Source organism: Bacillus sp. GW823-FHT06A10 (genome assembly GCF_058795375.1).
In genome coordinates, this window is record NZ_JBXAHT010000003.1 from 229,565 (window position 1) to 287,235 (window position 57,671).

Below are 57,671 nucleotides of genomic sequence, written 5' to 3' on the forward strand. Positions count from 1 at the left end.
AAATCTTAATTGACGTTGTTAATCCTATAATTACTCCCACACAAAGTGGTGTTGTTTCTGGTTGTACATCTGATGCCCCTTGAATTTCCGCTAGTTCTTCTTCACTTAATTCATTTAACGCTTTTCCTGATGGATGTTTCGGTAAGTCTTTTAACTTTTCTCTTACTTGTGGATCTTTCCACGCCTCTACTAATTCCTCTTTTGTAAATTTAAATTTCTTTACCATTTCATTCCTCCTTTTGTTTTTCTATTTATTTGTTTGTTTGTTTGTTTGTTTGTTTGTTTGTTTGTTGTTCTCTACAGTTATAAATTTACAAGATTCAAAGTTTTTAGGTAACTTCGCAAAATTGCATATTTTTAACATTTTTAAAATAAAAAATTCCTAACCTACAAAATGTAAGTTAGGAATTTCAGCTCGGGATTCAACAGTAAATAAACAATAATAGGCTAACAATAACATCAAAAAAGCCCTTTGCACGTGGTATTTTTACTTACCACACAAAGGGCTTCTGCACAAAATAATATTAAAGCTTATATAACGCGCCCAGAGGGATTCGAACCCCCGGCAGACGTGGTACCGGAAACCACCGCTCTATCCGACTGAGCTATGGGCGCATGATTATAGAAAACACTTCATTTTCTTCTCATAATAATAGCAATAAAATCCATCTAAATCAATAAAAATATCCCCGTAATACCTTATGCATCTTAGCTAAAAGCATATAAAATCTATTCCACCCCTAAATTTTCCAATCATAAATTCACCCCAACTCACAAATTATAATCTTTGAATTGATATTCCAAAGGGGGCTTCATTCAATGACTGTTATTACAAAATTAAAGCAAACTGTTTCTGGATTAAAAAGTGCACAAGCTAGCTTAGAGGGATTCGCTCTTGATACGGATAACCAACAAGCTAAGCAACTTTTCCAAACAGCTGCGCAGCAAACACAAACGATTATCGATTCTTTAAACCCACGCGTTGAAGAAGTCCAACAAGAAGAACCACAATACTCACAGCAATAACGAATCAGTCTTGCTGTGAAATAGAAAAAGGATGATATGCAGTCATCCTTTTTCTATCACATTACATATTGCAATAGAAATGGAATGATAATTATGCGAAAACTCGGCCTCATAACCGCATTATTTGCACTTCTATTTAGCTCTTTTACCGGATGTGATAATAGTCCTTTAGATAAAAAAGTGAAAGAAGAAGCAAAACGAACGGAGAAAGAAAAAGGTCCAAAGTTAACAAAGACGAGTACGGAATCCTTTAATCAATCTATATCACAAGGAGCGAAGAAAAGAGCTCTCGCTATGGATGAAATTATAAAAAGCACAGCAGTGAATTCAAATTTAGATCTCTATATAGCAGTTACACCTGAGCATCACGAAAGGTTTGGATTAAAGCCGCTGCGCAGCAAACTTCAAAAGCAACTAAGTGATGAGCACCCTACTTTCGATGTTCGTGTCAGTACAGATAAAAAAATCTTTATGTTACTCGAAAAACTCGAAAGAAAAATTAAGGAGAAAGAAGTATCTAAAGATGAAATTAATAAACAATTAAAATTCATTGGTAAAAAAATGGAGTCTAACACTTAACGCTTTTTAAAAGAAAAGGAAGGATTGCAATGTCTAGTAAAGATAAAAACTTAACCCCTGTACAACAGGAGTATAAAAAATTCGAACAAGAACGCGAACCGAAACGACCTGTCTTAAAAAATTGTATAAAAGCCTTTTTCGTCGGTGGTTTTATTTGCTTCATCGGACAACTCATTTCTACTTTTTACATCACATATTTTGATTTCACTGAACGCTCAGCAGGCAATCCAACAGTCGCAACTCTCATTTTCATCTCCATGTTACTAACTGGATTTGGTATATACGATCGTTTTGGACAGTTTGCCGGTGCTGGTACAGCTGTACCTGTTACTGGATTTGGTAACTCTGTTATTGCCGCATGTATTGAGCATCGAACGGAAGGATTTGTCCTTGGCGTTGGCGGCAATATGTTTAAACTAGCTGGTTCTGTTATTTTATTTGGTGTATTTTCCGCTTTCGTCATCGCACTTATTAAAACGATTCTCGTTCAATGGGGAGGGCTATAAATGTTACAAGGACACCGAACGTGGGTATTTGAAAACAAACCAGTCATTATCTCAACAGGGGTTGTCGGTGGACCATTTGAAGCAAAGGGGAACATCCCAGAAGACTTCGATATCCTTCATGAAGATTTATGGCTCGGACAAGATTCCTATGAAAAAGCACATAAGATTTTATTCGAAGAAGCTTGTAGTCGCGCTACTGAAAAAGCAGAGCTTCGTAAAGATGATATTCAATTCGTACTCGCAGGAGATTTAATTAATCAAATTACTCCAACAAGCTTTGCTTGCCGCACACTTGGGACTCCTTATCTCGGATTATTCGGGGCTTGCTCTACTTCTATGGAAGGTTTAGCACTTGGGGCAAGTATCGTAAATGCAAAAGGTGCAAAATATTTATTAACTGGAGCTTCAAGCCATAATACAGCTGTAGAAAAACAGTTCCGCTACCCTACCGAATACGGTGGACAAAAGCCACCTACTGCACAGTGGACAGTAACCGGAGCAGGAGCTGCTATTTTAAGCGATACTGGACACGGTCCAAGAGTAACCTCTGCAACAATCGGCCGAGTGGTTGATATGGGGTTAACGGATCCGTTTAATATGGGAGGCGCAATGGCTCCAGCTGCAGTTGATACAATTGAAGCCCATTTACGTGAACGTCAAATTGATGCCTCTTACTACGATTTAATCGTAACAGGCGACCTTGGACATGTAGGACGCGAAATTGCTTATGACTTACTACATAAACACGGAACGAAAGTAACGAGCCAACAATTTCAAGATTGCGGAATTATCATTTATAGAGAAGGACAACCTGTCATAGCTGGTGCTAGCGGACCTGGATGTTCCGCAACAGTCGTGTACGGTCATTTATTAAACCGAATGAAAAGAGGAGAGTTCAAAAAAATACTTGTCGTTGCGACAGGCGCTTTACTATCTCCACTTACATTCCAACAAGAAGAAACGATTCCGTGTATCGCTCACGCCGTTTCGATTGAATTTGGAGGTGCAACGCAATGATTTTCTTCTGGGCTTTCGTCATTGGCGGACTCATATGCGTAATCGGACAACTTATGTTTGATGTCGGCAAGTTAACACCAGCTCATACAATGGCAACACTCGTTGTTGCTGGAGCTATATTAGATGGATTTAATTTGTATGAGCCATTAATTGATTTCGCTGGAGCCGGGGCAACTGTACCTATTACAAGCTTTGGTAATGCCCTCGTTCATGGTGCAATGGAAGAAGCTGCAAAACATGGCATCGTTGGCGTTATTACCGGCATGTTTAAAGTAACGAGCGCCGGTGTATCAGCGGCTATTATTTTCGGCTTCATTGGAGCATTGTTATTCAAACCGAAAGGATAAGAGGTGTTTATATGACTGTTATCGCTAGCGTAAAAACTTGCCTTGCTAGTGTAAGGGGCGCTCAAGCAAGTTTAAGCTCCCTTTCATTAAATTCACAAGACGAAGAATCAAAACGCGTATTTCATGAATGTATGTTAGAAATGGACAGCGTCATCACTGATTTAAAGGATAGAATTTCAGTATTAGAACGTGAAGAACCTCAATATAAAGGGTTTTAAGTAGACTGGAGGAAACGACTATGTCTCACCTGCCGGAATGGACACTTGTCATTCTTCGCTCTGTATTCATATTAATTATTTTATTCGCTATTACGAAATGGTTAGGCAAAAGACAAATCTCTCAGCTTTCCTTTTTTGAATACATAGCCGGAATGACGATTGGTGACATCGCTGCCCAAGTATCTACAGGGCTCGATTCAAAATTTTTTCACGGCGTCTTTGCGATACTCATTTTCGCTGTGGTACCTTTTTTAACAGGAATCCTCTCTTTAAAGAACAAAACAGCTCGGGACTTCTTTGAAGGGAAATCTACCGTATTAATAAAAGATGGAAAGATACTCGAAGATAACTTAAAGAAAGAAAAATATACGAGTGACGAATTACTGGAACTTCTCCGTGGAAAAAGTGCGTTCAGCGTAGCTGAAGTCGAATTTGCTGTCTTAGAACCGAGCGGAGAATTAAATGTATTATTAAAGAAAGATTCCCAGCCACTTACAGCAAAAGATATCGGTTTAAAAGTACCAAACGAGAAAGAACCACAAACTGTTATTATGGATGGAAATGTACTAGATGAACCTCTTTCAGCAAGCGGACATAACCGCGCTTGGCTACATTCAGAATTAGAAAAACTCGGTGTTGTTATTGAAAATGTCTTTCTCGGTCAAGTGGATTCATATGGACAACTTACTATCGACATTTACAATGACAAACTCCAAATGCCTTCTCCTCAAAACAAACCTTTATTATTAGCATCTTTAAAAAAATGTCATGCTGATCTTGAACTATTTTCCCTAGAAACAAAGTCGAAATCAGCAAGCGAAATGTATAGTAAAAACGCGAAACAAATCGAAAAGATTTTAAATAAAGTAACCTATCTTTTAAAAGACTAATTATCGAAAGAACGCTTCAGTTAAAAGGCGTTCTTTTCTTTTTTCTCCAGTTTTCATAACGTTTAAATTTATGTAATTCGGTTATGATGTTGAAGATACATAAGCAGGGAATTTCGAAAACATAGCGAATATTTCATGATACAACTACATATTTTTTTGATTTAAAGTGGTTTCGTTTGACCTTTATTGACCATAATTGTATTATAAGACTAAGAAAGCTTTATAAGGAGGAAATAACAGATGAATTTAATTCCTACAGTAATTGAACAAACAAATCGTGGAGAACGCGCTTACGATATTTACTCTCGACTATTAAAAGACCGCATCATTATGCTTGGTAGTGCAATTGATGACAACGTAGCTAACTCAATCGTTTCCCAGCTTTTATTCTTGGAATCTCAAGATCCAGAAAAAGATATTCACATCTACATCAACAGCCCTGGTGGTTCTATCACAGCGGGTATGGCAATCTATGATACAATGCAGTTTATTAAACCACAAGTATCAACAATCTGTATCGGTATGGCTGCATCTATGGGTGCATTCTTACTTGCAGCAGGTGAAAAAGGAAAACGTTATGCACTTCCAAACAGTGAAGTAATGATTCACCAACCACTTGGTGGAGCACAAGGTCAAGCGACTGAAATCGAAATCGCTGCAAAACGTATCCTATTCTTACGTGAAAAACTAAACCAAATTCTTGCTGACCGCACTGGTCAACCACTTGAAGTACTACAACGCGACACAGACCGCGACAACTTCATGACAGCAGAAAAAGCTTTAGAATACGGTTTAATCGATAAGATTTTTACAAATCGTTAATACTTAAAAGCGAAAGTGGCTCGTTTAGAATCGCAGGGCGATGGAGCCCCTGATTCCGAGGCGCTTTTTGCCTCGAATGAAGGGGCGAAACAACCGGAGATTCTAGCCGCTGGAGCTAGATATAACTAAAAGTGGAAGCGCCCTATAATTGGGCGCTTCTTTTATATATTGTTCCCCGCTCACATACCCCATCCAGTATCCCTCTAAATATATCAACGATTTTTCAATTATATCGAACAAAACTCAAATTATATCAACGATTTTTTTAATATATCAACGGTTCGACACAACATATCGATTTACCGACAATCTCCGACAAGGACAAACCAGCTAAATACCCCTCCCCGCTAATCCGCACAAACAACAAAACAAAAAAACTATCGCATATACGCGATAGCTCTTTATTGTACATATGCGGCTAATGCTTCTAAAGCCTCTTCTGCATCTGAACCTTCTGTTGTAATTGTTATCATGCTTCCAGTTCCAATTGCTAAGCTCATAATCCCCATTATGCTCTTTGCATTTACTGTCTTTCCATCTTTCTCAATAAAGATATCTGCATGAAAGCGATTTGCCTCTTGTACAAACAACGCAGCCGGACGTGCTTGTAAACCGTTTTTTAATGAAACCTGAACTCGTTTTTGAACCACAGCTCCATTTCCCCTTTAACCTCTTATTTTTTTGCTACCGTTTCCCCCGCGCGTAATTTCTCTGCAATTTCATCGATTTTACGCAAACGATGATTAATACCCGATTTACTAATTTTCCCCCCGGATACCATCTCACCTAACTCTTTCAATGTTACATCTTGATAATCTCTTCGTAGTTGCGCAATCTCTTGTAGTTTATCTGGCAATATATCAAGACCAACCGTCTCATCAATATAGCGGATATTTTCAATCTGCCTTAGCGCTGCACCAATTGTTTTATTTAAATTAGCTGTTTCGCAGTTCACTAAACGATTTACGGAATTACGCATATCACGTACGATTCGAATATCTTCAAACCTTAAAAGTGCATTATGAGCACCAATAATATTTAAAAATTCCGTAATTTTCTCCGCTTCTTTCAAATACGTAATGTACCCTTTTCTTCTTTCCAACGTCTTACTATTTAAATCAAATCCGTTCATCAGTTCACATATAGCATCATTATGTTCCTTATATAACGAAAAGATCTCTAAATGATAAGATGATGTTTCTGGGTTATTTACTGAACCACCTGCTAAAAATGCACCGCGTAAATACGATCGTTTACAACACTTCTTCTCAATCAATTCTTGTGATATATTTCGAATAAATGAAAAGTCATCTCGAACGATATGAAGATCGGCTAATATTTCGCGAGACTTTTCAACAAGCCTTACGATATATACATTATTTTTCTTCAATCGCATTTTTTTACGAACAAGTAATTCTACCGTCACATCATATCCTTTTTTCAAAAGCGTATAAATCCTTCTTGCAATTGCCGCATTTTCTGTTTGAATATCGATAGATAGACGACGGTTTGAAAAAGAAAGCGATCCGTTCATTCGAAGTAACGCCGATAATTCTGCTTTCTCACAGCATTCTTTCACTTCAAGATTCGTCAGCTCTTTCTTTGTTTCTGATGCAAATGACACAGTCAACACCTCCTTATACGATTATTATGGAACAAAATTCTTGTCCTATATGAATGAGGAGCGCCACCTCAAACGAGGCAACGCACATTTATAACAATGAATATAAAATCGAAGCTAACTTTAACGTATCATGCCTTACAACACGATCATCATACTTCGCTAATCCCTCTTGAATAACATCAATATTATTTTCAGCAAAACGTTCTTCATCCACTACAACTGGTGTAGACATTTCTTCCTCATATAACTTACGTAATTCACAAGGAATCTCACGGTTATTTACAATTGCAGTATTAATAAATGGTTGCCCTAAATGATCGTGTAACGCCTGCACATGATCAAAAGCAGTATATCCCATCGTTTCACCCGCTTGTGTCATAACGTTACATACATATACCTTCTTCGCCTTTGCAGCAAGAACAGCGTCCCCAATTTTGTTAACAACTAAGTTGGGTAATATACTCGTATACAAACTTCCTGGGCCGAAAACAAGTAAATCAGCTCGTTTAATCTCAGCCAACGTTTCATGCAATGGCTCTACATCTTCTGGAGTTAAAAAGACACGATTAATCTTCTTTCCGTAATAAGGAATCTTTGATTCACCTGTTACAATTTCCCCATCTTCAAGTTCCGCATGAAGTACCGCACTTTGATTCGCTGCTGGTAATACACGTCCTCTGACATTTAATACTTTACTTGTTTCCGTAATTGCATGGAAAAAGTCTCCTGTAATCGAGGTCATACCTGCCAACAATAGATTTCCTAACGCATGACCTTTCAGTCCGTCTCCTGTTGTGAAACGGTGCTGAAATAAAGCTTCCACCAGTGGCTCTACATCCGATAACGCAACAAGTACGTTACGGATGTCACCTGGAGGTGGAATTTCTAGCTCATCACGTAATCGACCCGAACTGCCACCATCATCAGCGATTGTAACAACTGCTGTAATATCAACAGGATATTGCTTTAATCCTCTTAATAAAACAGAGAGTCCAGTTCCGCCTCCCATGATGACAATTTTAGGCTTTCTCTCTTTTTTCATCCCTTAATGGCCCTTTCTCTTCTCCACATCACGATGAGATACATGAACACTATACTCTGGTTTCAAATGTTTCCCAAGGTATTCTGTAAGCGTAACAGAACGATGCTGTCCACCTGTACATCCAATTGCAATTACAAGTTGACTTTTGCCTTCTCTTTTATAATGAGGCAGCATGAAAGTAATCAGATCCGTCAACTTCTCTAAAAACTTATGTGTCTCATTAAATTTCAGTACATACGAAGAAACTTCTTCATCTAGTCCTGTTAATGGCTTCATATGTGGAATGTAATATGGATTTGGTAAAAAACGAACATCAAATACTAAATCTGCATCAATTGGAATACCGTACTTAAATCCAAATGACATAACATTTACACGAAATGCTTGCTCAGTTTCTGTTGAGAACAAGTGAACAATTTTTTCACGTAATTCTTTCGGTTTTAAATCCGATGTATCAAGCACAATATTTGCTCGTGCCTTCATATCTGTTAATAAATTGCGCTCTGCTTCGATTCCCTTTAACGGCAAACCAGTTGGTGCAAGTGGATGCGAACGTCTCGTTTCTTTATAACGAGTTACAAGCGTACTATCTTTCGCATCTAAAAATAAAATATGAGGAATAATCCATGTACGTTCTGATAAATCATCAAGTGCTCCCCATAAATGCTCGAAAAACTCGCGGCCACGTAAATCAATACCAAGTGCCACTTTATTCATTTTCCCTTTTGAATCCGCCATAAGCTCAATAAACTTTGGCAATAACATCGGTGGTAAATTATCTACACAAAAATATCCTAAATCTTCAAAACTTTGTAAAGCTACTGTTTTTCCAGCTCCAGACATCCCTGTAATAATTACCATTTTTATATCATTATTCTCTGTCATCGTATCCTCTCCTTGACGGTTTAACTCGGATCTAATCGATATGAAAGCAACTCAAAATCTGGGGTATATACAAATGTACCGTAGATTATGCCATTTCCTTTAATTAAATAATCAATAATGTGATAATCTCCTGGCGCCATTGCTAAATCATCAATTTTATCAAATGTATGCCAACCAATGATGCCTTCTTCGCTCTCTAGTTTGTTTTCTCCTGCAAAATCTGTCGCTAAAAAGGAGAACATCATCCATTCAGAAACAACTTTATCACCTTCTTGGATGACAAAGGTGAAGACCCCCTTTAACGCTGGGTTTTTCAAATAAATACCTGTTTCTTCGCGATATTCGCGAACAACGGAATCTCTTACAGTCTCACCACGCTCCATTTTCCCGCCTGGTGCAACCCACCAATTTCGGCGAGGTTTTTGGAGTAAGAGTACTTCATTATCTCTAATTAACACACAGTTTGTCACTCTTTGCATGTTTCTTCACCTCAGCTACTTGCAGTAAAATTTCTCACTGCATACTTCTTTCATTATACTATCAAAAACAGTTTGCTACAACGAAGGAGCCAGTCCTCTTTCGCTAAGCATACGCTACTCAACAATTTTAAAAAAGCTTTCCATAACAAGCAATGTAAATGCTTAGACTTTTAATGAATAGCATGAAAAATCCCCTTAACGATTTTTATCGCCAAGGGGATTAAAGCCCTTATTTCTTACCGAAATAAGTAACAATCGCAAATCCTAAAATAAAGGTAATAATTGAACTTATAATTGAAAATCCACCAGTTGGAATACCAGGGAACACAATTACAATCGAACCGATAACTAGTCCAATAATTGCCGCAAATGTCATACTTTTATAACGATCTAATAAAAAACTAATGCCTTTACTACTTACAACAAATCCAACCATAACACCAGCACCGATAACCACGATTAAAGGTAAGTTAAGTGTAGTTAAAGCGTTAATTGCTGTTGGATACACACCAATAATTAATAAAATAAACGATCCACTAATCCCAGGAAGTAGCATAGCCATACTAGCCATCCATCCTGCGAAAAATAAACCAATTGCATTTAAAATTGTTAACGTCGTAATTGGATCTGCTGCCTTATCTGGTTTAAAGAAAGCTGTGATCGCAACAAGAATTGCTGCAACTATTAATAAAACAATGTGCTTACCTTTAAACGACGACTTTGCATCAGCTTCTCTCATTAACATCGGTAATATACTAATAATTAAACCGAGGAAGAAAAATTGAGTCGGTTCATAATGATTTGCAAGTAAATATTTAATAACATGACTTAACGTTAAAAACGCTGCTGCCACACCAGCTGCAAGTGGAATTAAAAACCCTAAATGTTTTTTCCATTCACGACTAAAGAATCCACTAATTGCCGCAAGCAATTGTTCATAAATCCCTAACACAACAGCGATTGTACCGCCGCTCACACCAGGAATTAAATCACTAACGCCCATACAAAATCCACGATATATATTACGCCATTCCATACTGAATAAATTCCTCATTTCTTATAGTGATTTTTTCCGTAAAGTCCAGTATATCAATAAGAAAGCTTATAATCCTTATATTTTTTGACAATACTTTGACATTTCCACACAAAAAAAGAAGAAAGCTCCTGTCGGTAGCTTTCTTCTCACAAGGTATGTTATCCCTTATTTTTCTGATACAGTTTTTAATTCCTCTAATAATTCTTCTACGTAATGTTGTGCACTTTGTGCTGCAATACTACCGTCACCTGTTGCAGTTACAATTTGACGAAGCATTTTTTCACGAACATCACCAGCTGCGAAAATACCAGGGATTTTAGTTTCCATACGTTCGTTCGTTTCAAGGTAACCATTTTCATTTGTAATACCTAGTTCAACAAATGGTTTTGATAATGGTAACATACCGATGTATACGAATACGCCGTCAGTTTTGACTTCTTTCTCTTCTCCACTGTTTACGTCTACAAGTGTTACACTTCCTACTTTACCGCTTGCTTCGTTAATTTCTTTTATAGTGTGGTTCCAAATGAAATCTACTTTTTCGTTTTGGAAAGCACGGTCTTGTAAAATTTTCTGTGCACGAAGCGTGTCACGACGGTGAACGATCGTTACTTTTGATGCGAAGCGTGTTAAGAACACACCCTCTTCAACAGCAGAATCTCCACCGCCAATTACGATAAGTTCTTTTCCTTTAAAGAATGCCCCATCACATACTGCACAATATGATACACCACGGCCGCCAAGTTCTGTTTCACCCGGTACACCAATTTTTTTATACTCTGCACCGCTTGCAACGATAATTGCACGTGCTTTATATTCTTTTTTACCAGCAATAATTGTTTTGTATTCTTTACCATCGATGACTTCTTTCACATCACCGTATGCATATTCAGCACCAAATTTCTTCGCATGCTCGAACATTTTATTTGATAAGTCTGGTCCTAAAATAGACTCATAACCTGGGTAGTTTTCTACATCTTCCGTGTTTGCCATTTGGCCACCTGGAATACCACGCTCAAGCATTAATGTGCTTAAATTTGCACGAGATGTATATACTGCAGCTGTCATACCAGCTGGTCCTGCACCAATAATAACGACATCATAAATTTTTTCTTCTGACACACTATTCACTCCTATCCATTCCTACACAATTAAGTTACCCTCATTATACTGTTAGCATCATTTTTTTCCCAATGATTTGCTTATCTTATGTGTGCGTACGCTTAACAGCTTGCACATACTTTCGGACAGTCGCTACAGATACATTATATACATCTCCAAGCTCCGACTGTGTCATTTTATTTCCTTGTTCGCCGCGTACAATGTATTCAATCGCAGCTGACCAGCCGTACACATTTGTAAATATGTCTCCAGATGTATATAAACGTATGAACGTACAAAACCAAAAGTGTAAACACTCTTCAATTAATTCATCATCTTTTTTCGTATAATTGTATAAGGCATCCGCGATTCTCGCGCACTGCTCAAATTGTTGTAAATCAGCTGGAATACTCTTATGACTATTAAGTAAAAAGAAGTACTTTGCAAGTTGCGATACGATGGGAACACCGTTCTTCGCTTGCGTTATATCAAAGAAGAATCCAACCTTCTCCGGCGTTGACAATTCATTCATTAAATATAAAGCTAGCATTTGTTCTTCTAGCGTCGCACTTTGCTGAAATGATTTTCGTAATTCTTCAAATAACACATTTTGTCCTTCATCTGCTAAATTCAGCGCATTCCACGGTTCTTTTCCCTTTTTATCAGGATGCAATTCCACGACATGTTGCCACATTTTTTCAGCTAGTTGCTGATCTTTCACCATATACGCAGAATATGCAAACCAATAATAAAAACTAACGTCTCCTTCGTACCCTTGACGCTTTAATAGTTTGAACCATTTATATGCATGCTCGAAATAACCAATTGTTGCAAGTGTAGTTCCCAGTTTCAAACGATGTTCAAATGAAATCGGATATACCGAAACTAGCTGTCCCGCTAACGCTTCTACTTGTTTATGCTCTCCAATTGAATATAGAAAAATAAGCGTATTACAAAGCGCATGTATATTACCAGGATTTTTCTCTAAAATCATTTCTGTTAACTTCAGTGCTTTGTCTACATTACCCGATTGAAAATGTGCAATGGCTAAATTATTATGACCTGACCAAAATTCCGGATAATCTTTCGTAACAATTTCTAATGTAGCAATTGCTTCTTCCAATTGTCCATTACGAATATAACGATTCGCTTCTTCCTGCATAACAATTAAATCATCTTCATCTTCAATCTCTTCCGCACCCATTGCTTCTTCTTCCATAATCTCAAGAAGTTCTAATGTATCTTCTACGAATTCCTTCTCTTTTGCAACTTCTAAATAACGATCCGCATATTTCTTCGCCTGTTGAAATAACCCCATATATGCATAATTATTTGCAATAAAATAATAGCACTGTTCAAGTTCTGGATTAGATCTAACTAACTTTAAGAAGATTTGGTTCGACTCTTGATATTCACCAGCCTCAGATAATACTGTTGCTAATTGACATAAAATAAACGGCTCCTTCTCACTTTGTGCCGCTCTTCGAAAATATTTAATTGCATCTTGCAATTTTTGCCCTTTGTAAGCTCTCATCCCTTTTTTATAAAAGAAGTCCGCTAATTGATTAAAAGAGATAACTTGTCCGTTCTCCTTATATATCCTTTGATTTTTCCCCATATATCCTCCAGTTTTTTGTTTTCTTCGCTCACACATTCTTCTATCTATAAGTATAAACGATTCCGTAAAAAACAAAACAGTATATTATACTCAATTATTTCCTTTTTATTCATAAAAAAAGAGGAGAAATGTTACATTTTCACCATGAACCTTCTCTTGCGGTCATTTGCTCTTTCGTATAAATAATACGCATTGGATTTCCACCTACGAAAGCACCGCTCGGTACATCTCTATGAACAAGTGTGCCAGCTGAGACAGTCGCACCGTCTCCAATTTTCACACCTGGTAATATTGTTACATTCGCTCCAATCATCACTTCATTTCCAATGACGATTTCCCCAAGTCGATATTCACGAATTAAATATTCATGCGCTAAAAGCGTTGTATTATAGCCAATAATCGAATTCTCTCCCACAGTTATCTTTTCCGGGAACATAATATCCGGCATTACCATAAGCGCAAATGATGTTTTCTTTCCTACTTTCATCCGTAAAAAAGTACGGTACAACCAATTCTTCACAGATAAAAATGGCGTGTAACGCGCAATTTGGATAATAATAAAGTTTTTCATTACCTTCCAAAAAGACACTGTTTTATACACATTCCATAATGAATTTTCTCCTGAAACAGGATAGCGCGTTGTCCGTCGCACTTAGCTCGCTCCTCTACTAACTTACTTGGACCTTTATGAACGGTTCATATTAGACAAAATCAGTAGCAAATCACTCATTTTGTCTAGCGTAAAGTCCGGCTTGTAAGCTTCTAAATACGCTCTACCTTTCAACGTCCATGAAACCGCAGCTGTTTTCGTCCCCGCATTTTGACCACCGACAATATCATGATGATTATCTCCAACCATCAATGCCTCTTCTGGTTTTGCATCTAATAATTCAAGCGCTTTTTGAAGTGGCTCTGGATGTGGTTTCACATGCTCTACATCATCAATTGTCACGACAACATCAAAAAATTCATCAAGCTTTGACAACTGTAATCCCATCTCAACGGTTTGTCTCGCTTTCGTTGTAACAATACCAACTTTATAACCTTGCTTCTTCAACTCTCGAACTGTTTCATATACAGTTTCATATTCTTCTACTAATTCATCATGATGATCATGGTTAAATTCGCGATAACTTGTAATCATCTCTTCAACCTTACTTTCATCAATCTTACTGAAAGTATCATGCAAAGATGGACCGATAAATGGCAACACATCTTCACGCTTATATTGATTTGGATAATACGTATTTAAAGTATGTAAAAAAGAAGAAATAATAAGTTCGTTTGTATTAATTAAAGTTCCATCTAAATCAAATAACACTGTATTTATTCTCATTGCCTTAGTCCTTTCGCCTTCCTGAATATGAAAGAAGCAGCATCTTATAATAAGATGCTACTTTTCTCTAATTTTCCGAATATCTTTTATCAGCTTGCCCCATTTTTCGTCTCACAATAATGAAAATAATAGAAATAACAACAAGTCCAATTGACATTACTTGTGCAATACGAAGTGGTCCTAGCATTAAACTATCTGTACGTAAGCCTTCTACGAAGAAGCGTCCTACTGAATACCAAATTAAATATGTGAAGAATAATTCCCCGCGGCGTAAATTCACTTTTCTTAATGCAAGTAGTAAAATTACACCTGCAAAATTCCATAATGATTCATATAAAAACGTCGGATGATAGTACACACCCTCAATATACATTTGATTAATAATGAAATCTGGTAAATGAAGACCTTCTAAAAACTGTCTCGTTACTTCATCACCATGCGCCTCTTGGTTCATAAAGTTTCCCCATCGGCCAATTGCTTGTCCTAATAAAATACTTGGTGCAGCAATATCCGCCAACTTCCAGAATGAAACCCCGCGTCGCTTTGCAAAAAGAATCCCTGTAATAACCGCTCCGATTAAACCACCATGAATCGCCAAGCCACCTTGACGAATATTAATAATTTGACTCGGGTTTTGCGCGTAATATTCCCATTCAAAAATAACATAGTACATTCTCGCAAATAGAATAGCGATCGGTACTGCAATTAATACAAGGTCAACAAATGTATCTTTTGGAATACCTAGCCTTTCTCCCTCGCGAGTTGCTAGCCAAAGACCTAATAGCACCCCTGTACCGATAATAATCCCGTACCAATAAACAGGAAACGGCCCAAGTTGGACAGCTACGCGGTCAAGCTGCGGTACAGAACCTAACAGCATATGTATGACCTCCCTCTCCAATGTTTACTCCTGATTCCCTAACTCAATCGCACTCATTAATCGTTCTGAGAACTGCTGTGCTGCATTGACTCCCATACGCTTTAAACGGAAGTTCATCGCTGCTACTTCAATAATAACAGCCAAGTTTCGACCAGGACGAACTGGAAGTGTAATCTTCGTAAGTTCTGTATCAATAATTTTCATCTTCTCTTCATCAAGACCTAAGCGATCATAGTTTTTCTTTTGATCCCAAATTTCAAGATTAATAACAAGTGTAATACGCTTATAATTTCGCACTGCCCCTGCACCGAATAACGTCATAACGTTAATGATACCTAGACCACGAATTTCTAATAAATGCTCAATTAAATCTGGTGAGCTTCCTACTAATGTGTCTTCATCTTCTTGGCGAATTTCTACACTATCATCCGCAACAAGGCGGTGACCACGCTTCACAAGTTCAAGAGCTGTCTCACTTTTACCAACACCACTTTGACCTGTAATTAAAACACCAACACCGTAAATATCTACTAATACACCATGAACAGCAGTTGTTGGTGCTAGCTTACCTTCTAAATAATTAGTTAAACGACTTGATAATCTCGTTGTCGTTTGAGAAGAACGTAATAAAGGCATGCCTGATTCACGTGATGCTTGTAATAACTCATCTGGTACATCTTGATTACGAGTTATAATAATACATGGCGTCTCCTCGGTACAAAGCGCTTTCATTCTCTCTTGTTTTTGCTCTGTTGTTAACGTATCAAAGAACGTGAGCTCCGTTTTTCCAAGAAGCTGCACGCGATCAGCTGGATAATATGTAAAGAATCCTGCCATTTCAATTCCAGGTCGTGATAAATCACTTGTATCAATCGGACGATGAATTCCTTCCTCACCACTTATTAACTCCAATTGAAATTGTTCAATTAAATCTTTTGTCCTTACTTTTGGCATATGTATAAACCTCCACTCCGCTGCGGGTTCAGTCTCGTTTGATGTAAAATTCCATTCTACCGGATATTGTACCATTTTTTTCTGGAAACAAGAAATACGGTTTCTAATAAATAGAAAAAAACATTCCATACGAATAATGAAATGTTTTTCTTTTTGTCATTTTCTCTTTTTTTCATATAGAGGTTCCACAATTGCCTTCTCAATAATCATATTAAAAATTGAAATACAAATTGCCGCAACAATCGCTACACCAAATCCTGATATATTAAAAGCATCTCCTAATAATGAATCTGCTATTTTTAACGTAATCGCATTAATAACAATTAAGAAGAAGCCGAAAGTTACAACAGTAATTGGTAGCGTAATTAAAATTAAAAACGGCTTTACGAACACATTTAAAACCGCCAATATAATACTCGCAATAATTGCAGTTTGTATATTTGCTACGTAAAATGCATCTGGTGCAATCCCTTTTAAAAGCCCCGATACAGCGATTAACACAACGCTATTTACAAGAAGTGATACAATCCATCTCATTTCGTTACACATCCTTTTAAACATATATATTTCATCATACGCTAATAGATAATAAACGCAAGTATGATACAAACACTTATATCAACTTATTCTATCTTTCATGCTTGTATACCTACTAACATACTTACCAGTTTTTCCTCGTAAAATAAAAACCGAGCGTCATTTCCACTCGGTTTTCATCAATAAACTTATTGCGATAACTCTACTTCTTTTATTTTCTCTTTCATTCTTGCTTTATCACGATTTAAAATCTCTTTTAAATACTTACCAGTGTACGAGCGCTCTTCTTTTACTACTTGCTCTGGCGTTCCCGAAGCGACGATTTGTCCACCTTTGTCCCCGCCTTCTGGTCCAAGATCAACAATATAATCAGCTGTTTTAATCACATCTAAATTATGTTCAATTACAAGTACCGTCTCACCACTCTCAACAAGACGTTGCAGCACTTCTAGAAGACGTGCAATATCATGCGCATGCAACCCAGTCGTTGGCTCATCTAAAATATATAACGTACGACCTGTAGAACGACGATGTAATTCAGAAGCTAATTTCACACGCTGTGCTTCCCCACCAGATAATGTTGTTGCTGGTTGACCTAATTTCATATAACCAAGCCCAACATCTACAAGCGTTTGAAGTTTACGCTTAATTTTAGGAATATTGGCGAAGAATTCTACTCCATCTTCAATTGTCATCCCTAACACTTCAGAAATATTCTTATCTTTATATTTCACTTCTAACGTTTCACGATTATATCGTTTACCGTGACAAACTTCACACGGAACATACACATCTGGTAAGAAATGCATTTCGATTTTAATAATTCCATCACCACGGCACGCTTCACAACGGCCACCTTTTACGTTAAAGCTGAAACGTCCTTTTTGATATCCGCGCACTTTAGCTTCGTTCGTTTGTGCAAACACATCACGAATATCATCGAATACACCTGTGTACGTCGCTGGATTAGAACGTGGTGTACGACCAATTGGCGATTGATCAATATCAATTACTTTATCTAAATGTTCAAGACCTTTAATCTCTTTATGAGTACCTGGCTTCGCTTTCGCTTTATATAACTTTTGCGCTAACGATTTATATAGTACTTCATTAATCATCGTACTTTTACCTGATCCAGATACACCTGTTACCGCTACAAACGTACCGAGTGGGAATGACATTTTTGCATTCTTTAAGTTATTCTCTTTTGCGCCGACAATCTCCACTTTACGTCCGTCACCTTTACGTCTTTCAAGTGGAACTGGAATAAACTCTTTACCGCTTAAATATTTTCCTGTTAACGAATTATCATCTTGCATCACTTCAGCTGGTGTCCCTGCCGATACAACTTGCCCACCGTGAATACCTGCACCTGGTCCGATATCAAGTAAATAATCAGCAGCCATCATCGTATCTTCATCATGCTCAACAACGATTAATGTATTACCTAAATCGCGCATTTCTTGCAATGTACGAATAAGACGATCGTTATCGCGCTGGTGTAAACCAATTGAAGGCTCATCAAGAATATAAAGTACGCCAGTTAGACGAGAACCAATTTGCGTCGCTAAGCGAATACGCTGCGCCTCACCACCTGATAACGTACCAGCCGCACGACTTAGCGTTAAATAATCTAAACCAACGTTCACTAAGAATCCAACGCGCTCCTGAATTTCTCTTAAAATTAAATGAGCTATTTTTTGTTGCTTCTCCGTTAGCTCTACATTCGAGAAAAATTCTTGTACTTCTTGAACTGAATACTTCGTTACGTCAGCAATCGTTTTATCACCAACAAAAACAGCTAAGCTTTCAGGCTTTAAGCGGCCGCCTTTACACTTCGGACAAGCTTGTTCTGCCATATACTTTTCCATTTGCTCACGAATGTAATCAGAACTCGTTTCACGATAACGACGTTCAATGTTTGGAATAACACCTTCAAATAAAATCTCATTTTCCTTTACTTGACCGAATTCATTTACATAGCGGAAATAAACCTTCTCTTCCCCGCTTCCGTACAACACTTTATCAAATAAATCTTTCGGTATATCTTTCACAGGCATATCCATATCAACGCCGTAGTGATTACATACAGATTGTAAAAGTTGTGGATAGTATTGTGAACTTGTCGGTTCCCAAGGTGCAATCGCATGTTCATTTAATGATAAATCCCAGTTCGGGATAACAAGCTCTAAATCTACCTCTAGCTTTGAACCAAGTCCATCACAAGAAGGACACGCTCCGAACGGACTGTTGAATGAGAACATACGCGGCTCTAATTCTCCGATTGAAAAACCACAATGCGGACAAGCATGATGTTCACTAAATAGAAGTTCCTCTTCTCCCATTACATCGATTAACACTCGGCCTCCGCCAAGCTTTAATGCACTTTCAAGTGAATCAGCAAGACGGCTTGCGATTCCTTCTTTTACAACAATACGGTCAATTACAACTTCAATAGAATGCTTCTTATTTTTATCTAACGTAATCTCTTCAGACACATCAAGCATTTCACCATCAACACGTACACGAACATATCCTTGCTTCTTAATATCTTCAAGTACTTTCACATGTGCACCTTTACGCCCAGAAACGATAGGAGCTAACACTTGTAATTTCGTACGTTCAGGATATTCAAGAACACGGTCTACCATCTGCTCTACTGTTTGTGATGTAATTTCAATCCCATGATTTGGACAAATTGGCGTACCAATTCGCGCAAATAATAAACGTAAATAATCATAAATCTCCGTTACCGTTCCGACAGTTGAACGTGGATTACGACTCGTCGTTTTTTGATCGATTGAAATCGCTGGTGACAATCCTTCAATCGTATCTACATCCGGCTTATCCATTTGTCCTAAAAACTGGCGCGCATACGCAGATAACGATTCTACGTATCTGCGCTGCCCTTCTGCATAAATCGTATCAAATGCTAATGATGATTTCCCCGAACCAGACAATCCCGTTACAACGACAAGCTGATTTCTCGGAATGGTTACATCAATATTTTTTAAGTTATGTGCTCTAGCACCTTTTACAACGATAAAATCCTTGCTCTTACTCACTCTTTTCACCCTTCCGCTTTTAATTCTAATAGTAAATCTCTTAGTTCAGCTGCACGCTCGAAGTCTAACGCTTTTGCTGCTTCTTTCATCTCTGCTTCCATCTTCGCAATTGTCTTTTCACGCTCTTTTTTCGTCATTTTCTTAGCAGGAGTTGCTTCGTATGTTTCTGTCTCTTCAGCAGTTGTCGTTGCACGGATTACATCACGTACGCCTTTTTGAATCGTTTTCGGCGTAATACCATGCTCTTTATTGTAGGCTTCTTGTATAGTACGACGACGCTGCGTTTCTTCAATTGCAATTCCCATTGATCTTGTTATACGATCTGCGTACATAATAACGCGGCCGTTTTCATTACGCGCGGCACGACCAATTGTTTGAATTAATGAGCGCTCTGAACGTAAGAACCCTTCCTTATCAGCATCTAAAATCGCTACAAGTGATACTTCTGGAATATCTAATCCTTCTCGTAATAAGTTAATACCGACAAGTACATCAAACTTACCAAGGCGAAGGTCACGAATAATTTCAATACGTTCTAACGTTTTAATTTCAGAATGAAGATAGTTCACTTTAATTCCTACATCTTTTAAGTAGTCCGTTAAATCCTCTGACATTTTCTTCGTTAAAGTCGTAATTAATACACGTTCATTTTTTGCAATACGATCTTGAATCTCTCCTAATAAATCGTCAATTTGCCCTTCAATAGGTCGTATATCGATTGGTGGATCTAAAAGCCCTGTTGGACGAATAATTTGTTCTATTACTTCTGGTGACTGCTCTAACTCGTACGGTCCTGGCGTCGCCGAAACGTAAATAACTTGATTTGTTTTCTCCTCAAACTCATCAAACATGAGCGGTCTATTATCTAAAGCTGACGGCAGACGGAATCCATGATCCACAAGTACTTGCTTACGTGCTTGGTCCCCGTTATACATCGCTCTTACTTGTGGCACTGATACGTGCGACTCATCCATAACAATTAAGAAATCTTCCGGGAAATAGTCCAATAACGTATACGGTGTTGCACCCGCTGGACGAAGTGTTAAATGACGGGAATAGTTTTCAATACCTGAACAAAAGCCCATCTCGCGCATCATTTCTAAATCATAACGTGTACGTTGCTCTATACGCTGTGCTTCTAGCAACTTACCGTTATCATTTAAATCCTTTAAACGCTCTTCTAATTCTTTTTCAATATTTTCAATAGCGACCTTCATTTTCTCTTCACGTGTAACGAAGTGAGATGCTGGGAAGATTGCTACATGATCACGTTCTGCTAATACTTCACCTGTTAACGCATTTACTTCACGAATACGATCAATTTCATCGCCGAAAAATTCAATTCGAATACAATGCTCATCAAGTGATGCTGGGAAGATTTCAACTACATCTCCGCGCACACGGAATGTACCACGCTTGAAATCAATATCATTACGTCCATACTGTACATCAACAAGTTCACGAAGCAATTGATTGCGGTCCTTCTCCATACCAACTCGAAGTGATACAACTAACTCGCGATATTCTTCAGGAGAACCTAAACCATATATACACGATACACTCGCAACGATAATTACATCGTCCCGTTCAAATAATGCAGACGTTGCCGAGTGACGCAATTTATCAATTTCATCATTAATCTGCGCGTCCTTTTCAATAAACGTATCTGTTTGTGGTACATACGCTTCCGGCTGATAATAATCGTAATAACTAACAAAATATTCAACTGCATTATTCGGGAAAAAGTCTTTCAACTCACTATATAACTGTCCTGCTAACGTTTTATTGTGAGCCATAACAAGTGTTGGCTTTTGCACTTCTTTAATGACATTTGAAATCGTAAATGTCTTACCCGTTCCTGTCGCTCCAAGCAACACTTGCTTTTTCTTTCCACTATTAATTCCCTCTACAAGCTTCTCTATAGCTACCGGCTGATCACCTTGCGGGGAATACGCTGATATAATTTCAAATTGATGTTCCAAGTAAAATCCGACCTCCTCATAAAAATCTGTATTATTATTTTACCACGAATGCCTATAAAAAACCTAAAAAAACGAACAGATATTCGGTAAAATTTTCGACAATATACACATAGAAAAAGGAAGGAGTAAATACTTCCTTCCTCTACTAATTCTATTTTTTAGGTACATATACTAAGTCATATCCATTGCGCCCAGCTTCATTCATACAATCTATTAACCGATAAGCACTTTCTGATTCGCGCTGCTCTTTAACAATACTTTTACAACTATCTTTATGTAACCCTTTATCCTTCCCAGCAAATTTGTCTTTTCTATTATCTGAAACATAAAATATATCGTTCCCACTATACTCTAACGTTTGAAAAATCGGGTCCCCTTCAAGGGTATACTGTACAATTCTTATTTTATCAACTTCCCTTTGTTCGACATTCAAAACGAAATTTTCAAATTTATCTAGATTGGAAATCCTGGTTCCCTTTACAATGACATCGTTCTTCTTATCAATTGTAGTGTTAGATGATGAGCATGCTACTAAACTCAAGAGAAATAGACATATAAAGCTGGTTCTTTTTTCTATTGTCATCCTCTCCTATAAAAATTATTTGTATACCCAAAAGCTACTTTCAACTATGAAAGTAGCTTTTCTTTTCCTTTCTCCTTCTTCGGAAAAACCACATATGAAAATGAAATCGCTGTATCAACTAAAAATATAATTGCCCACACTTGGCTCACGCGACTTGCAGCTTTATTTAAAACGATTCCCGATTCTAACCAATTACCCCATTGTTCAAATGGAATAAATCCATACGCGAAGAAAAAGAATATGTGCACACCAACGAATAAAACAAGATGTAATACCCAATTTTTTATTTCCTGCTTTGCATAGGCCATACCTGTTAATTCTACCTGTTCTTCAATAATAGGCGCCGGTTCATTACGCCATTTCGCAACTAGCTTTTGCGCAAATATATCAAGCTTCTTCAAATCCTTTTTCCCGTAGAAAACTGCATACAGTAAAATAATTACAGTAATGATTTGAAAATTAGAGAACTTTCCTGTTTGATAATAGTCCACTGCCCCTAATGTTAAAATAAACACTTCATTTACGAGGAGTACAATCCCCATAATAAAGCTCGCCTTCTTCAAACGGAATCCGTAACGGAGTAAAAAGAAACCGATAGCCGATAACCAAAATACAATCTCTGCTCCAATTAAAAAATACCAACGATATTCTGCGAGTATGCTCATTTATCCTTCTCCCTTTCATCATAAATACGAAAAGCTTCATCCATATATAATAAAAACTCTTCTTCAATTGGATACATGCTCATTTTCTGTGAATCTTCCTTTGATTTTCTAACTTCCCATAACTTATCTAAAAACGCTTCGTCACCATTAGCCATTTCTAAACACTTCTGCATTAATCTCTTCATTGCCCTTTGTACTTCATCACTAGTGGCTTCTTTACCCTCTTTCATAAAAATACGTAATTGCTTTAATAAATCTACCCATTCTAAAACATTCGGATCTTCCTCACTCATATTCGGCAAATTATGAAGCAACTTTTGTTCTTCCTTTGAAAATACTTCATTTTGAAATATTTCACGTATACGAGGAGACTGTTTTGAAAGCTGAATAAGTTCAAACATAACTTTCCAATCAAGTTCTCCCTCTACATCTACCGAATAAACAACCGCTTGTAAAACACGCTCCATTCGATTGAACTTCTTTTGCTCTTCTTGTACAAATCGAAGTTGGTTTTCAAGTGATTTTTTCAAATCCAGCTCACCTTTTACTAACATATTCGCAACTTCTTTTAATGAAAATCCCATTTCTTTTAAAAATAAAATTTGTTGCAAACGAATAACGTCAGCTTCACTATATAACCGATGCCCACCCTCTGTTTTTCCGCTCGGCTTTAATAAATCTATTTGATCATAATAACGTAGTGTACGTACTGTAACCCCTGTTTCTCTCGTCAATTCTTGTATTGAAATCACTACCATCACCTCTTCCCCCTCATTATAGAAGATGACGTTACGTAACTTTCAAGTGTTTTGTAAAAAAAATACAAAAAGCTGTTTATACAAAGTGTATAAACAGCTTTTATGGAAATAACCCCTTTTGTATGGCGCGCCCACAAAATAAAATAAGTGCTCCAACAACAACACTCGTTGCCGTTTTATGATAATGGGCTAATAATAATAAATAATACGATAAACCTACAGTACCAATCATAATACAAATACTCGGCACTGGATTACGAGAAAAATTTTGCATTCCCCAAAGAAGCGCAAATATAGCTGTAGCGACACATAACACCGGTAATCCCATCCCAGTTCCCCTTTTTCTATCTATTATTCCTTGTTGCTAACACGCTCGTTGATGCGATACTAATTAATAAATCAAAACCAATCCTTATATATTTAAACGTTTACTCTAATTGAAATCTCTCAAGCTTATCATTTATTTTCTTTCTCCTTACTCCAGCGTAAAGATTTCCTCCACCTTCACTCCAAAATATTTGGCAATTTTTAAAGATAACTCTAGACTCGGATTGTAATGATGATTTTCAATCGCCACTATCGTCTGCCGCGTCACCTGCATCGCCTTTGCCATTTCAACTTGTGTTATATGATTTTGCTTTCTTAACTCTTTTATTTTATTTTTCACACCCATAGGATCCACCTTCAAAAGTAAAGATATCTTTACTTAAATTATAAATATTTTCCAGTTACAAGTAAAGATATCTTTACAAATTTTAGAAAAACATTTCACTGCATATCTTCTCTAAAAAAGTACAAGAGTAATTCAATTTATATCAGCGATTTTTTTAATATATCAGCGCAACTTAAAATATATCGGCGATTTTGCAAATATATCAGCGCAACTCCATTTATATCGGCGATTTCCCAAATATATCGACATCAGTAGCACCATAAGCATAAGAAAGAAGCTGCCCCAAAATATCTTTTGGAACAGCTTCTTCGTCCTACTTATATAAATCCTAATCCCCATACAAGAACGTATCCAAGAACCGATAAGCAAACCGAGCCAATCAGCCCTGCCACGAATGCTTTACTTCCTAATTTACGGAAAGTTTTAAACTCTACATTTAAACCGAGCCCTGCCATCGCCATTGCGATTAGCATATAAGCAATGACAACAATGTACCCCGCAACAACTTCTGGAATAATCCCAAGCGAATGCACTGCACTCATTGCTAAAAACCCGAAGATGAACCATGGAATTGGAAGGTCGCGCCATGATCTTTTTTCCTCGCTACCTTCACTCTTACCAAACCATAATCCGATTAAAATCGCTACTGGTACAAGCATTGCAACGCGCGTTAGTTTCACGATAACTGCGATATCTACAGCCGTGCTTCCTCCTGGCGCCGCAGCCGCAATTACGTGAGCAATTTCATGCAGTGTCGCCCCTGAGAACACTCCATATCCGTATGGAGATAGGCCAAGCACTGGATATAATAACGTATAAATAAGCGTAAATATTGTACCTAAAATTGCAATAATCGCCGCTCCAACTGCTGTTTCGTCATCTTTTGCTTTCACTTGCGGTGCAATTGCCACGACCGCGGCCGCGCCGCAAATTGCCGTACCGCATGCTGTTAAAATCCCAAGTTTCTTTTCTACTTTAAATACTTTCGTTAGTCCGTATACAACAAAAATAGTAAATGTAATAACAACCGCCGCGATGACCAATACTTTCGGCCCCGCCTTCGCAATATCAACAAGATTTAATCGCATTCCAAGTAAGATGATCCCAAAGCGCAGTAACTTCTTACTCGCAAAGTTCGTTCCTGCAATCGCATCATGAGGAACTCCAATTGCAGCGCGCCAAACCATCCCAATTAGAATAGCAATTACTAATTGTCCCATAATATTTAAAAATGGAAGCTCTGCTAAATATTTCGCGGCAATTGCGATTAATAATGTAATCCCAATTCCTTGCGAAAATCCAAAGCCCTTCTTCTTTTGTATAACAAGTGTTTGTTCCACCTTGTACCACCCCAACAATCGTATTGGAACATGCATGTTCTTTCTACTTACATTATAAGAGAGTTTCTATAATAAGTTTAATACCAATACCGAATGTCTATCATCAGAAATACTTATGATAAGATGATAGAAAAGAAAGGAGCCCATTATATGAACGTAGACATTTTAAAAATTTTTGTTACTGTCGTTGAACAGAAACACTTCTCTCGTGCAGCGGAATTATTAAATCTTTCACAGCCTGGCGTAAGTATGCATATACGCAACTTAGAAAACGAATTTGGAACTACACTCATTCAGCGATCTCCGAAACATGTCCAAGTCACGGAAGCTGGAAATATATTATATATACATGCAAAGCAAATGCTCTCTCTTTACGAAGATGCTAAGCAAGAAATTAATGAACTACATAACGTTGTAACAGGAACACTTCGCATCGGTGCTAGTTTTACAATTGGCGAATACTTACTTCCAAAAATACTCGCTAACTATGCGAATGAAAATCCACGCGTCGAAGTGCATACCTTTATCTCAAATACAGAAGAAGTTTTGCAAAGTCTTCGCTCTAATCAAATTGATATCGGCTTAGTGGAAGGGCAAGTCGTATACGCTGATGTTAACGTTGAAACATTTATGCAAGATGAAATGAAGCTCGTCGTTCCGCCAAATCATCCATTGCTCCGCACAAAGGAAATAAATGAAAGCACACTCCAAGACCAAGTATGGGTATTAAGAGAAAGTGGTTCTGGTACACGTGCTTATAGCGATCGATTTATTCATCAACACCATTTAAAAATGAAGCGATTCTTTACATTTAGCAGTATTCAAAGTGTGAAGGAAGCCGTCGCCGCCGGTCTTGGCATCGCTATACTTTCTGATTGGACTGTACGGAAAGAGCTACTAGCAAGAGAACTATTCCACATCGAGGTTCCAAATGAACAACTAATCCGTCCGTTCTCCATCGTGCGCGGCAAATATTTCATTCCCTCTAAAGCCATTCAAGTGTTCTTAAATCATGTAAATTCTTTTGCGAAAAAACAGCATTGACCTTCACATTAGTGTGAAGGTTTACAATACATGTAAAAGGAGTGAAACACATTGCGAATTGGAGAATTATCAAAAGAAACTGGCGTTAGTGAAAGATCACTAAGACATTACGAAGAAAAGGGATTACTCCCTTCTAAGCGCCTCGCAAATGGCTACCGTGATTTTGATGAAAGTGCCATCGGAAAAGTGGAGCTTATTCAAATGTACTTACAAATTGGCTTAAATTTAGAAGAGACGGCAAGGATGCTGCGCTGCCTTGAAATTGAACCGCACCTGTACGACAATCCGTGCAGCAGTATCCTTACGCTTTACGAAGATAAACTCAATGAAGTAACAAAGCAAATCACATTACTTTCCAACATCCAAACGAATTTGCAAAAACACGTTTCACTCCTAAAACAAGCAAAAGAAAAGGGATGATTACATGTTTGTTATACATGGCAGTTCAAGACAAAACGGAAATACGGAAGCTTTAACACATATGATGATTGATGGAATTGAAACAGAACAAATTTATTTACGTGATCACACAGTCTATCCTATTACAGATAAGCGTCATGATGCAGAAGGATTCCAACCTGTAAATGATGACTACGAGCAGTTAACGAAACGCATGTTAGAGCACGACACGATTATCTTTGCTACACCATTATATTGGTACGGAATGAGTGGACATATGAAAAACTTTGTTGATCGCTGGTCACAAAGCTTGCGCGATACATCTCTTCATTTCAAAGAGAAAATGAAAGATAAAAAGATGTATGTTGTCATCGTTGGCGGAGACAATCCAAAACTGAAGGCATTGCCGCTTATTGCTCAGTTTCAATACATCTTCGATTTTGTTGGTTCATCATTTGAAGGATATATCATTGGAGATGCGAATGGATTAGATGAAATCAAAAACGATGCTGAGGCGCTGGCAAAAGCACAAATTTATAATAGCGAATTCAAAAATAGCGAACAGAAATAAGTTTGACAAACTATTTAGACTTAGCAACGCAAGAAGAATTAGAAACCATGTTACAAGAATATCCTGGCACAATACTTTTCATTAGCCATGACCGTGCCTTTATTCGCTCTGTTGAGACCATATTCTACAAGTAGATGAGAGTGAACCAAGAGTATTCCACGGTAATTACGAGCAATACACAAAAAGAACAACCGGGAATTCTGTAAACGTTACTGAACAAGAATTATTAAGGTTACAAACAAAATTAACTGAAGTCATCAGCCGGATTTCTATACCCAATCATCACGATGACATCACATCTCTCAACCAAGAATACGAAACATTATTAGTTCAAATACGGAAATGTAAAGAAGCGCTCTAATGTCTTCCCTATATATCGACGGGACCTTCCGCATTTCCCAAGAAATATTGAAACTTCGACATATAAAGTAAAAAGCCATGCATCAGCACGGCTTTTTACTTTATCCCGCATTAACGGGCAGTAAGACTCCCACCTCAAAATTCGGTTAAGGCAAAGAAGGTAGATGGGAGACCAACTGCCCGTAAATGCCCGATTGGTTCAACTAATAATCAGTGGGGAACAAACACCCCCACTGATTAAAGTTTCACTTTATATACGAACAGCAGTCCCGCTCACAGCAACCATTAGCATCCCTTCGCGAACTACTTCGTAATCCACGTCAATACCAACAATGGCATTCGCATTTTTTTGTCTTGCGAAAGTTTTCATCTCTTCCATTGCAATGTCGCGCGCTTCTTTTAATTTACTTTCATAAGCACCCGCACGACCGCCGACAACGTCACGGACAGAAGCGAAGAGGTCACGAACGATATTCGCGCCCATAATCGCTTCTCCATTGACGATATCGATATACTCAATAATTTCTTTTCCTTGAATTGTAGACGTTGTTGTTACAATCATACTCTATAGCCTCCCATATGAGATTTTTACCTACTTATGGTGCACTAATTCAGTACAAATTATATTTACGAACTAAACTGAGCTTCGTATAACCTACTGTATCCTCCGCCTTGCTCAATTAATTCATCATGTGAACCTTGTTCTGCAATACCGTCTTTATTTACAACGACAATTCGATCTGCATTTTTAATCGTTGCAAGTCTGTGAGCGATAACTAACGTTGTACGGCCAGCTGCTAATTCAGCAAGTGATTTTTGAATTGCAAGTTCCGTCTCAGTATCTAGTGCGGAAGTAGCTTCATCTAGTATTAAAATTGGCGGGTTTTTCAAGAACATACGAGCAATTGCTAGACGCTGCTTCTGTCCACCAGAAAGTTTTACACCACGCTCACCGATAACAGTATCTAAACCGTCTGGTTGTGAGTAAATTAAGTCTTCTAACTGCGCACGTTTTACTGCCTGCCAAATTTCAGCTTCTGACGCCTTTAAGTTCCCGTAAGCAATATTTTCACGAATTGTTCCTGAGAATAAGAACACATCTTGCTGCACAATTCCAATTTGCTTACGAAGTGAAGATAATGTCATATCTTTCGTATCAATACCATCAATTTGAATTGATCCAGATGATTGCTCATAAAAACGTGGTAACAGGCTACATAACGTCGTTTTCCCTGCTCCTGATGGTCCAACGAACGCAACCGTTTCACCTGCATGTATGTTCAAACTAATATCATTTAAAATCGGTTCTTTATTTTCATATCCGAACGTAATGTTGTTATATTGAATATCACCATGTACCTGTTTAACTTCCATTGCATCTTTAGAGTCTACAATGTCAGGCTCTGTTTCAAGAAGCTCTACATACCTTTTAAAACCAGCGATTCCTTTCGGATAGCTTTCGATTACCGCGTTAATTTTTTCAATTGGACGGAAGAAAATATTCGTTAATAGAACGAATCCGATAAATCCACCGTATGTTAATTCTCCTTGCAGAACAAACCATGTACCGCATATTAATACGAAGAGCGTTACGAGACGCATGAGCATATAACTAATCGATGAATTTAAAGCCATAATTTTATACGCCATTAATTTCGTTGTACGGAAACGAGCGTTGTTCACAGCGAATTGCTCTTTCTCAAACTTTTCATTTCCGAATGCTTGTACAACGCGAATACCACCAACGTTGTTCTCAATACATGCATTGAAATCAGCAACGTCTGAGAATAAACGTCTAAATGTACCTGTCATTTTTTTATTGAAGTAAAGTGCTAACCATAATAGGAATGGAATGACGAAGAACGTTAATAACGCTAACTTCCAGTTGATCATCATCATAAATGAGAATGCCCCAACTAAAGTCATTACGGCGATAAATAAATCTTCTGGTCCATGGTGAGCAATTTCCCCAATTTCCATTAAATCGTTTGTAAGGCGCGAAATTAAATGACCTGTTTTATTATTATCAAAAAATCTGAATGATAGCTTTTGAATATGATCAAATAATTTCTGCCTCATATCTGTTTCAATGTTAACACCAAGCATATGTCCCCAATATGTAACGACATATTGTAAGCCTGCATTTAACATATAAACTGCGAGTAAACCGAAACAAGCCCATAAAATAAGCGTCCAGTTTTGCCCTGGCAATAACTTATCAATAAATTGATTTACGATAAGCGGGAAGCCGAGTTCTAATAATCCTGCGACAACCGCACAAGAAAAGTCGAGTATAAATAAACCTTTATACGGTTTATAGTACGAGAAAAATTTACGCAGCATATCTTACCTCCATTTTCCAAAATTAAAAAGACTCCCTAAATGATAACCATTATCAAATAATTATTCAAGTTATCCGTCTATGAAACTGAAAATAAGCTTTGCGATAGCTGTCGTTTTTGGCCGGAAAGTCGATATATTCGAATAATCGCCGATATAAATTTCATTTACTAACTACCCTCCCCCAAAAAAAACAAAAAAAGGTACCACCACAAGGTGATACCATTCCTTCTATTACATCGCTTCTGAATCCCACTCATGCTCCTGTTCAACGAATACAATACCTAATTCGTGATGTCCACCAGCATATAATGCAGTTTGTGCAAGACGAAGCTCACCATTTGTATCTAATACTTCTAATTTACAAAATGCTCCTGTCGTCTTCGTTTGAAGCGCATCATAAAATTCCTCGGCGCTTTTTGGAATGACTCCATTTACTTTCGTAATAATTTCTCCAGGCAGTAATTTCAGCTCTGCTCCAATTGTATTTGGAATTGTATCTAGTACAACGAGCCCATCATTGCGTGCAGCAAAATACGCTGGTCTTGTTTCATCGGCAATTTTCTCTTGCATCGAAATTGTGAAACGCCCAAGCATCGCGACTCCCATCGCGATAATTGCAAGTACGTGCCACCAGTAACTTGCGATTCCTAAAACGAGCACAAGTCCTGCTAATCCATAAACACGTCTTCCTGTAAATAATAAAGCTTCCGTCGGCTCATAACTTTTAATCTTTCTCATAAATCCAATTAAAAATGGAACGAGGAATAGAGAATATGTATTTGAACCTATTGAAACGACAGGCCACCATGAAATAAACTGCGTTACCGAATCACCCGGTACAAGAATAAAAATAGGAACGATCCATAAACGCTTTGATTCGTGTAAACCAATCTTTAATCCACGCTTCCCCTTCCTAATCTTCGGTGTAGAGTATCCTACCGCGTTTTTAGAAATCAATAAGCCTTCTACAATAAGCATAACGCCTAGTAAAATAGCAAGGGATACGATGGTATTCTCTTCACCTTCTCGAAGCTGTAAGAAGGAAACTGGTAGCTTAGAAGATAATAGAACACATACAATCGCAATGCTAAATGTATAAGCTGCCGATAAATATCGATACATAGCCGTTAATCCAAATAGTAATGTCCAAATTAAAATAGCCCATAAGCTTGCTTTAGAAACAACAAGTCCAAGCCCAATCGTAATAATAGATACTACTAATCCGTATCCAATCCCTGCAAATAGAGAGGTTCGCAGTTCAAACCAAATATCATAAACTTTAAAAGAAAAATCTTTTCGTTCTCTTAACATACGTAAGTATCCAACGAAGATACTACTTATTACAAATATATAGACAGCAGGGTGTAAGAAAAAACGTCCAACTGCCCGCATTATTTCAAAAATCCACGCCTCCACGAACTCATTCACCACCATTTATATCATTCTTTCTTTTTATATTATCACAACTAAACAAACGTTTGTTTAACACAAAAAAATACAGGCAGCAAACTGCCTGTATTTCTTCTTATTTTGCCATTAACTTTAATGCTGACTGTAATTGTAAATCATTTTCTCCAGAACGGATTTTTTCGATAATTTTAGTTTGAATCGCTTCAGCTGTCTTTTTATCAAGCTGTCCTGTCGCTTCCATCTCATTCGCATTTTGGAATGCTTTCAGCGCCGATTCTGTCTCTTTACTAAAGTATCCATCTTCACGACCTGGTACATACCCTAAGCTCTTAAGCATTTCTTGAGCATGTTTTACTTGTACATCATTTGAATTGTATGAAAGTGTTTTTTCAATTTGAATTGGTGTCGCATGATAATAATTTGGTTGCTTCACTTCTACTGTTGGTGCGATTCCTTTTTTATGAATCCAGTTCCCATCCGGTGTTAACCATTTAAACATTGTTAATTTAATGTTGCTGCCGTCTTTAAATGGAACAGCTTGCTGGACAGTACCTTTACCAAATGTTTTTTCACCAATTAAATCGTATCCTTCTCCTTCTTTCAGCGCACCCGCTAAAATCTCTGAAGCAGAAGCACTTCCATTATCAATTAATACTGAAATTGGATATGGTTTCCTCTCTTTCAGTTCCGTAGAGAATTTCTTCTTCTCACCATTTCGCTGTTCTACTTGTAGCATTGGCTTTTTATTCGTCATAATTTCCCCTAGTATATCTTCTACACTATTTAAATAGCCACCAGGATTACCACGCACGTCAATAACTAAGCCTTTTATATTTTTCTTCTCTAACTCTTTTAACTGATCCTTAAATTCCTTCGCTGTATTCTCAGCAAAAGAAGTGATTTGCATATAACCGATATCTTTTCCACTCTCTTGCTTCACAGAACTAAACACTGTAAAGATTGGAATCTTTTCACGCTTAATTTTAAATACAATCGGATCAGTTACTCCCGCACGTTTAATTTCAATTGCGACAGTCGTTCCCTTTTTACCACGAATTTTTAATACCGCTTCTTCACGTGATAAGTCTTTCACACTGTTTCCATCTACAGATAAAATTTGGTCATTCGGTTTAATTCCTATCTTTTCTGCTGGTGAACCTTTAATTGGCGATACGATAATAAGCTTATCGTCCGTCTTGTTCACCTCAGCCCCAATCCCCTCTAATTCAGGATCAAGCGATTCACTAAACTGTTTGGCTGTTTCTTTATCCATATACGTGGAATAAGGGTCCTTCAGCGTAGACAACATACCTTGTATTGCACCTTCAACTAACTTTTCATCTTTCACGTCTTCCACATAACGTGAATCAATTAGTGCATACGCCTCATTAATTTTTGCCAAATTCCCTTGCGCAGTGCTAGCATTCCCACTCGAAATTGTTTGCGTTACTTCTGCTGGGGTAACCCCAAATACAGACATGCCTGCAAACATTCCGCCAGCACCAATTAAAAATGCAACAACCATTCCAATAATTGCAACTCTACGTTTCAATGCGGAATTCCCCTTTCCAAAACACACAGGTGGTGTAGCAAAAGGCATCACACAGTGTGTGATGCCTTTACCTATTTCTACTATATGATAAGCTTGTACGAATTATGTTTGCAACTTTTTATACTTTTAAGAAGCGACGAATTGACATTACACTTCCCCACATACCGATTAAAGCACCGATTAACACTAGTAAACCAGCTAATTGGAATACGAAAGGACTGTATGGTAGAAGCTCGAAAATTGTTCCGCCAAGTTTTTCGTTAAACACACCTTGCAACGAATTATACGTAACTAGAATTAGGCCAATTGGAATAATTGATCCTAATACTCCTAAGAATAATCCCTCTAGCAAGAATGGCCAACGAATAAACCAGTTTGTTGCACCAACAAGTTTCATAATTTCAATTTCTGTACTACGAGCATAAATTGTAATTTTAATTGTATTAGAGATTAAGAACATCGCTGTGAATAAAAGACCAGCAATTAACGCAATCCCAATGTTACGACCAGTTTTTACAGTATCAAATAATCGTTCAACTTGCCCTTTTCCGTACTGAACATTACTGACAAACTGCATTTTTTCAACTTTCTTCGCGATTGTCGCTGTATCTGTTGGTTCTTTTGCTTTTACAACGAATACGTTTTTAAGTGGGTTATCTTGTTCAAATAACTCAAACGTTTTTCCACTATCACCTAAGCTTTTAATTAAACGTTTTAACTCTTCTTCTTTAGAAGAATATTTAATAGAATCTACTTTTGCAATCTTACTCATATCTTCTTCTAATTTCTTTTGATCCGCTTCTTTTGCAGCTGGATCAATGTGTACACGAATCTCTACATCTTGCTCTACTTTCGTCGCAAAATGGTTCATATTCATAATCGCTGTTAAAAAGACACCTACAAGTAATAATGTAACTGTTACTGCACTAACAGAAGCAAATGTCATCCATCCGTTACGTGATAGATTCTTTACACCTTCTCGCAAATGTCGACTAAGGGTCTTAGCCTTCATATCCGTATCCTCCCTCAATCTCATCTCGAACAATTTTTCCGCCTTCAATCGCGATTACACGATGACGGATTGTATTTACGATATCTGCATTATGCGTCGCCATAACGATCGTTGTGCCGCGCTCATTAATGCGAGTAAAAATATTCATAATATCAAGAGCTGTTTCAATATCTAAGTTACCTGTTGGCTCATCGGCAATTACAACCTTTGGTCTATTTACAATTGCTCTTGCAATAGCCACACGTTGTTGCTCCCCGCCCGAAAGCTCACTTGGAAGTGCGTCTGCACGATCTTCAAGGCCTACAAGACCTAGAACTTCTGTTACACGCTCACGAATTGCATCCGGTTCTTCTTCAATTACTTCTAAAGCAAACGCAACATTCTCATATACCGTTAATTTAGGTAGCAATTTAAAATCTTGGAAAATTACGCCTAATTGACGACGAAAATACGGAACGTCTCTTTCTGCCAATGTTTCGATAGTAAGTCCATTTACATTAATAGATCCTGTAGATGGTTTCTCTTCACGATACATCATTTTAATAAATGTAGATTTTCCGGCTCCACTCGGTCCAACTACGTATACGAATTCACCTTGTTTAATGTTAACTGTAAGACCAGCAATGGCTTTCATACCATTCGGGTACTCCTTATAAACATTCGTCATTTTTATCATTATTTATCACCCAATACTTAATGATTTTTTTCGAAATACTTTTCTGTACATCTGAAAATAAAAGACATCCTTCATTTTCACTTATTCATCCTTGTTGAAGGTAGTTTACTTATGCTTTCTCATAAGCAATACCACTCTATGTAATATATTTCAGCAAAATTCTACAAACCCCATTGTAACATCAAACGGTTTCCAATTTGGATACATTTTTGTTACAGTTATGTTACATTCCAGAAAAAGGAAAACGAGTTGAATATATTATCAACTCGTCCATTTCACCTTTTTTATTTATGTTCTGCTAACCATTCAGATACTTTTTTCGCATCTTCACCTTGAATAAGTCCTGGTGACATTGAACCGCGGCCTTTTTTAATAATCTCTTCGATATCTGCGGCGTCGTACTTACCGCCCACTTTTCTTAAATCAGGTCCAGTTGCTCCTGATAAATCTGTTGCGTGACATCCAGCACAACTTCTTTGGAAAATTTGTTCTGCGCTGTCTGTGCTTGCAGACTGTTTCGAAGACTTACTCTCTTCTTTATTTCCGCATGCTCCTAAAGTAAAAACAACCGATGTCCCTAGCGCAATAGCCAACAATTTCTTTTTCACTTCTATCGCTCCCCATTGTTGATATTCTTTTTATTCCTAACACACTCATTTTCATTATAAGCATTATCTTTATATAGAAAAACTAAGGTGTATTTCATATTCCTCAAAAATACAGTGAGAACCTTGATAAAATAAAGCTTTCATAAGTTGTTTCAATTCTGTGAACAACTTAAAAAACTTCTATAAAGAATCCTTTTTAAAAGGAAAATTAGAAAAGTTCTATATAAATCTTCACCCTATTACCGCTCTATTTTACTATTCTCTACTTTTTACAAAACAATATACAGCATTGTAATCTACATATAATCCCATCAAAAAGAGAAGTTGTCGTTTCCAACTTCTCTTCCTCTTTACTTCATCTATAAAAATAAAATCAAATGCCTTATATCCTCTATATCCTCAGCATGCGCCAACAATTTTGTTGGCTTTTTTTCGCTTATTAGATGCGAGAACGTAAGTAAGCATCAATAAATGGATCAATCTCTCCATCCATAACTGCTTGTACGTTACCAACCTCCGTATTTGTACGGTGGTCTTTTACAAGAGAATACGGGTGGAATACGTAAGAACGGATTTGGCTACCCCATCCGATTTCTTTTTGTTCCCCACGGATTTCATCTAATTGTGCCTGTTGCTCTTCTAGTTTCTTTTGATATAATTTCGCTTTTAACATCTTCATCGCATGCTCACGGTTTTTAATTTGTGAACGCTCTGACTGACACGTTACAACTGTATTTGTCGGTGTATGTGTAATACGAACTGCTGAATCTGTCGTATTTACGTGCTGCCCACCCGCTCCACTTGCGCGGTACGTATCAATTTTTAAATCTTCTGTACGTACTTCGATTTCAACTTCATCATTGAACTCTGGTACAACTTCACAAGATACAAACGATGTATGACGACGACCTGAAGAATCGAATGGTGAAATACGTACAAGACGATGTACACCTTTCTCTGCTTTTAAGTAACCGTAAGCGTTATGACCTTTAATTAATAAAGTTACACTCTTAATACCAGCTTCATCACCTGGTAAATAGTCAACCGTTTCTACTTTAAATCCACGTTTTTCAGCCCAACGTGTATACATACGTAATAACATAGAACCCCAGTCTTGTGACTCAGTTCCACCTGCACCTGGATGTAATTCTAAAATCGCATTATTTTTATCATAAGGATCACTTAATAGTAACTGAAGCTCATACTCATTCATTTCTTGAATTAAGCCTTTTACTTCTGATTCTAATTCCTCATGTAAATCTTCATCATATTCTTCTTTTAAAAGCTCATGCGTTACTTCTAAATTTTCGAACGTCTCATCTAACTGACGGAAACTTCCAACCATATCTTTTAACGCATTCGCTTCATTAATTACAACTTGTGCGCCTTGTTGGTCATCCCAAAATCCTGCGCCCATCATTTTTTCTTCTAATTCTGCAATTTGGTTCTCCTTAGTAGGGAGGTCAAAGAGACCCCCTAAAAGCCGCTAATCGCTTAGCCATTTTCTCTAATTCCTGTCTAATTTCTACTAATTCCATTTCCTTCACCTCTATGTAATTGCTGTTACTTTCGTATGAAAACAAGGGAAACTCTCTCCACTTATTACGGAGAGAGTTTAATTCTTCTTAATTATACATTTTTGATATAAAAGTTTGCAAAGCAGCCAAAGCTACCGCCCTATATTACTGAACAATACCACAGCAGTTTTTATATTTTTTACCGCTACCACATTTACATAAATCGTTGCGGCCCACTTGGTCACCTTTTACAACTGGCTTTTTCTTCGCTTCTTCGCCATCGCTAGATGGATGAACAGCTTCACCTTGAACAACTTCTTGACGTTCTAAGTTTTGTTCAATTTCAGCTTTCATAATGTAACGAGAAATTTCCTCTTCAATAGAAGCAACCATTGACTCGAACATCGCGAATCCTTCCATTTGGTACTCACGAAGTGGATCAATTTGACCGTAAGCACGTAAATGAATACCTTCACGAAGGTGATCCATCGCATCAATATGCTCTGTCCATTTCGTATCTACAACGCGGAATACAACAACCTTCTCAAACTCACGCATTTGCTCTTCTGGCATAAGCTTTTCTTTGTCATTATAACGCTCTATTAATTTCGCGATAATCGGTTCGCTCATTTCCTCAGGAGCAAGGCGACGTAATTCTTCTTCTTTTATGTCTCCTTCTTGAAGAAGGTTTGTATTTAAGTAGTCAACAAGACCTTTAATGTTCCAATCCTCTTCAATTTCCTCTTGTGTATGAAGCGCAACAGCACGTTCTACTGTAGATTTCATCATACCTTCAATAATGCCACGTAAGTTTTCCGATTCCATTACTTCTTGACGTTGCTTATAAATAACTTCACGTTGCTGACGAAGTACATCATCGTATTGTAATAACTGCTTACGTGCATCATAGTTATTTCCTTCAACACGTTTTTGTGCAGACTCTACCGCACGAGAAACCATTTTACTTTCAATTGGCTGAGAATCATCCATACCAAGACGATCCATCATTGCTTTCATATTATCTGAACCAAATCGGCGCATTAATTCATCTTCCATTGATAAGTAGAACTGCGTCACACCAGGGTCCCCTTGACGACCAGCACGACCACGTAACTGATTATCAATACGACGGCTTTCATGACGTTCTGTACCGATAACTGCTAGACCGAAGATTTTCACATCGTCTCCAAGCTTGATATCTGTACCACGACCAGCCATATTCGTTGCGATCGTTACAGCACCTTTCATACCAGCTTCTGCAATGATATCTGCTTCACGCGCATGGTTTTTCGCATTTAAAATGTTATGACGTACACCTTTACGCGTTAACATTTTTGAAATAAGCTCTGAAGTTTCAATTGCAACTGTACCTACAAGAATAGGTTGCCCTTGTTTATGACGATTCACAATATCCTCAACAACTGCATTGAACTTACCTTCCATTGATTTAAAGATTAAATCAGCACGATCATCACGAATAATCGGTTTGTTTGTTGGAATTACGATAACATTCATATTGTAAATACTACGGAATTCTTCTTCTTCCGTTTTCGCTGTACCAGTCATACCAGATAACTTTTCATACATACGGAAATAGTTCTGGAACGTAATTGTTGCAAGCGTCATACTTTCATTTTGAATTTCTACACCTTCTTTTGCTTCAATCGCTTGGTGCAAACCTTCGCTATAGCGACGACCTTTCATAAGACGACCAGTGAATTGGTCTACAATTACGATTTCGCCCTCTTGTACAACATAATCTGTATCACGATGCATAACAACGTGTGCACGAAGCGCCTGATTAATATGGTGAAGAAGTGCTACATGTTTTAAATCGAATAAGTTTTCAATATGGAAAGCTTTCTCTGCTTTCGTAATACCATCTTCTGTTAACATTACATTTTTCGTTTTCACATCAAATGAATACTCTTTTTCATTTTCTAACGTACGAACGAATGCATTTGCAAACATGTATAGCTCTGTTGATTTTTGAGCTTGTCCCGAAATAATAAGCGGCGTACGCGCTTCATCGACTAAAATAGAATCGACTTCATCGATAATAGCAAAGTGAAGTGGACGTTGAACGCACTGCTCTTTATATAAAACCATGTTGTCACGTAAGTAATCGAATCCAAGCTCATTATTTGTGCTATACGTAATATCAGCAGCATAAGCCTCTTGTTTCTCTTCGCGTGACATACTATTTAAGTTAATTCCTACCGTTAAGCCAAGGAACTCATGAAGTTGTCCCATTTCGTTCGCATCACGTTGTGCTAAGTATTCATTGACTGTAACAACGTGAACACCTTTTCCTGTTAAAGCATTTAAATATACAGGTAATGTAGATGTTAACGTTTTACCTTCACCCGTTTTCATCTCAGAAATATTCCCTTCATGTAAGGCAATACCACCCATTAACTGTACGCCATATGGACGCATTCCAAGAACACGAGTTGCCGCTTCGCGAACAACTGCAAAAGCTTCAGGTAGTAGATCATCTACTGTTTCACCTTTTGTTAGACGTTCTTTAAATTCAAGCGTCTTGCCTTTTAATTGTTCATCAGTTAGTGGCTTAATAGATGACTCTAATGCATCAATTTGCTCAACTGTCTTTTGCATACGTTTAATTTGGCGTTGGTTTACATCAAACACCTTTTTTAAAATACCGATCATAGGAAATACGCTCCTCTTTTATTAAAATAAAACTTCCGATTGTTTTTCTTTTTCTCTATTACAATCAGTCGTTGTAAAAATCAAATGTATGTTATGCCAATTTTTCTCCTAATTAAAAAAACTAAAATGTATATACCTAATGATAATTGTAACACTTGTCTTATAACTATGACAACAATCGGCCGAATGTCAGGCCTTATATTCAAAAAAGTTTTCATTTCATTTATTCTAACAAACTAACATGCCTTTTCTCCATCCCTCTATTGCAAATTTCGTATTAAATATCCCCCTTTAAAAGAGGATAATCGAAGGAAATCTATTAGTTTTAAATGAACAATTACAAAAAGCCGGAAATTCCGCAGGTGCAGCATCCATAGATACTTACACCTGCGAAACAACTCCGACTTTAAACGATACTGTTATGTTGCAAGATCTACTCAACCACAGCAAAAAACACCCTTAAAATATATCTGGATCAATCACGAATTTTATTAATTTATTGGTATTTCTAATTCATGATATTTCCCTTTCTTATCCTTCATAAAAGAAATAAATTTCACCTTAGTTGATTCATTTGAAAAGTTTTTATAATTTTTATAAGGGTCATCTCCTATAAAATAATTTGTCCCTATATATCCTCGTACTGTTTTACCAGCAGGTATTACAGGATCAAACTGATATTGTTTAGGTAACTCCATTGCATACGGAATTACATTATAAAACTCACCTATTTTAGAATAAAACAATGTATCGGAAATAGACTCATTACTAAGCAAGTTAATATCCCGATTTGTTGTATTTGTAATATTTAAAGGTAAAACATACGTCACTACTTCACGGTCTTCATAAGGATCATAAACTTTTGTAGGATCAAGAGGATCAAGAGCATGAAACGTAACTCCTTGTCCATCTTCAAAAGTTCTATTAGATAAAAATTCATCTTTTACCACTTTATAAGATTCATTATTTAGATTTAATGTTTTAAATCTAAATAAACTAGCAAATATACATAGCAACAGACACAATCCAATGATTATTAAGATATGATTTCTTGTCACTCTTAATCTACCAACTTTCCATTATTAACATGTACAATGCAATCTACTATACCATTATCCAGGACATGCACATCATGACTAGCTACTATAATAGTCGTTCCTTTAGATTTTTCTACTTCCAAAATATCTAAAACATCTTTTATCCCATCACTATCTAAAGCATTAGTTGGCTCGTCTAATAACAATAATTTTGGTTGTTCCATTAAAGCTTGCGCTATCCCTAAACGTTGTTTCATACCTAAAGAGTATCTTTTATACTTTCTCTTATCTGTTTTATCAAGTCCAACCCTCTGAATAATATTATAAATTTCCTCATCAGAAATTTTATTATTAATCGATGATAAAAATTTCAAGTTCTGAAAACCAGTATACGCTGGAATAAAACTTGGATATTCAATCAATATCCCCATAGAATCAGGGAATTGCCTTTGTTTTCCAATTATTTCATTGTCTACATAAACAACTCCAGAATTCAAACGCATTAACCCTGATATAGCACGTAAAATCATTGTTTTACCAGAACCATTATGCCCCTTCAAAACTAAAAACTCTCCTTTTTTTACTGACAAACTAATATTATCTAACACAATATTTCCTTTTAATCTTTTCGTCATACATTCACATTTAATATAATTGTCCATAAATTATTCACCTATCACATCTAGTTTTTTAAAACAAAAACTACCTAATAAAATCATTACAACAACAATTACTACTCCTATTAGAAGTAAATCATTCCATTGAATAGATTGATTATTACCTAAAGTCAATTGAATTGAACTGTGATCAACAAAATACCAACGATTTGGCATAACAAAAGATCCTAAAAAATAAATACTATGAAAGAAAATAGACAAAAATAGGTACAACAACATTAGTACAAAAACGATAGTTATCGGTATATAAAACGTTAAAAACTCAAAAATTAAAGCTAATAAAAAGCTTATAATTATTTGAATTAGCATAGTACCTAATATCTTATAAGGAAATTGACTATATAAAGAACTCTCGCCAAAAGTAAGCAAATAGTACACCGTAAACCAAATAAAATACATAACAACCCAAATACAAACTATGTAAAAAAACAAAGATAGCATTTTCGTTAACCACAGAAAACGCTTCTTCTTAACACGAGGAAATAAATAAACACCATTCTGTTGAATATCTGAAAAAGCAAAATTCCCTACAAGCAACAAAGGAGTGATTTGAAAGAATATCCAATAAAAAGGAATAGAAAATCGCCCCTCCTTATAAAAATAAGATAAATCCACAAAGTCTACTCCATGAAAAAATCGATAAAAGGTAACATCTACTAATACAGATTCTTTACCATTACTAAGAGGTTGATTGTATAAAAAAGCAATTGCAATAATAGCGTAAATTAAGAATAAAAAAGCCATTATCTTGATGGAGTCTCTAAACCTTACATGCAAATCTCTTTTTAACAAATAATATAAGATCATAATGTAAACTAGATCACCTCTGTCTCATCATTCATAGAAATATAACTTTTTTTAGATAAAATCCATACACTTATAAAAAAGATAAAAAAACATCCAAATAAGCGTATAAATAAGCCAGTAGCATCTTCAAAGACATTTATATAAAAAACATTTGCAAATAAAAATCCATGTAATATAAATCTATCTAGTAAAACAGCAGTGATCATACATATTATTACAAGTAAACTAGGTAAAAATAATTGCAATAAAGCACTTATCATACATATAAAAACATTCGCAAATAATTGAATACAAAATAATAATGGATAATTTACATCAACACTAGTTACAGCCATCATATTTGACAGTAAAAATAACTGTAAAATCATACTCCCAGCGAAAAAACAAACAAAAACGAATAGTTTCAAATAATATATAGAAACTAATTTCATTGCATTATTCACTCGATAAACTACATAAACACTAAAAAAATTCGACATAGAATATACAGAAAAAACGATGGTTAAAGGAATAAATATAGTCGACAAATTATAAAACGACATAACTTTATACAAAGTTTCTAATTCGTTCATTTTTTCTTTTACAATGCCCTGTTCAAAATAATTGAACAAGCAACCAATGATACTAACATTAAGTAAAAAAAGAATACTTAACCAAACGTACTTCATCCTTATAGTTTCTTTCATTACATTATAAAAGAACATGCTTCCTACTCCCCCGTAAATAAAGAACTACAGAACAAAACCAAATACATAACAGGACACTAAGAAAAATTTGCAATTCAAAAAAACCGAAGTCTTTAATTAAATAATCTTTAGGATAGAGAATCCCCCTCCCAATACCAAGCCAAACAATATGTAAAACAAATGGAACTAAATAAATAAAATAAACTCGTTTTATAAAAAACGAAATTGATAAAGCCAAACTCGAAAATACCGCACCGTATAAACCATTTAAAAATACATACGTTAGAAAATATAAAGTAGGGTACTCATAATAAACCGTATTAAATTGAGCTGTTGGTGAAACAGTAGCCGCCATATAATTTAATATCGGATGCGGAGCAACTGTCGGATAAGTCATCGCATATAAATAAAAATGAAATAGTAAAGGGACACTTATAATAAAAAAAGATACTATAAAATTAATACAATAAAGTAATCTAAAATAATGACGCGTTCCCATCTTAGAAATGACAGGATAAATAAATCCATAATTTTTATCAATTCTATAAATCCCAGCTACAGCCATTGCAGAAATCATAGGAAATATAAGTAGATAAAATTCACTATAAAATGGTAATCTATTAAAATGTAAAATGTTAGATAAATATGGAGATACCTTTATAATCCCAGCATCATTAAATCCTTTCGTTGTTACACACATAGCAATATATTGAGCAATGACAATTACTAACATAATAAATACAGACAACCAAAACATCCTACCTTTTAAAATCCTTCCTAAAAAGTAACTCATCTACAACTCCTCCATAAACCATTAATGAAATTTAAATCTTTTTTAATATGAAAAGTTGATCCGCAACACCATAACATTTATTTTCTTTATTTAACCAAATGTAACGAAAAGAAACATTTGCTCTCTCTCCTTCAAATTTAGGAAACTCAACTTCATACTGATAAACATCATTTGTACCTTTTCTTTGTACACTCTTAACTTCTTGTTTCCACTGAATTATTTTTCCATCAATTTGTTCAATCCGTCCCAAAAGATACGTTGGTTTTTTCTTATTCGTCACACCCGTTAAAAAAACATAATAATTTTCCGGTATAACTCCTGACTTTAATTTTTTATTTGAAAGCTTATCCTCTATTAAGCTATCATTTCTTTCTATTTGACCTTGAAAGAAATCATGACCATTTTCACTTTTTAAAAACACTTGTTCAACAATAGTATTTTTCTTAATTTCTTGTAACTGAATACTTTTCAAATTATCTTTTTCCGTTAAAGTATCTTCAATATTTACAATCGGTTCATCTACTTTCTTTTGACAAGAAACTAAGAAACTAATACTCAATATAAAAAAACAAACTAAAATATATCTTGAGATAAACCTCATTACAACTCCTCCTATTTTAAAAATGAAATAGCAAGAAAAGCCGTATAATCAAGACTCGGAACTATACGACTTTTTCTAGTACTACACAATAAATAATTTCAATTTATAATTTCTAAATCAATATTCAGTGTAAGGTCCACTCGGTCTTACACTATCAGGACTCCAAGCAGTAGGATAAGCATTATTTTCTCTAGAATAACCACCAAATCTCACAGGTACATTTTTTCCATAGTTTTCATATGCGTAATTTTGGAAAAGATACGTTTTACCTGGTTTCACCGTTCCTTCATGCTTACCCGACTCACCTGAAACATTTACCCAATCTCTATTACCTTTACCTTTATTTTTATCAGCTTCTGTCCAAACGTTAAAAGAACCACCGCCCTTCTCACTACTCTTTACACGCATATACATAGAAGTAGGTGTCTCTTTAGGACGTGCATTAGTAAAATCATATGCATTCCAAAGTCTAAAGGTAAATTCTACATGATCATCCTTTGTATCAGCCTTAACAGGTTCGGTTAAAGCAAAAGTACTAGCTAAAATACCTAACGATAAAACAGATCCAAACATAAAACGACTTTTTTTCTTAATGCTCACTAAAAGCACCTCCGATAATTTGTAGCATTATATCGATTTTATTTTTTTACTAAAGAAACAAAGTAAATCTGTATAATGCAATTTAAAGATAACAAAAGCAAAATACACTATCAATTGATTCCAGAAAACTTAATATTTTATTTACAATTATAAAATATTGTTAAATTAAACAATATTAGTATACTCCTAACAAGTACATATTTATGGAGATAATCAAATTCAAAATCTCAATACAAAAAAGCGCAGCCATTTCGGCTGCGCTTTTGAATTATTATTTAGTTTCGATTAAACCGTATTTCCCATCTTTACGGCCATATACAACATTAGTTTCATTTGTATCAGCATTTGTGAAGACGAAGAAATTATGTCCTAGCATATCCATTTGTAGGATCGCTTCTTCAACGTCCATCGGTTTTAAATCGAATCGTTTTGTACGTACAAGTTCTAATTCATCCTCTTCTACCGCATCCAGAACAGCTACTGCTTCTGGAAGGATAAAGTTCGTTTTCACAGAACCTTTCTCACGTAACTTACGATTTACCTTTGTTTTATGTTTACGAATTTGTCGCTCAAGTTTATCAACTACTAAATCGATAGCAGCGTACATATCGCTATTAGTTTCTTCTGCACGAAGTAATAAATCAGTAAATGGTATTGTTACCTCGACACGTTGCTTGTCAGAGTATACTTTTAAATTAACTTTAATCTCTGGGAATGTATCAAAATAACGCTCTAACTTACTTAGTTTTTTCTCTACATATTCCTTTAATGCTGGAGTTACTTCAATATTTTCACCACGAATGTTGAATTTCATAGATGAATTCCTCCTTTCAAGCCTATGTACTATAATTTCGACACTGGCTTAAAAACTCCTTCTAACTTTTTTAAAAAAATTAGTGGAATTGCGATTTTTTTATCGTTTTTTGTTGAAATGAAAAGATGCATCCTTTCTATCTTTATTTTATCCTATTAACATCGTGAATAACGAATATAACTGTGGACAATTCGTTACAGAAAAGAAACAACTTTTTGACAACTTACCCTATAACAAAAAACCCCTTGCGAAAAACAAGAGGTTCTACTACATATATATAACGTTGCCACAAACGCAGCTTTCTCTTCCCAAAACAATATCCCCTACAGTTTCACAACATTAGCTGCTTGTGGTCCACGTGCTCCATCTACAATGTCAAACTCTACTTGTTGCCCTTCTTCTAATGACTTATACCCATCTTGTTGAATAGCAGAAAAATGGACAAATACATCGTCACCATCTTCACGCTCAATAAACCCAAATCCCTTTTCTGCATTGAACCATTTCACTCTTCCTTGCATGTTCATTCCATTCCCTTCACTCTAAAAATCAGGGCATTCGCCCCATATTTTGACTATAACGAATGACAACATATGAAGTCAAAGAAGACTTATCGCCTTTTTATTATCCCTTTCGACACTGCCATATTAACTTCTACAAAGTGTCAAACTAGATACTTCCCTCGCCCCTCTTTCATATAACAAACTTCCGATTTGCCTAACTGTAATTCCAGTCGTATACACATCATCAACGAGTAAAATATGTTGCCCAGAAAACATCTCTTCTCCCTGAAAATAAAAAGGATTGCTCCCTGACACCCTTTCTTTACGTGTCTTCTTACTTTGCTTTTCTGTTTCCCTTCTTCTTAATGATGGATAAGAAATTTTGACAGGTAAACAAGTTGCTAATAACTCAGCTTGATTAAAACCACGTTCAACTTCCCTTTCCTTACTAAGCGGAACAGCGATAACGGTTGAAACATTAGCAAAATACTTTTGAAATAAACTTCGAAAAGGACGATAAAAAATGCGCACTAACTCTGCATCCCCCCGAAACTTAAACTGCGCTACTATTTCTTTCATCTCATCATCATACATATATAACGAACGGTTTTTAAAAGAACGATACTTCGCCTCTTTCATCCACCTTAGACAATCTATACAAATACCATCTTCTTGAAATGAGGCAGGAACATATTCTAAAGGCCGCCCACACTCCATGCAAATTTCTCCTATAATATAGGAAAGTTTCTGCTCACACCTATCACATATATATTTTCTATGACACTTTACAAAAAAATTGTACCAACTAACCGTTTCTACAAAACACTCATCACAAAGTAAACAATGCATTAATCGATCAATCCTTGTTCTTTCGCATTTTTATTCATACCTTGAATATGTTTTTTCGCGCGCACCATTGCCTCTGTCTTACCATAGTGAAAATAAACGACCTCTCCATACGGTGCTTCAAAGCTCCGTCCTGCTCGGCCCGCAATTTGTACGAGTGCACTTTCTGAGAATATTTCTTCTTCCGCCCCTAAAACCGCTACTTGCAAATTTTTTACTGTTACGCCTCGCTCTAAAATTGTCGTTGTAACTAATAATGGGATTTCTCCTTTTCTGAAAGCCGCTACTTTTTCTTTTCTACCCGGATTTTCTGCATGTACACCTTCAATTCGCTTGTTTAATGACTTTAACAACAGACTTATCTCTTCTATATATCGCACATGGGGGACAAATAAAAAAATAGGATATTTTTTATTTAAGTACGTTTGTAACCACTGTAGTAAAACTCGAGGAATTCTTTTATGAATGAGGCTTTTTTTCCAATTCCCGCACCAACAAAATAAAGGAACTGGCAAAGGATGACGGTGATATCGTCCAGAAACAATAACACCTTTTTGTTCACCTCTTCTAAATTTTTGCTTCCACGTTTCATCTGGAGTCGCAGTTAAATAAATACGCGCCGCTCTTTCTTTCATCGCTTGTTTTACCGCGTACTTTAACATTTGATCTGCACAATATGGAAAAGCATCTATCTCATCTACAACCATGACATGAAACGCCCTATAATAACGCAATAATTGATGCGTGGTTGCAACGACTAGTACTGCATCTTTTTCTTTATCCACACTCCCTCCATATAAAGCCGCTACCTTTATATATGGAAATACTTCTTGTAATCTCGGTGCTAATTCCAGAACAACATCCGTTCGCGGCGTTGCGATACAAACTCTTTCTCCTTTTTGAAGCGCTTCGTTAATACCGTAAAACAACATCTCTGTTTTCCCAGCCCCGCATACAGCCCAAATAAAAAATGATTCTTTTCGCTTAATAGCCTCTATAACTCCTTGCGCCGCCAAATTCTGACCAGTAGACAACGTTCCGCTCCACCGTAACAAGTTTAAATTCTTTTCTCTCTTTCTTTCAGCAATCCCGCGAACAAGTAAAGCACATTCACTTACCCTCCCCATCGTTATACACTTCCGGCAATATGTGCACACTTTACTGCACCTTTTACATAAAAACGACGCAAATAGCCGCTGTTCTATATTTCCACAACGCTGACATACATATTTAGAAGCCTTCTTTTTTACACCTTGTACACACACGACCTCTCCCTTCTTTTTCAAATCATTTAATTCCCTCTGTAAATCTGAAGAAAGTTCGTCTAATAGCAACTGTTTCCCCGGTAGCATCGACAATCACCTCCAGCACTACTATAAACCCTTCTTCAAATCCCGTAAAAACTCAAAAAAGCCGATAACCTACTTATAAAATAGTAAGCTATCGACTTTATACACGTTTTTTATTCTTTTATAAATCCTAGAATCGACCGTAACCTAAGAAATGTTTTTGGTTATATGAGCTGTTGATATCACCGTACGCAATTCCTTTATCACTAGCATGAATCATTTGGCCATTACCAACGTAAATACCGATGTGAGATGGACCTGCTTTATAAGTACCTTGGAAGAATACTAAGTCTCCTGGTTGTGGGCTACCTACTTTAGAAACTGAGTTCCAGTAACCTGCAACGTCTTGACGACCTACACCAAAAATGTAAGAAATGAATCCACTACAATCAAAACCACCGTTTGATGGAGATGCACTTCCCCAAACATATGGTAAACCTAAGTAGCTTTGCGCTTTACCAATTACGCCACCCACATTTGGAGCTGGCTTTTTCTCTTCTTGTTTAGGTGCTTCTTTCTTAGGCTCTTCTTTTTTTGGTTCCTCTTTTTTAGGTTCTTCTTTTTTAGGCTCTTCTTTTTGAGCTTGTCCACCATTGTTTGCTGGTGCAGCTTGCTCTGCAGGTGCTTGTGCTGGCTGAGCTTGCGCAGCTTTAGCAGCTTGCTCTGCTTGTTTTTGAGCAGCAGCTTCTTGTGCAGCTTTTGCTTGTGCTTCTTCTTCTGCAATACGTTGTAATTGTAACGCTTGTTTTTCAAGCTCTTTCAATTGACCTTCTGTACTTGTCATTGTAGTTACAACTGTATCCATTTTACCGCTTAAATCGTTTACCGCTGTTGCTTTTTTCTCTTTTTCAGCGTCAAGTTCTTTCTTAGCAGTTTCAATTTGAGTTTGTGCTTCTTTTAATTCTTTTTGTTTCTCTTTTACCGTTGCAACATCTTTTTTCACACTAGCTTGGTCTTCTTGCTGTGTTTTCATGATATCTTCATCAGACTCAAGAATTTTAGAGACAGAAGTTAAACGATCAACTAAATCTGCAACGTTTTTAGAGTTTACAAGAACTTCTGTTACAACGTTCGTATTTGGTTGTTCTTGAAGTGCAACTAAACGCTTTCTTAATAACTCTTCACGTTTTGCAATCTTCGTTTGTAATTCTGCAATATCTTTATTTTTCTTTTCAATTAATTGCTCAGTATCAGAAACTTTTTTCGTTGTTTCATCAAGCTTTGCAGCATTCTCTTGAACAGACTTATCTAAACCTTGAATTGTTTTGTTTAATTCATTCATTTGTTTTTGTAATTCATCACGTTCTTGTTGTTGTTTATGTAAAGTGTCATTTTGTGTATTAATTTGTGATTTCACGTCAGAAATTTTATCTTCTGCAAATACATTTGGTGTTAGCCCTGAAAACATTAACCCTGCAACTAATGCGCAAGATGCCATTTTTAGCTTTTTCATTTTATTTTTTACACCGCTTTCTTTTTTCTTTTTCCGTATATAACCTATAAAATTTATACCATAATTCGGGATTTTTTTTGCTAATGTTACGTTTTTGTAAAACAAATGTAATATTATATGTAGCTCTAGCGCAAAATTCGTATATTTTTGTATGTGTGTGTAGAAATTTATATAATTTTCTTGCTTCTATAAACAAAGAAAAAACGTAAGGAATCCCTTACGTTTTATTAAATATACGAATACAAATGAAATGCTACTTCATCCATTTCTCAGCCCAATTTTGGACCTCATCCATAACACTTTCTAACGCTTTTCCCTTGTCAGTTAAGCCATACTCGATTCGAACTGGTACTTCTGGATAGACATTACGAACTACAATGCCCTCGCTTTCCAATTCCTTCAAACGCTCTGACAACATACGATCGCTCATATTTGGGATAATATCTGCGATTTCTCTAAAACGTTTCGACTCTTCAAGCAAAGATTTAATAATTAAGCCAGTCCACTTCTTACTAAGCAGAGTAAAAGCTGACTCAAACTTTGGACATAAACAAGAATTATGCTCCATATGTTTCACCTCTCTTCTATTATAATATAGTTTCTTGTAAAAAGTAAGTTATAAAACTTTCCTCATTATTTTATTTTACGTACATTTTACCATTTCCAAATATTAACTTGTCAACTAAACGTAACATACCCGTAAAAAAACCCTCTTAAAAAGAGAGCTTTTTATATCTTTATTACTTCGTATACCATCCAAGACCTAATGCACCTTCACCTAAGTGCGTACCAATTACAGCTCCAAAATAACCTGTACGAATTGTGACGTGAGGATATTTTGCTTCTAATTCTTTCTTCCATTCATTCGCTTCCTCTTCACGTTGCGCATGAATGATAACTGCTTCCATAGGTACACCTTTACTTGCTTGCTCATCAAAAATTTCAATGATACGTTTTAATGCTTTTTTACGTGTACGAATCTTTTCAAACGGAATAATGATTTTATCTCTAAAATATAAAACTGGCTTCACTTGTAACAGACTGCCGATGAAAGCTTGCGCGCTATTTAATCGACCACCACGTTGTAAATGATGTAAATCATCAACTACAAAATAGGCGTCCATCGTTTTCTTCATTTCATCAAAACGAGCAATAATCTCTTTTGGACTCTTTCCTTCACTTGCTAACCTTGCACCTTCACGCACATAAAATCCTTGTACTTCACAACTAATTTCAGAGTCATACGTGTATACATCAATACCCTCTACCATCTGTCCAGCTGTCGTTGATGTTTGATATGTACCACTAATTCCACTTGATAGGTGAATACTAATAACTGCATCATAATCTTTAGCTAGTTCTTCATATAGCTCAACAAACTTTCCGATTGCTGGTTGAGAAGTTTTTGGAAGTTCCTCTTGTTCACGTACTTTCACATAAAAATCATCTGCTGAAATTTCAGCTTCTTCTTGATAAGATTCTGTTCCAAACACAACGTTTAATGGAATCATATATATATTGAGTTCATCACGGATTTGCTTCGGTATATATGCTGTACTATCAGTAACAATAGCTATTTTCATTTTCGTACCTGCCTTATAAAAAGTTTTATTTCCTAATTTTACACGAAAACTACAAATGGTGCATCCATACAGGGAAATGCCGGTTGAAATTATACTCACCATCTCGACAAATTACAACAAAAAGATAAAATACTCACCAAAAACTTCAGCCTATTTAGAAAAAATGTTTGAATATAAAAAGGCTCCCTTTTAAAATGGAAAGTACTAGTCATTTTGATAGATAGGGGCGTATACAAGTGCTATTACAATATTTAACAATCAAAGACTACGGCGAACACGAAATCGTCATTCAAAAATCAAGATTTATTTGTTATATTAGCCGAGCAACGACTGAGGAAGAGGCTCAAGAATTTATACAAAAAATAAAAAAACAGCATTGGAATGCAACACATAATTGTTCCGCTTATTTAATTGGCGAACAAGATCATATTCAAAAAGCAAATGATGACGGCGAGCCGAGCGGTACAGCTGGCGTACCAATGCTAGAAGTACTAAAAAAACGTGGGCTAAAAGATACCGTCGTTGTCGTAACACGCTATTTTGGTGGCATTAAACTTGGCGCAGGTGGATTAATTCGTGCATATGGAAAGTGTACAAGCGAAGGCATTAATCATGTCGGTGTTGTCCAGCGAAAACTAATGCGTGTGATGCAAACCGAGATTGATTACACATTACTTGGCAAAGTAGAAAATGAATTACGTAATTCAAAATATGCCATTAAAGATATACATTATCTAGAAAATGTCACATTTGATACTTATGTAGAAGAAGACGGCAAACAAGCATTTACAAATTGGATGATTGAATTAACAAACGGGAAATGTACAATTACAGAAGGAGATATGTTGTACTTAGAACAAGATGTTATCTAAGCATAACTCTTTTATCACCTTCAAAGATTAATGTAGTGAATTACTTCCCTACAAATGAACTAACGAACTAAGGAGATTATATATGGAAGAACGTTATTATCATCTCCAAAATAGCAGAATAAAAAAGAAGCGAAGAAGGAAACTTTTCTTCTTCCTTATTTTCGCATTTTTATTTGGCAGCATAGGAGTTTATGTGTTAAATTCTTACTCTTCTCTTATGGGGATGTATAGTGGTTTTACTCGTGAAAAATCGGATTTAAGAAACAAAGATGTAGAAATTACAAAGGAACCTTTTACAATTCTCATTATGGGTATAGAAGATTATGCGACAGACGGTCAAAATGGTCGTACAGACTCATTAATGTTTGCAACAGTCAATCCGAAAACTCAAAAGATTTCACTTATGAGTATTCCTCGTGATTCTCGAGTTAAAATTGTTGGTAAAAATAAGGAAGACAAAATTAACGCTGCCCATGCTTACGGCGGAGAAGAAATGGCAATCAAAACTGTCGAAGGCTTTCTAAAAGTTCCTGTAGACCATTATCTTAAAATTGATTTCCAAGGCTTTAAAGGTATCGTTGATGCTGTCGGCGGCGTTACGGTTGACGTACCCTTCGATTTCTGGGAGCGCTCTGACGTAGATTACTACAAAAAAATTCAATTTAAGCAAGGACAGCAAAACTTAAACGGTGAAGAAGCACTTGCTTACGTCCGTATGCGAAAACAAGATCCAAATGGCGATTATGGTCGAGCTGCTAGACAAAGACAATTACTAGCCGCTGTTGCCCAAAAGTTAAACTCCACCTCTACTGTATTTAAAATTAAAGATTTAACAGCTGTCGTTGGAAAATATATAAAAACCGACATTCCTATTTCAGACGGACTTGCTCTTTACAATAAACTTTCTGGATTTGATCCTTCTACAATGCAAACGTTAAAGCTTGAAGGCGAAGACAAAAAGATAGGCGGTATTTATTACTTCCTTCCAGATCCAATCAGTGTAGAAACGGTGCGTAACGAAATTGAAAAAGAATTAGGGGAAAAAGCAAAAAATCCAACTACAAAAAACAAATCAAATCCTGATTCAAATTCAAGTTCTAATTCTAATTCTAACGAACAAGCAAAAAAAGAAACAAACCAAAATAAAACACCAACTGATCCGCCACCTTCTACAAATGCTCATGCAGAGTGGATTATGCGCAATCAGCCGTAACAAAAAGGCCCAATCTATCCGATTGGGCCTTTTTTATTTACTTATTAAAGTGTTGTAAAATCGCTTCTACAATGCGCTCTGATGCACGACCATCACCGTAAGGGTTAGATGCTTTCGCCATCTTATCATGAGCTTCTTTATCTGATAACAACTCATCTGCAAGACCAAAGATTGTCTCTTCGTCTGTTCCTGCTAATTTCAGCGTACCTGCTTCAATACCTTCAGGGCGCTCTGTTGTATCACGAAGAACAAGAACTGGTACCCCAAGTGATGGAGCTTCTTCTTGTACACCACCAGAATCCGTTAACATTAAGTATGAACGAGCTGCAACATTGTGGAAATCAATTACATCTAGCGGCTCAATTAAATGAATACGATTATGTTCACCTAAAATTTCATTTGCTATTTCACGAACAACAGGGTTCATATGAACAGGGTACACAACTTGTACATCTTCATGCTTATCAACAAGACGCTTAATTGCACGGAACATATTACGCATAGGTTCACCTAAGTTTTCACGACGGTGAGCTGTCATAAGTACAAGACGATCATTTCCAAGTTTCTCTAGTACAGGATGACTATATGTTTCTTTTACAGTCGTTTGCAACGCGTCAATCGCTGTATTTCCTGTGATGAAAATACGTGACTCATCTTTATTTTCCTTCTGTAAGTTCGTTGCTGATTTTGCTGTTGGTGAGAAATGAAGATCCGCCATTACGCCTGTTAATTGACGATTCATCTCTTCTGGGTATGGAGAATACTTATCCCACGTACGAAGGCCCGCCTCAACATGACCTACTGGAATTTGATTATAAAAAGCAGCTAAGCTTGCAATAAATGTTGTTGTTGTATCACCATGTACAAGTACAATATCCGGCTTCGCTTCTTTCATTACTTTATCCAAACCTTCTAAACCACGCGTTGTAACATCAATTAAAGTTTGGCGGTCTTTCATGATATTTAAATCGAAATCTGGCGTAATTCCAAAGATATTTAATACTTGATCTAACATTTGGCGATGCTGTGCTGTTACAGTCACAATCGATTCAATTTTTTCTGGGTGTTTTTGCAACTCTAATACAAGAGGTGCCATTTTAATTGCTTCTGGACGTGTCCCGAAAATTGTCATTACTTTTAAACGTTCAGTCATATGATTGCCTCTTTTCTTTCACTATTTACAGCTTCTATTATGACATATAAAAATATGGATGAGTACATCCCTTTTTAACGCATAATAGAAACATGTCTATTACAAATACTTCTTCTGCCAACTGAATAATAATCTATCTTTTGTTTCTTAACATCTTCATCAGTATAACAATTTCTCCCATCAAATAAAATAGGCTCTCTCATAAGTTGTACGTACTTTTCTAACGGATAAGTTTGAATATCTTCCCATTCTGTTACGATAAAAGCCGCACTCGCATCTCGAATCGATTCATCTATACATCTACTATATTGTATAGCATCTCCAAATATATTTTTCACATATTGAATTGCTTTTGGATCGTACAGAACAATTTCTGCACCTATATTAAGTAATGCTTCTATTATAATAAGAGATGATGCCTCTCTAATATCATCCGTATTCGGTTTAAATGACGCGCCAAGAACTGCAATCCGCTTTTTATTCATGTTCATAACTTTTTTCGCTTTTTCAATCAATAGCAGCTGTTGCTTATTATTTACTTCAATAACCGCTTTTAACAAACGAAAATCATGAGCAACATTTCCCGCAATTTGCACCAGTGCTTTCGTATCTTTCGGGAAACACGATCCCCCGTATCCAATGCCCGCATTTAAAAAAGATGCACCAATTCTCTTATCCATTCCCATCCCTTTGGCAACATCCAATACATTTGCGCCTACCTTCTCACATATATTTGAAATTTCATTAATGAAACTAATCTTTGTAGCTAAAAAGGCATTCGATGCGTATTTAATCATCTCTGCACTTTTAATATCTGTAACATACGTTTCTAAGCATAATTGGCTATACAAACTCTCTACTCTTCTTGCTACTTCCTCACTATCCGCTCCAATTACAATACGATCTCCATGAAAGAAATCATAAATACCTGAACCTTCACGCAAAAACTCTGGATTCGATACGATATGTACTGTATGCCTCCCTTTTAAATTCTCCTCAATCCATCCCTTCATTACATCATTTGTACCTACTGGAACTGTACTTTTCGTAACAACAATAATATCGTTTGTCGCATATAATCCAATATCTTTACAAGCACTCTGAATATACGTTAAATCCGCCGTCCCATCTAATAAAGATGGTGTTCCAACTGCAATAAATATAAACTCTACATCATCAAATGCCTCTTCTTTATTTGATGTAAAAGTTAAAGCGTTATTCTCATATGCATAATTTATTAATTCATGTAATCTAACCTCATAAATAGGTAAATCCCCTTGTTTTATCCGTTCAATTTTTTCATCATCTATATCAAAACATGTAACTGAATGCCCCAACTTTGCCAATCCTACTCCTGTAATCAATCCAACATATCCAGTACCTATTATCGTAATTTTCATTTCCTTTTCGCACAGGAATTTACAATAGAAAAGATATGAAATACAGAATTCTCCCTGTGCTTCCCCCTCTCACATTAAAAATGAGAAAACCCTTTTCCTTCTTCATTATATGAATTACTTCCCTCATTCTTTTTAAAGTTTTTGTAAAATTAAATGCACTATAATATAAAGTGAAACTTTAATCAGTGGGGCTTTTACGGGCAGTTGGTCCCCACCTAACTTCTTTGCTTCGCTGAATTTTGAGGTGGGGGTCTTACTGTCCGTTAATGCGGGATAAAGTAAAACTTTAATTAGTAGGAACGGGGCTACTAGTTGACGCGAGATAAATTCCCACATTTTAACATGAAACTTACTCATTTCTACGTGTAACACTTATAATACTGAACTAAAAGTATTCACTATCGAAGAAAAAAAGGAACTGTCATATTCCAAAGTCCAGTACGATTAACCTTCTCATATGATGCAACATTCTATATACAATTGTCATATATTCTATCCGCTTCCATTAACCGTAAAGAGAAAAAAAGATTGAATTCTAATCTTTTTGTGATACCATATGTTATGAGCCTGTAAATAAACATCATAATTTTCAGATAAATATATCTTCAAAAAAAAAATTACGTTAGAATATAAAGGGTGGGGTATTAATGGACTCACAAGTGATTTATGCCATTTTGGCATCTTTCATCACTGTACTCGTCGTTACTCCTTTAGTTATTAAATTAGCTTTTAAAATAGGAGCGACAGATAAGCCAAACGCACGTAAAGTGCACCAAAAGATTATGCCACGTCTTGGCGGGTTAGCAATATTTATTGGTGTAGCTGTAGGATTTGTGGTCGGCGGCTTATATGAGCAAAGAATGTTATCGATAACACTAGGTGCGATTATCATTGTAATCATCGGAATTTTAGATGATATGTACGAGTTATCTGCAAAAGTAAAATTCGGTGGACAACTGTTAGTTGCCATTATGATTGTAAAAAGTGGATTATTAGTGCAAGTATTATATATCCCATTCCTTGGGGATACTGAACTTGGATGGCTTGCTTATCCAATTACAGTATTTTGGCTTGTAGGTATTACGAATGCAATCAACTTAATTGACGGCTTAGATGGATTATCTGCTGGTATTTCATCTATCGTACTTGCAACGCT

61 protein-coding genes, 1 tRNA gene and 1 pseudogene (1 of these 63 cut by a window edge) are annotated in these 57,671 nt (G+C 36.4%); 15 read left to right on the plus strand and 48 right to left on the minus strand.

The annotated features are described in order from the left end of the window. The coding region (locus AC1Q8M_RS21970; RefSeq protein WP_103574544.1) for a mersacidin family lantibiotic at positions 1–226 on the minus strand (226 nt) is incomplete at its 3' end. A gap of 313 nt (positions 227–539) precedes the next feature. Further along, positions 540–615, minus strand: a tRNA-Arg gene (locus AC1Q8M_RS21975). Between the two features lie 204 nt (positions 616–819). Between AC1Q8M_RS21975 and AC1Q8M_RS21980 the strand changes: the two genes are divergently transcribed. The 8 genes from AC1Q8M_RS21980 to clpP all read left to right on the plus strand — a co-directional run bounded on the left by AC1Q8M_RS21980 (position 820) and on the right by clpP (position 5,405). After that, positions 820–1,026: a DUF1657 domain-containing protein gene (locus tag AC1Q8M_RS21980; RefSeq protein WP_000216166.1), complete on the plus strand. Its 207-nt coding sequence runs from the start codon at positions 820–822 to the stop codon at positions 1,024–1,026. 93 nt (positions 1,027–1,119) lie between these two features. Then, a complete protein-coding gene (locus tag AC1Q8M_RS21985) occupies positions 1,120–1,605 on the plus strand; it encodes a YhcN/YlaJ family sporulation lipoprotein (RefSeq protein ID WP_001228546.1) in 486 nt (161 codons plus the stop codon). A gap of 29 nt (positions 1,606–1,634) precedes the next feature. After that, complete coding sequence (gene spoVAC, locus AC1Q8M_RS21990; RefSeq protein ID WP_000095399.1) at positions 1,635–2,111, plus strand: stage V sporulation protein AC; 477 nt, start codon at positions 1,635–1,637, stop codon at positions 2,109–2,111. Continuing rightward, the gene (spoVAD, locus tag AC1Q8M_RS21995; RefSeq protein ID WP_016513221.1) at positions 2,112–3,128 is read left to right on the plus strand and encodes a stage V sporulation protein AD; all 1,017 of its coding nucleotides are present in this window, start codon (positions 2,112–2,114) and stop codon (positions 3,126–3,128) included. Next, positions 3,125–3,475 (plus strand): stage V sporulation protein AE, encoded by a 351-nt coding sequence (gene spoVAE, locus AC1Q8M_RS22000; protein WP_000575919.1) that lies wholly within the window; start codon positions 3,125–3,127, stop codon positions 3,473–3,475. Before spoVAD ends, spoVAE begins: the two co-directional genes overlap by 4 nt. An 11-nt stretch (positions 3,476–3,486) precedes the next feature. Further along, positions 3,487–3,693 carry a DUF1657 domain-containing protein gene (locus AC1Q8M_RS22005; protein ID WP_016513222.1) on the plus strand — a complete coding sequence of 69 codons (207 nt, stop codon included), beginning with the start codon at positions 3,487–3,489 and terminating at the stop codon, positions 3,691–3,693. A 20-nt stretch (positions 3,694–3,713) separates the two neighbouring features. Then, complete coding sequence (locus AC1Q8M_RS22010) at positions 3,714–4,583, plus strand: DUF421 domain-containing protein (RefSeq protein WP_000018924.1); 870 nt, start codon at positions 3,714–3,716, stop codon at positions 4,581–4,583. Positions 4,584–4,823: 240 nt separating this feature from the next. Beyond that, positions 4,824–5,405, plus strand: coding sequence for an ATP-dependent Clp endopeptidase proteolytic subunit ClpP (gene clpP, locus AC1Q8M_RS22015; protein ID WP_001049162.1), 582 nt, complete (start codon positions 4,824–4,826; stop codon positions 5,403–5,405). A 401-nt stretch (positions 5,406–5,806) separates the two neighbouring features. On the opposite strand, the gene AC1Q8M_RS22020 is transcribed toward clpP, so the two are convergent. The 21 genes from AC1Q8M_RS22020 to AC1Q8M_RS22120 all read right to left on the minus strand — a co-directional run bounded on the left by AC1Q8M_RS22020 (position 5,807) and on the right by AC1Q8M_RS22120 (position 25,963). Beyond that, entirely contained in the window at positions 5,807–6,055 is a 249-nt protein-coding gene (locus AC1Q8M_RS22020) for an HPr family phosphocarrier protein (protein ID WP_000250307.1), read from the minus strand. 23 nt (positions 6,056–6,078) lie between these two features. After that, on the minus strand, positions 6,079–7,029 hold the full coding sequence (whiA, locus tag AC1Q8M_RS22025; RefSeq protein WP_000006566.1) for a DNA-binding protein WhiA: 951 nt from the start codon (positions 7,027–7,029) through the stop codon (positions 6,079–6,081). A gap of 88 nt (positions 7,030–7,117) precedes the next feature. Continuing rightward, positions 7,118–8,071 (minus strand): gluconeogenesis factor YvcK family protein, encoded by a 954-nt coding sequence (locus AC1Q8M_RS22030; RefSeq protein WP_000712187.1) that lies wholly within the window; start codon positions 8,069–8,071, stop codon positions 7,118–7,120. 3 nt (positions 8,072–8,074) lie between these two features. Beyond that, positions 8,075–8,956: an RNase adapter RapZ gene (gene rapZ / locus AC1Q8M_RS22035; RefSeq protein WP_000138459.1), complete on the minus strand. Its 882-nt coding sequence runs from the start codon at positions 8,954–8,956 to the stop codon at positions 8,075–8,077. Positions 8,957–8,976: 20 nt separating this feature from the next. Then, positions 8,977–9,435 (minus strand): NUDIX hydrolase, encoded by a 459-nt coding sequence (locus tag AC1Q8M_RS22040; RefSeq protein WP_001190080.1) that lies wholly within the window; start codon positions 9,433–9,435, stop codon positions 8,977–8,979. 229 nt (positions 9,436–9,664) lie between these two features. Next, positions 9,665–10,471, minus strand: coding sequence for a DUF368 domain-containing protein (locus AC1Q8M_RS22045; RefSeq protein WP_000455196.1), 807 nt, complete (start codon positions 10,469–10,471; stop codon positions 9,665–9,667). Between the two features lie 165 nt (positions 10,472–10,636). Further along, positions 10,637–11,593 (minus strand): thioredoxin-disulfide reductase, encoded by a 957-nt coding sequence (gene trxB, locus AC1Q8M_RS22050; RefSeq protein ID WP_001288078.1) that lies wholly within the window; start codon positions 11,591–11,593, stop codon positions 10,637–10,639. An 85-nt stretch (positions 11,594–11,678) separates the two neighbouring features. After that, entirely contained in the window at positions 11,679–13,190 is a 1,512-nt protein-coding gene (locus tag AC1Q8M_RS22055) for a tetratricopeptide repeat protein (RefSeq protein WP_000517723.1), read from the minus strand. 139 nt (positions 13,191–13,329) lie between these two features. Further along, positions 13,330–13,842, minus strand: coding sequence for an acyltransferase (locus AC1Q8M_RS22060; protein WP_001255070.1), 513 nt, complete (start codon positions 13,840–13,842; stop codon positions 13,330–13,332). Between the two features lie 33 nt (positions 13,843–13,875). Next, positions 13,876–14,526 carry a pyrophosphatase PpaX gene (gene ppaX / locus AC1Q8M_RS22065; protein ID WP_098365815.1) on the minus strand — a complete coding sequence of 217 codons (651 nt, stop codon included), beginning with the start codon at positions 14,524–14,526 and terminating at the stop codon, positions 13,876–13,878. Positions 14,527–14,593: 67 nt separating this feature from the next. Further along, positions 14,594–15,406 carry a prolipoprotein diacylglyceryl transferase gene (lgt, locus tag AC1Q8M_RS22070; protein ID WP_000924240.1) on the minus strand — a complete coding sequence of 271 codons (813 nt, stop codon included), beginning with the start codon at positions 15,404–15,406 and terminating at the stop codon, positions 14,594–14,596. A 24-nt stretch (positions 15,407–15,430) separates the two neighbouring features. After that, the gene (hprK, locus tag AC1Q8M_RS22075; protein WP_001127251.1) at positions 15,431–16,360 is read right to left on the minus strand and encodes an HPr(Ser) kinase/phosphatase; all 930 of its coding nucleotides are present in this window, start codon (positions 16,358–16,360) and stop codon (positions 15,431–15,433) included. A 156-nt stretch (positions 16,361–16,516) separates the two neighbouring features. Continuing rightward, positions 16,517–16,897, minus strand: coding sequence for a phage holin family protein (locus AC1Q8M_RS22080; protein WP_001267308.1), 381 nt, complete (start codon positions 16,895–16,897; stop codon positions 16,517–16,519). 188 nt (positions 16,898–17,085) lie between these two features. Continuing rightward, the gene (gene uvrA, locus AC1Q8M_RS22085; RefSeq protein WP_000045587.1) at positions 17,086–19,962 is read right to left on the minus strand and encodes an excinuclease ABC subunit UvrA; all 2,877 of its coding nucleotides are present in this window, start codon (positions 19,960–19,962) and stop codon (positions 17,086–17,088) included. A gap of 5 nt (positions 19,963–19,967) precedes the next feature. Continuing rightward, on the minus strand, positions 19,968–21,944 hold the full coding sequence (gene uvrB / locus AC1Q8M_RS22090; RefSeq protein ID WP_000400987.1) for an excinuclease ABC subunit B: 1,977 nt from the start codon (positions 21,942–21,944) through the stop codon (positions 19,968–19,970). 151 nt (positions 21,945–22,095) lie between these two features. Beyond that, entirely contained in the window at positions 22,096–22,527 is a 432-nt protein-coding gene (locus AC1Q8M_RS22095; RefSeq protein ID WP_098361587.1) for a DUF4362 domain-containing protein, read from the minus strand. Positions 22,528–22,571: 44 nt separating this feature from the next. Further along, entirely contained in the window at positions 22,572–23,192 is a 621-nt protein-coding gene (locus AC1Q8M_RS22100; RefSeq protein WP_000025200.1) for a hypothetical protein, read from the minus strand. After that, the gene (locus AC1Q8M_RS22105) at positions 23,189–23,950 is read right to left on the minus strand and encodes a MerR family transcriptional regulator (RefSeq protein WP_000260342.1); all 762 of its coding nucleotides are present in this window, start codon (positions 23,948–23,950) and stop codon (positions 23,189–23,191) included. The genes AC1Q8M_RS22100 and AC1Q8M_RS22105 overlap by 4 nt, the downstream gene beginning before the upstream one ends. A gap of 100 nt (positions 23,951–24,050) precedes the next feature. Beyond that, the gene (locus tag AC1Q8M_RS22110) at positions 24,051–24,278 is read right to left on the minus strand and encodes a hypothetical protein (protein ID WP_000524131.1); all 228 of its coding nucleotides are present in this window, start codon (positions 24,276–24,278) and stop codon (positions 24,051–24,053) included. 147 nt (positions 24,279–24,425) lie between these two features. Then, positions 24,426–24,623 (minus strand): helix-turn-helix transcriptional regulator, encoded by a 198-nt coding sequence (locus AC1Q8M_RS22115; RefSeq protein ID WP_000538364.1) that lies wholly within the window; start codon positions 24,621–24,623, stop codon positions 24,426–24,428. Positions 24,624–24,940: 317 nt separating this feature from the next. Beyond that, positions 24,941–25,963: a YeiH family protein gene (locus tag AC1Q8M_RS22120; RefSeq protein WP_000438413.1), complete on the minus strand. Its 1,023-nt coding sequence runs from the start codon at positions 25,961–25,963 to the stop codon at positions 24,941–24,943. Between the two features lie 150 nt (positions 25,964–26,113). On the opposite strand from AC1Q8M_RS22120, the gene AC1Q8M_RS22125 reads away from it, so the two are divergent. The 4 genes and pseudogenes from AC1Q8M_RS22125 to AC1Q8M_RS22140 all read left to right on the plus strand — a co-directional run. After that, complete coding sequence (locus AC1Q8M_RS22125; protein WP_071713836.1) at positions 26,114–27,007, plus strand: LysR family transcriptional regulator; 894 nt, start codon at positions 26,114–26,116, stop codon at positions 27,005–27,007. 51 nt (positions 27,008–27,058) lie between these two features. Then, the gene (locus AC1Q8M_RS22130) at positions 27,059–27,427 is read left to right on the plus strand and encodes a MerR family transcriptional regulator (RefSeq protein WP_001219209.1); all 369 of its coding nucleotides are present in this window, start codon (positions 27,059–27,061) and stop codon (positions 27,425–27,427) included. 4 nt (positions 27,428–27,431) lie between these two features. Next, positions 27,432–27,977 carry a flavodoxin family protein gene (locus AC1Q8M_RS22135; protein WP_098361586.1) on the plus strand — a complete coding sequence of 182 codons (546 nt, stop codon included), beginning with the start codon at positions 27,432–27,434 and terminating at the stop codon, positions 27,975–27,977. Between the two features lie 5 nt (positions 27,978–27,982). Then, positions 27,983–28,338, plus strand: a pseudogene (locus tag AC1Q8M_RS22140) (ribosomal protection-like ABC-F family protein); the annotation flags it as partial. A 249-nt stretch (positions 28,339–28,587) separates the two neighbouring features. Here AC1Q8M_RS22140 and AC1Q8M_RS22145 read toward each other — a convergent pair. The 23 genes from AC1Q8M_RS22145 to AC1Q8M_RS22255 form a co-directional block, all read right to left on the minus strand. Beyond that, on the minus strand, positions 28,588–28,899 hold the full coding sequence (locus AC1Q8M_RS22145) for a heavy metal-binding domain-containing protein (RefSeq protein WP_000637523.1): 312 nt from the start codon (positions 28,897–28,899) through the stop codon (positions 28,588–28,590). 65 nt (positions 28,900–28,964) lie between these two features. After that, the gene (locus AC1Q8M_RS22150; protein WP_071731497.1) at positions 28,965–30,680 is read right to left on the minus strand and encodes an ABC transporter ATP-binding protein; all 1,716 of its coding nucleotides are present in this window, start codon (positions 30,678–30,680) and stop codon (positions 28,965–28,967) included. A gap of 231 nt (positions 30,681–30,911) precedes the next feature. Continuing rightward, a complete protein-coding gene (locus tag AC1Q8M_RS22155; RefSeq protein ID WP_098683900.1) occupies positions 30,912–32,114 on the minus strand; it encodes a PDZ domain-containing protein in 1,203 nt (400 codons plus the stop codon). Between the two features lie 91 nt (positions 32,115–32,205). Then, on the minus strand, positions 32,206–33,642 hold the full coding sequence (locus AC1Q8M_RS22160; protein ID WP_000830318.1) for a S41 family peptidase: 1,437 nt from the start codon (positions 33,640–33,642) through the stop codon (positions 32,206–32,208). A 118-nt stretch (positions 33,643–33,760) separates the two neighbouring features. After that, positions 33,761–34,654 (minus strand): permease-like cell division protein FtsX, encoded by an 894-nt coding sequence (gene ftsX / locus AC1Q8M_RS22165; RefSeq protein WP_000645028.1) that lies wholly within the window; start codon positions 34,652–34,654, stop codon positions 33,761–33,763. Continuing rightward, the gene (gene ftsE, locus AC1Q8M_RS22170; RefSeq protein WP_000594319.1) at positions 34,644–35,330 is read right to left on the minus strand and encodes a cell division ATP-binding protein FtsE; all 687 of its coding nucleotides are present in this window, start codon (positions 35,328–35,330) and stop codon (positions 34,644–34,646) included. Before ftsE ends, ftsX begins: the two co-directional genes overlap by 11 nt. Positions 35,331–35,614: 284 nt before the next feature. Next, entirely contained in the window at positions 35,615–35,938 is a 324-nt protein-coding gene (cccB, locus tag AC1Q8M_RS22175) for a cytochrome c551 (RefSeq protein ID WP_000727975.1), read from the minus strand. Positions 35,939–36,377: 439 nt separating this feature from the next. Beyond that, positions 36,378–37,476, minus strand: a protein-coding gene (gene prfB, locus AC1Q8M_RS22180; RefSeq protein WP_096001455.1) for a peptide chain release factor 2 whose coding sequence is annotated in 2 segments (ribosomal slippage) — positions 36,378–37,403 and positions 37,405–37,476 — 1,098 coding nt in all. Because the reading frame shifts where the segments join, the coding sequence is not laid out codon by codon here. 144 nt (positions 37,477–37,620) lie between these two features. Further along, a complete protein-coding gene (gene secA, locus AC1Q8M_RS22185; RefSeq protein ID WP_000579372.1) occupies positions 37,621–40,128 on the minus strand; it encodes a preprotein translocase subunit SecA in 2,508 nt (835 codons plus the stop codon). Between the two features lie 491 nt (positions 40,129–40,619). Further along, on the minus strand, positions 40,620–41,147 hold the full coding sequence (locus tag AC1Q8M_RS22190; RefSeq protein WP_029948375.1) for a hypothetical protein: 528 nt from the start codon (positions 41,145–41,147) through the stop codon (positions 40,620–40,622). A gap of 41 nt (positions 41,148–41,188) precedes the next feature. Next, positions 41,189–41,827, minus strand: a complete 639-nt coding sequence (locus tag AC1Q8M_RS22195; protein ID WP_098361583.1) for an ATP-binding cassette domain-containing protein — start codon at positions 41,825–41,827, stop codon at positions 41,189–41,191. Between the two features lie 3 nt (positions 41,828–41,830). After that, positions 41,831–42,586: a hypothetical protein gene (locus AC1Q8M_RS22200; RefSeq protein WP_016513225.1), complete on the minus strand. Its 756-nt coding sequence runs from the start codon at positions 42,584–42,586 to the stop codon at positions 41,831–41,833. A 71-nt stretch (positions 42,587–42,657) separates the two neighbouring features. Then, entirely contained in the window at positions 42,658–43,353 is a 696-nt protein-coding gene (locus AC1Q8M_RS22205) for a hypothetical protein (RefSeq protein WP_098855424.1), read from the minus strand. Further along, positions 43,340–44,128: a hypothetical protein gene (locus AC1Q8M_RS22210; RefSeq protein WP_000120051.1), complete on the minus strand. Its 789-nt coding sequence runs from the start codon at positions 44,126–44,128 to the stop codon at positions 43,340–43,342. The genes AC1Q8M_RS22205 and AC1Q8M_RS22210 overlap by 14 nt, the downstream gene beginning before the upstream one ends. A 31-nt stretch (positions 44,129–44,159) precedes the next feature. Further along, positions 44,160–44,729 (minus strand): hypothetical protein, encoded by a 570-nt coding sequence (locus AC1Q8M_RS22215; RefSeq protein WP_098361580.1) that lies wholly within the window; start codon positions 44,727–44,729, stop codon positions 44,160–44,162. A gap of 117 nt (positions 44,730–44,846) precedes the next feature. Further along, entirely contained in the window at positions 44,847–45,329 is a 483-nt protein-coding gene (locus AC1Q8M_RS22220) for a DUF2712 domain-containing protein (protein WP_098361579.1), read from the minus strand. Positions 45,330–45,600: 271 nt separating this feature from the next. Then, entirely contained in the window at positions 45,601–46,143 is a 543-nt protein-coding gene (gene hpf, locus AC1Q8M_RS22225; protein WP_000671193.1) for a ribosome hibernation-promoting factor, HPF/YfiA family, read from the minus strand. Between the two features lie 323 nt (positions 46,144–46,466). Beyond that, entirely contained in the window at positions 46,467–46,664 is a 198-nt protein-coding gene (gene cspC / locus AC1Q8M_RS22230) for a cold shock protein CspC (protein ID WP_001990088.1), read from the minus strand. Positions 46,665–46,790: 126 nt separating this feature from the next. Next, positions 46,791–47,495: a ComFC family protein gene (locus AC1Q8M_RS22235; protein WP_071713846.1), complete on the minus strand. Its 705-nt coding sequence runs from the start codon at positions 47,493–47,495 to the stop codon at positions 46,791–46,793. Beyond that, positions 47,495–48,844 (minus strand): ATP-dependent helicase ComFA, encoded by a 1,350-nt coding sequence (comFA, locus tag AC1Q8M_RS22240; protein WP_098855425.1) that lies wholly within the window; start codon positions 48,842–48,844, stop codon positions 47,495–47,497. Before comFA ends, AC1Q8M_RS22235 begins: the two co-directional genes overlap by 1 nt. A 127-nt stretch (positions 48,845–48,971) precedes the next feature. After that, positions 48,972–50,399, minus strand: a complete 1,428-nt coding sequence (locus AC1Q8M_RS22245; RefSeq protein ID WP_000499491.1) for a C40 family peptidase — start codon at positions 50,397–50,399, stop codon at positions 48,972–48,974. A gap of 148 nt (positions 50,400–50,547) precedes the next feature. After that, positions 50,548–50,862 carry a winged helix-turn-helix transcriptional regulator gene (locus AC1Q8M_RS22250; RefSeq protein ID WP_000400857.1) on the minus strand — a complete coding sequence of 105 codons (315 nt, stop codon included), beginning with the start codon at positions 50,860–50,862 and terminating at the stop codon, positions 50,548–50,550. A 172-nt stretch (positions 50,863–51,034) separates the two neighbouring features. Beyond that, positions 51,035–51,877: a DegV family protein gene (locus tag AC1Q8M_RS22255; protein WP_000684727.1), complete on the minus strand. Its 843-nt coding sequence runs from the start codon at positions 51,875–51,877 to the stop codon at positions 51,035–51,037. Positions 51,878–52,113: 236 nt separating this feature from the next. On the opposite strand from AC1Q8M_RS22255, the gene AC1Q8M_RS22260 reads away from it, so the two are divergent. Then, complete coding sequence (locus AC1Q8M_RS22260; protein ID WP_000926670.1) at positions 52,114–52,749, plus strand: YigZ family protein; 636 nt, start codon at positions 52,114–52,116, stop codon at positions 52,747–52,749. 82 nt (positions 52,750–52,831) lie between these two features. Next, on the plus strand, positions 52,832–53,962 hold the full coding sequence (locus tag AC1Q8M_RS22265) for an LCP family protein (RefSeq protein WP_098855426.1): 1,131 nt from the start codon (positions 52,832–52,834) through the stop codon (positions 53,960–53,962). A 37-nt stretch (positions 53,963–53,999) separates the two neighbouring features. On the opposite strand, the gene wecB is transcribed toward AC1Q8M_RS22265, so the two are convergent. Both wecB and AC1Q8M_RS22275 read right to left on the minus strand, forming a co-directional pair. After that, a complete protein-coding gene (wecB, locus tag AC1Q8M_RS22270; protein ID WP_000140121.1) occupies positions 54,000–55,115 on the minus strand; it encodes a non-hydrolyzing UDP-N-acetylglucosamine 2-epimerase in 1,116 nt (371 codons plus the stop codon). Between the two features lie 74 nt (positions 55,116–55,189). After that, positions 55,190–56,515 carry a UDP-glucose dehydrogenase family protein gene (locus tag AC1Q8M_RS22275; protein ID WP_098511960.1) on the minus strand — a complete coding sequence of 442 codons (1,326 nt, stop codon included), beginning with the start codon at positions 56,513–56,515 and terminating at the stop codon, positions 55,190–55,192. A gap of 647 nt (positions 56,516–57,162) precedes the next feature. Here AC1Q8M_RS22275 and tagO point away from each other — a divergent pair. Next, a protein-coding gene (tagO, locus tag AC1Q8M_RS22280; RefSeq protein WP_000378306.1) for a UDP-N-acetylglucosamine--undecaprenyl-phosphate N-acetylglucosaminephosphotransferase TagO crosses the window boundary here: on the plus strand, positions 57,163–57,671 show its start. It continues 565 nt past the right edge of the window; only the first 509 of its 1,074 coding nucleotides appear in the window; its start codon is at positions 57,163–57,165; its stop codon lies beyond the right edge, outside the window.

What these genes read in the sequence shown, in the direction of transcription:
- AC1Q8M_RS21980 (WP_000216166.1), top strand. Translation starts at nt 820, where the DNA reads ATGACTGTTATTACAAAATTAAAGCAAACTGTTTCTGGATTAAAAAGT.
- AC1Q8M_RS22205 (WP_098855424.1), bottom strand. Translation starts at nt 43,353, where the DNA reads ATGTTCTTTTATAATGTAATGAAAGAAACTATAAGGATGAAGTACGTT.
- AC1Q8M_RS22255 (WP_000684727.1), bottom strand. Translation starts at nt 51,877, where the DNA reads ATGAAAATAGCTATTGTTACTGATAGTACAGCATATATACCGAAGCAA.
- clpP (WP_001049162.1), top strand. Translation starts at nt 4,824, where the DNA reads ATGAATTTAATTCCTACAGTAATTGAACAAACAAATCGTGGAGAACGC.
- ftsE (WP_000594319.1), bottom strand. Translation starts at nt 35,330, where the DNA reads ATGATAAAAATGACGAATGTTTATAAGGAGTACCCGAATGGTATGAAA.
- spoVAC (WP_000095399.1), top strand. Translation starts at nt 1,635, where the DNA reads ATGTCTAGTAAAGATAAAAACTTAACCCCTGTACAACAGGAGTATAAA.
- rapZ (WP_000138459.1), bottom strand. Translation starts at nt 8,956, where the DNA reads ATGACAGAGAATAATGATATAAAAATGGTAATTATTACAGGGATGTCT.
- AC1Q8M_RS22155 (WP_098683900.1), bottom strand. Translation starts at nt 32,114, where the DNA reads ATGGTGGTGAATGAGTTCGTGGAGGCGTGGATTTTTGAAATAATGCGG.
- hpf (WP_000671193.1), bottom strand. Translation starts at nt 46,143, where the DNA reads ATGAAATTCAACATTCGTGGTGAAAATATTGAAGTAACTCCAGCATTA.
- secA (WP_000579372.1), bottom strand. Translation starts at nt 40,128, where the DNA reads ATGATCGGTATTTTAAAAAAGGTGTTTGATGTAAACCAACGCCAAATT.
- AC1Q8M_RS22040 (WP_001190080.1), bottom strand. Translation starts at nt 9,435, where the DNA reads ATGCAAAGAGTGACAAACTGTGTGTTAATTAGAGATAATGAAGTACTC.
- AC1Q8M_RS22210 (WP_000120051.1), bottom strand. Translation starts at nt 44,128, where the DNA reads ATGAGTTACTTTTTAGGAAGGATTTTAAAAGGTAGGATGTTTTGGTTG.
- spoVAE (WP_000575919.1), top strand. Translation starts at nt 3,125, where the DNA reads ATGATTTTCTTCTGGGCTTTCGTCATTGGCGGACTCATATGCGTAATC.
- AC1Q8M_RS22200 (WP_016513225.1), bottom strand. Translation starts at nt 42,586, where the DNA reads ATGGCTTTTTTATTCTTAATTTACGCTATTATTGCAATTGCTTTTTTA.
- AC1Q8M_RS22135 (WP_098361586.1), top strand. Translation starts at nt 27,432, where the DNA reads ATGTTTGTTATACATGGCAGTTCAAGACAAAACGGAAATACGGAAGCT.
- lgt (WP_000924240.1), bottom strand. Translation starts at nt 15,406, where the DNA reads ATGCTGTTAGGTTCTGTACCGCAGCTTGACCGCGTAGCTGTCCAACTT.
- ftsX (WP_000645028.1), bottom strand. Translation starts at nt 34,654, where the DNA reads ATGAAGGCTAAGACCCTTAGTCGACATTTGCGAGAAGGTGTAAAGAAT.
- AC1Q8M_RS22150 (WP_071731497.1), bottom strand. Translation starts at nt 30,680, where the DNA reads ATGCTGCGTAAATTTTTCTCGTACTATAAACCGTATAAAGGTTTATTT.
- AC1Q8M_RS22005 (WP_016513222.1), top strand. Translation starts at nt 3,487, where the DNA reads ATGACTGTTATCGCTAGCGTAAAAACTTGCCTTGCTAGTGTAAGGGGC.
- hprK (WP_001127251.1), bottom strand. Translation starts at nt 16,360, where the DNA reads ATGCCAAAAGTAAGGACAAAAGATTTAATTGAACAATTTCAATTGGAG.
- AC1Q8M_RS22080 (WP_001267308.1), bottom strand. Translation starts at nt 16,897, where the DNA reads ATGAGATGGATTGTATCACTTCTTGTAAATAGCGTTGTGTTAATCGCT.
- AC1Q8M_RS22045 (WP_000455196.1), bottom strand. Translation starts at nt 10,471, where the DNA reads ATGGAATGGCGTAATATATATCGTGGATTTTGTATGGGCGTTAGTGAT.
- spoVAD (WP_016513221.1), top strand. Translation starts at nt 2,112, where the DNA reads ATGTTACAAGGACACCGAACGTGGGTATTTGAAAACAAACCAGTCATT.
- AC1Q8M_RS22095 (WP_098361587.1), bottom strand. Translation starts at nt 22,527, where the DNA reads ATGACAATAGAAAAAAGAACCAGCTTTATATGTCTATTTCTCTTGAGT.
- AC1Q8M_RS22010 (WP_000018924.1), top strand. Translation starts at nt 3,714, where the DNA reads ATGTCTCACCTGCCGGAATGGACACTTGTCATTCTTCGCTCTGTATTC.
- AC1Q8M_RS22115 (WP_000538364.1), bottom strand. Translation starts at nt 24,623, where the DNA reads ATGGGTGTGAAAAATAAAATAAAAGAGTTAAGAAAGCAAAATCATATA.
- AC1Q8M_RS22215 (WP_098361580.1), bottom strand. Translation starts at nt 44,729, where the DNA reads ATGAGGTTTATCTCAAGATATATTTTAGTTTGTTTTTTTATATTGAGT.
- wecB (WP_000140121.1), bottom strand. Translation starts at nt 55,115, where the DNA reads ATGACTGAACGTTTAAAAGTAATGACAATTTTCGGGACACGTCCAGAA.
- AC1Q8M_RS22250 (WP_000400857.1), bottom strand. Translation starts at nt 50,862, where the DNA reads ATGGAGCATAATTCTTGTTTATGTCCAAAGTTTGAGTCAGCTTTTACT.
- AC1Q8M_RS22055 (WP_000517723.1), bottom strand. Translation starts at nt 13,190, where the DNA reads ATGGGGAAAAATCAAAGGATATATAAGGAGAACGGACAAGTTATCTCT.
- ppaX (WP_098365815.1), bottom strand. Translation starts at nt 14,526, where the DNA reads ATGAGAATAAATACAGTGTTATTTGATTTAGATGGAACTTTAATTAAT.
- AC1Q8M_RS22235 (WP_071713846.1), bottom strand. Translation starts at nt 47,495, where the DNA reads ATGCATTGTTTACTTTGTGATGAGTGTTTTGTAGAAACGGTTAGTTGG.
- AC1Q8M_RS22110 (WP_000524131.1), bottom strand. Translation starts at nt 24,278, where the DNA reads ATGGGATTACCGGTGTTATGTGTCGCTACAGCTATATTTGCGCTTCTT.
- AC1Q8M_RS22100 (WP_000025200.1), bottom strand. Translation starts at nt 23,192, where the DNA reads ATGAGCATACTCGCAGAATATCGTTGGTATTTTTTAATTGGAGCAGAG.
- AC1Q8M_RS22125 (WP_071713836.1), top strand. Translation starts at nt 26,114, where the DNA reads ATGAACGTAGACATTTTAAAAATTTTTGTTACTGTCGTTGAACAGAAA.
- AC1Q8M_RS22265 (WP_098855426.1), top strand. Translation starts at nt 52,832, where the DNA reads ATGGAAGAACGTTATTATCATCTCCAAAATAGCAGAATAAAAAAGAAG.
- comFA (WP_098855425.1), bottom strand. Translation starts at nt 48,844, where the DNA reads ATGCTACCGGGGAAACAGTTGCTATTAGACGAACTTTCTTCAGATTTA.
- AC1Q8M_RS22030 (WP_000712187.1), bottom strand. Translation starts at nt 8,071, where the DNA reads ATGAAAAAAGAGAGAAAGCCTAAAATTGTCATCATGGGAGGCGGAACT.
- AC1Q8M_RS22145 (WP_000637523.1), bottom strand. Translation starts at nt 28,899, where the DNA reads ATGATTGTAACAACAACGTCTACAATTCAAGGAAAAGAAATTATTGAG.
- AC1Q8M_RS22195 (WP_098361583.1), bottom strand. Translation starts at nt 41,827, where the DNA reads ATGGACAATTATATTAAATGTGAATGTATGACGAAAAGATTAAAAGGA.
- AC1Q8M_RS21985 (WP_001228546.1), top strand. Translation starts at nt 1,120, where the DNA reads ATGCGAAAACTCGGCCTCATAACCGCATTATTTGCACTTCTATTTAGC.
- AC1Q8M_RS22105 (WP_000260342.1), bottom strand. Translation starts at nt 23,950, where the DNA reads ATGGTAGTGATTTCAATACAAGAATTGACGAGAGAAACAGGGGTTACA.
- AC1Q8M_RS22275 (WP_098511960.1), bottom strand. Translation starts at nt 56,515, where the DNA reads ATGAAAATTACGATAATAGGTACTGGATATGTTGGATTGATTACAGGA.
- cspC (WP_001990088.1), bottom strand. Translation starts at nt 46,664, where the DNA reads ATGCAAGGAAGAGTGAAATGGTTCAATGCAGAAAAGGGATTTGGGTTT.